The organism is Streptomyces coacervatus (assembly GCF_029223485.1).
In the GTDB taxonomy this organism is placed as follows: Bacteria; Actinomycetota; Actinomycetes; order Streptomycetales; family Streptomycetaceae; genus Streptomyces; species Streptomyces coacervatus.
This window is the reverse complement of record NZ_JARHTP010000006.1, coordinates 456,921-504,021: the sequence shown is the minus strand read 5'-3', so window position 1 is coordinate 504,021 and position 47,101 is coordinate 456,921. Positions and strand designations below refer to the sequence as shown.

The window sequence follows — 47,101 nt, the reverse complement described above, 5'->3', positions numbered from 1 at the left end:
GGCAAGAGGGCCTCTCTGGTCGCCGGTGCAGATGTCGCAATCCACACCAGGCCAGAAGGCCCTCACTCAATTCAAGATCCCTCAGCCGAGACCTGTGTCACCAACCTCCGTGGACAGAACACCTAGGTCTCCCAGGCCCTCCAGCGTCGGCAGCGGCCGCCCGCCGTCCTCGACGGAGGCGCGGGGCATGGGTATGCGGGGCGGCTGGTCGGCGTCCTGGCCGGTGCCGGTGCCGGTGCCGGTGCCGTTCCCGTTCGCGGGACCGCCCGGGGTGCCGTACCCCTCCTGCTGCTCGTCCTTGTCGCCCTTGTCGTCCGTGCCTTCGAAGCCGTCCCTGTCTTCAAAGCCGTCCCCGCCTCCGAAGCCGTCTCCGCCCCCGGAGTCGTCCCCGCCCTCGAATCCCCCGTGGTCGAAGCGGTCCGCGCTGCCTGCGTCGCTCACACCGCACCCCCGTAACCGGGCGGTGCCCCGGGTGCGCCGACGTCGTGGGCGGTGGACAGGAGCTGCAGGCCCAGGCGGAGCCGGCGGCGGGCCTCGTCCTCGGTGACGCCGAGGTCGGCGGCGGTCTGGCGGTAGTCGCGGCGCTGGAAGTACGCCAGGTCCAGGGCGGCGCGCAGCGGGGTGGGCATGGACGTGACGATGTAGTCGGCGCGGGCGGCGACCGAGGCGCGGCGCACCTTGCGCTCCAGTTCCTCGGGGCAGCCGCCGGAGCCCTGGGTCAGGGCGGCGGTCTCGGTGGCGCGCAGCCGCTGCACGGCGAGGCGGTGGGTCAGCGTGGCGACCCAGGAGCGCAGCGGGCCCTGCTTGGGGTCGTACGCCTCGGGGTGTTCCCAGACGTGGGCGAAGACGTCGCGCGTGATGCCGTCGGCCGCGCGCTCGTCCCCGAGGACGCGGTGGGCCAGGCCGTGCACGAGCGAGGCGAACCGGTCGTAGAGCTCGCCGAGGGCGGCCGCCTCACCGCGTGCGAGTCGCTGCTGCATCTTGCGGTCCCAGCGGGGCGGTGCGTCCTTCTTCGCCATACGGCCCCCTCACCCCTGCCCGTTTCTCGGCCCGGCCTGCGTCCATCGTCTCCTCGAATGTAGTCGGCACCTACGACAGTGCACGTCGCTTTGTCGCAATGTGCACAGCCTTCGTTCTGGGCCTGCCTACCCGCTCGACCTCCGATCAGACCTGATCGAACAGGATCGAAGTCGACTAAAACAAGCCTCTTCCGATCAGTTTCCGTTTCTAGGGTTGTGTTTCAGGGAACGGCCGCTGGGCAGCCGCGCTGCAAGGAAGCGTAGGTATGGCTTCCGTTTGCGGGGGGTCCGGCGAGCGAGAGGGCATGGTGGTGGCGTTCTATGTGACCGGCGGCGAGCAGGGCGACTGGACCGTGCTCCGTGTGTCGGGCGAGCTGGACCTGGTGACGTCGCCGGTGCTGCGTCAGCGGGTGCACGACGTGGTGGCCGACGGCCGCCACGGCCTCGTCCTCGACCTCTCCGAGGTCTTCTTCTGCGACTCCAGCGGTGTCGGCGTGCTCATCGCCGCCCGCCGCCTCATCCGCTCCTGCCAGGGCAGCCTGCGCCTGATACTGCCGGCGCGGGGTGCGGTCGACGGCTCTCACGTCAACCGAGTCCTGGGCGCCCTCGGGGTCCGTCGTCTGTTCGACGTGTACGCCGACGTGGCGTCGGCCGTCGCGGACGAGGCCGGCCCGCTCTCCGCCTGACCTGGGCCGCAGCTGTCGAACGAGTCACAGCTCACCCCCGTGTGCCACACAGTTGTCCCGAAATTCCCCCGGTCTTGGCACAAGCGCCGCTTTCCCGCGCCCGGACGACCTCTCGCAACGTACGCTCCGACGAGACGCACCCGAGACGACGAGATGACGTAAGGCGGCCCGAAAGAGATGGTCAGCAGCGAGTACGAGCGCCGGATCGCGGCCCGGTTCGCCACCTTCGACCAGGACGGCAACGGCTCCATCGACCGCGAGGACTTCAGCGGCGCGGCCAAGGCGCTGCTCGCCGAGTTCGCCGTCACTGCCCGCTCCGACAAGGGCCAGGCGTTGTACGGCGGTGCCGAGGCGTTCTGGCAGGGCATGGCGGGCATAGCGGACCGGGACGGCGACCAGCGGATCACCCGGGAGGAGTTCGTGTACGGCGCGGCCAAGCGCCTGCGCGACAACCCCGACCGGTTCGCCGAGATCGCCCGGCCCTTCCTGCACGCGGCCCTGGACATCGCCGACACCGACGGCGACGGGGCGGCCACCGTCGACGACACCGCGCGCGTGCTGCGCATTCTGGGCGTAGGTGAGGACATCGCCCAGGCCGTCGCCGCCGCGCTCGACACCGACGGCGACGGCAAGGTCGGCGAGGCGGAGATCGTCCCGGCGTTCGCCCGTTACTTCACGGTCCCTGAGTAGCGCTCCCGCAGCTTGTATTTCAGCACCTTCCGCAGCGTCTCGCCCCGCGGAAGGGCGTCCACGACCTCCAACTGCTCCGGCAGCTTGTGCACGGACAGTCCTTCCGCGCGCAGGTACGAGACGACGTCATCGAGCGTCAACTCACCGGCCCCGGAGGCCTGCTCCACCACCGCGCACACCCGCTCCCCGCGCTCGGCGTCCGGCAGCCCGATCACGGCGACGTCCCCGACCGCCGGATGCGCGGCCAGCAGGTCCTCGATCTCCTTCGCCGAGATGTTCTCGCCCTTGCGGATGATCACGTCCTTGAGGCGTCCGGTGAGCACCAGATGACCGCTGTCGGTCACGTGCCCCAGATCCCCGGTGCGCAGGAACCCCACCTCGTCGAAGGCCTCCGCCGTCTGCGCCGGATCCAGATACCCCTGGCAGACGGCCTCCCCGCGCAGCCGCACCTCCCCGTCCACGATCCGTATCTCCATCCCCTCCGGCGGCCGCCCCTCCGTCGTCGCCAGGTTCTCCGGGGTGTCGTCGGGCGCCCCCATGGTGATCATCGGCACCTCGGTCATCCCGTACCCGTGCGTGAGCTGCACCCCCATCTCGCGTACGACGGCGCGGTACACCTCCGGCGGCTTCGGCGCCCCGCCGCCCGCGAGCAGCCGTAGCGAGGGAATGACCTTCTGCCCGGGCTGCTTGCGCTGCTGGGCCAGGAACATCGAGTAGAACGCCGTGGACCCGCCCGCGACCGTCACCCCGTGCTTGCGGTACCCCTCCAGCGCGTCCGGCAGTGCGAACTGCTCGAACATCACCGCCGGGAAGCCGTACAGCAGCAGCATCACCGTGTAGTCGGGCCCGGCGATGTGCGCGTAAGGGAAGGCCATCGAGCCCACGTCGTCCGGCGACAGCCGCAGTGCATGTGCGAGACACGAGCCGCCCGCGATCAGCGAACGGTCCGTGTGCAGTACGCCCTTGGGGGCGGAGGTGGTGCCCGAGGTCCAGTAGATCCAGCGGACGGCGGTGCCGTCGGCGGGTGGGGCGGGGAGCACGGACGGATCGCCGTCGGGGAGGCGGTCGTACGCCTCGAAGACGCCCTTCGCGCCGAGCCGCCGCGCCATCGCGGTGTGGTCGAAGCCCCGCCACTCGCCCGGTACTGCGAAGAACTCCGCCTTCGACTCCCTGAGCGCAAAACCGACTTCACGGTCCCGGTAGAAGGGGATGACCGGCGTCTGTACGGCGCCCAGGCGGGCCAGTGCGAAGGACAGCAGGGCCGTCTCGATACGGGTGGGCAGCTGCCAGGCGACCGCTGTGCCGGGGCGTACCCCCATGTCGTACAGGCCGGCCGCCACGCGCTCGGCACGCGCGCGTAGCTCGCCGAAGCTCAGGGAGCGGTCGTCCTGGAGGAGGACGGGCCGGTCCGGGGTGAGGTCGGCGCGGCGGGCGACGAGTTGCCAGAGGGTGCGGGATGCGCTCAGTGCGTGGGCGGTGTCGTTCACGGCGACCCCCTCATGAAGCTGACGGGTAGTCAGATATTGGCCAGAGCGTAGGGCTCGGCGCCTTGTCGGTCCAGGGGTGCGGGACTAGCCTGCTCGGTAATGCAAATCTGACGGTCCATCAGATAACTGCCAGTCGAGTGGGGGACCCATGAGCGAACTGCCCCGCATCATCAGCGTCGACGACCATGTGATCGAGCCCGCGCACCTCTTCGAGACCTGGCTGCCGGAGAAGTACCGCGACCGGGGCCCGCAGCCCCTCACCGCCGGGATCGGCGAGCTCGCCTACATCGGGGGCAAATACCGGATCACGATGGACCCGGAGGGGCAGCCGACCGACTGGTGGATCTACGAGGACCTGAAGTTCCCGTACAAGCGCAACATCGCCGCCGTCGGCTTCGACCGCGACGAGATGACCCTGGAGGGCATCACCAGAGAGGAGATGCGGCGCGGCTGCTGGGACCCGAAGGCCCGCCTCGAGGACATGGACCTCAACCACGTCGAGGCCAGCCTCTGCTTCCCGTCCTTCCCCCGCTTCTGCGGGCAGACCTTCGCCGAGGCGCACGACAAGGAGGTCGCGCTGGCCTGTGTGCGCGCCTACAACGACTGGATGGTGGAGGAGTGGTGCGGGGACAGCGGGGGCCGGCTGATCCCGCTGTGTCTGATCCCCTTGTGGGACATCGACCTGGCGGTCGCCGAGATCAAGCGGAACGCGGCACGCGGCGTGAAGGCGGTGACCTTCTCCGAGATCCCCACCTACCTGGGCCTGCCCTCCATCCACTCCGGCTACTGGGACCCGTTCTTCGCGGTCTGCCAGGAGACCGGGACGGTCGTCAACATGCACATCGGCAGCAGCTCGCAGATGCCGGCCGCCTCGCCCGACGCGCCCCCCGCCGTCCAGGCCTCGCTGAGCTTCAACAACGCCATGGCCTCGATGATGGACTACCTGTTCAGCGGGGTTCTGGTGAAGTTCCCGCGCCTCAAACTCGCCTACTCCGAGGGGCAGATGGGCTGGATCCCGTACGCCCTGGAACGCGCCGACGACGTCTGGGAGGAACACCGAGCGTGGGGCGGCGTGCGGGACCTGATCCCGGAGCCACCGTCGACGTACTACTACCGGCAGATGTTCTGCTGCTTCTTCCGCGACAAGCACGGGGTGGCGTCCCTCGATGTCGTCGGCCGGGACAACGCCACCTTCGAGACCGACTATCCGCACGTCGACTCGACCTTCCCGCACACCAAGGAGGTCGCCCTCGACCATGTGAAGGGCCTCGACGACGAGACGGTCCACAAGCTGATGCGGGGCAATGCGATCCGCATGCTGGACCTGGACTTCGACCGCTGATGGACCTGTCGTACACGCCCGAGGAGGAGGAGTTCCGGGCGCGGCTGCGGGAGTGGCTCGGCAAGGTGCTGCCGACACTGCCGCCGAAGCCGTCCCCGGAGGACTGGCCGGGGCGCAGGGCGTACGACCTCGGGTGGCAGCGGATGTTGTACGACGCCGGTTACGCCGACGTCCACTGGGACGCCTCCCCGACGACGCGACTGATCTTCCTGGAGGAGACCGAGAAGGCCGGCGCGCCCTACGTCGGGGCGAACTTCGTCGGGCTGCTGCACGCCGGGCCGACCATCGCCGCCGAGGGGACGCCCGCGCAGCGGGCACGCTGGCTGCCGCCGATCCTGCGCGGCGAGGAGGTCTGGTGCCAGGGCTTCAGCGAACCGGACGCCGGCTCCGACCTCGCGGCACTGCGCACGCGCGCGCGTAGGGACGGCGACGAGTATGTGGTGAGCGGGTCCAAGATCTGGACCTCCCATGCCGAAGTGGCGGACTGGTGCGAGCTGTTGGTCCGTACGGACCCGGACGCGCCCAAGCACAAGGGCATCAGCTGGCTGGCCATGCCCATGGACGCCCCGGGGATCACGGTACGGCCGCTCAGAACCCTCGCCGGGTCGGCCGAGTTCGCCGAGGTGTTCCTCGACGACGTGCGCGTGCCGGTGGCGAACCGGGTCGGGGACGAGAACGACGGCTGGCGCGTGACGATGGTGACGCTGTCCTTCGAGCGCGGCACGGCGTTCGCGGGTGAGGTGGTGGCCTGTCGGCGCGTGCTGGGCGAACTTGCCGCCGAGGCGCGGAGGCGCGGCCGCTGGGACGATCCGGTGCTCCGGCGCCGCCTCGGGAGGCTGAATGCGGAGTTCCGGGGGCTGTGGCGGTTGATCCAGTGGAACGTGAGCGAGGCGGAGGGCAGTTCCGGGGTCCCGGGAGTCGGGGGTTCGGTTTTCAAACTGCGGTATTCGCATGCTCGGCAGGAGTTGTACGACGCCGCGGCGGAGGTTTTGGGGCCGGGAGCCCTTGATCTGGGCTCGCCCTGGATGCTTGATCGGTTGTCGTCGCTGTCGTACACCATCGCGGCCGGTACCTCGCAGATTCAGCAGAACATCGTGGCTGAGCGGATTCTTGGGTTGCCGAAGGGGAGGTGAGCGGTGCGGTTTCAACTTACGGAGGAGCAACGGGCGTTGCAGGCGGCCGTGCGGGATGTGGTGGGTCGTCGGTTGTCTGCGGGTCCGTCGTGGCTTGTCGCGCAGTTCCCCGCGCCCCTGAACGGCACTGCAGGACCCGGCGCTTACCAGCCCCGTCTCGACCGGGTCCTGTGGCGCACCCTCGGAGAGCTGGGGCTCTTCTCCCTACGACTGCCCGAAGCCGACGGAGGGGCCGGACTCGGGCTGCCCGAAGCCGTGTTGGTGTTCGAGGAGGCGGGGTGGGCACTCGTGCCGGGGCCGCTGGTGGCGACGCATCTCGCTGCCGGGGAGGTGCCCGGTGCGGCCGCGGGGGAGGTCGTCGTGGCCGCCGTGGACGGGCGGCTCGTGGAGTGGCTGGCGGAGGCCGACGTCGTACGGCCGGGCGCCGAGGGGGCCGTACCGCTGCGTTCGGTGGATCCGTTGACGCCGCTGCACCGGGTGCCCGCGCCGAGCCGTACCGACCCCGTGGCCGTGCTGTTGACCGCCGCCGAGCAGTTGGGTACCGCCACGCGCGTGTGTGAGTCGGCCGTGCAACACGCCCGGACGCGCGAGCAGTTCGGGCAGCCGATCGGGGCCTTCCAGGCCGTGAAGCATCTGTGCGCGCAGATGCTGGTGCGCGTCGAGGTGGCCCGCGCCGCGGTGTACGCGGCGGCCGTCACCGCCGACCCGGCCGACATCGCCGCGGCCCGGCTGCTCGCCGACGAGGCCGCCGTGCGCGGTGCCCGCGACTGCCTCCAGGTGCACGGCGGCATGGGCTTCACCTGGGAATGCGAGGTGCAGCTGCATCTGAAGCGGGCGTGGGTGCGGGCGCAACGTGGCGGCGGGACTACGGAGAGTGAGGAGCTGCTCGCGGCCGATCTGGTGGCCTGAGCGGTGCCGGCCTGGGATGTCGCGGAAGCCGCCCTCGCAGTTGTCGCGGATTGTGGCATACCGGAATTACGGAGCGTTGATATCGGGTTGTGTCCTAGGCGTGACCCGTCACGTCCTGGAGTCGGCGTCCGGCTCCGGTACCTTCTGTGGGATGCGAGTGGTTCCGAGCACGAGCCGTGCCGGTGTTGCCCCCGGGGTGATGCCGGAACTGGCCTGTTCGAGTCCCCGCAATGAGCGTCGCACAGTATGCCGCACGGGTACTCCTTCGCGCTGGAATATGCCCGAAGCGCTTGTTGGCGTGACTGTACGTCAACCATGCTGTCTCTTAAGGGATTCACGTTCCGTGACCCTTGCTCTGGGCTCTGTACTGGCCGTTGTCCTGGTCATGCAGAAAATGGCTACGATCGTGGCCCTCGTTGCGGTGCGCGCGTGGCGCGAGGTCATGTGTCCGCCGGTTCGGATGGTGTGAGCGGTGCAGGTGCTTCAGGTGCAGCTGGAAGTCCGGCCCGACCCCGCTGAGGTGGGGCGAGCCCGGAGGTGGGCGCGGTCGCGCCTCGCCGGGTCCGGGATAGAGGCCGACGAGCCGCTCGCCGAGACGCTGATCCTGCTCGTCTCCGAACTGGTCACCAACGCCGTTGTGCACACCGGCTGTCCGGCCGTTCTGCGGCTCTCCCTGCCCGGCGTGGGCGCCGAGTCGGTCACCGTCCGCCTCGAAGTGGCCGACGCCAGCGACCGGGCCCCCGTGCCCCGATGTGCCGACGGCGACGCGACCGGCGGCCGCGGCCTCGCCCTCGTCGACGGTCTTGCCGACCGCTGGGGCTGGAGTCCCGAGGGTGCCGGCAAGCGCATCTGGTGCGAACTCGACCGCTGCGCAGGGACTCGCGGGGCCGCGGAGGCCTGCGTGGGCGGCGCATCGGCTTACGAGGGGCTGGCGTTCGAGGCGGTGTGACCGGCGCACGGGTGCCGAAGATCTCCGAGGATTCGTCAGCTTCGGTGCACGGTCGCAGAAACCGCTGTCATGCCGTGGTCGGCTGAGGTGATGCGCCGGGATGTGCTTCCGTGCGCGCCCGTGACAAATTGGGCTTAAGTAATAAATCCCCGTACGGGCGTTGACGCATCGTGTCCGTTTGGTCACGCTTGTGGTCAGCGATTCGCCGTGAGGGGACGACGAGGGCTTCGGTGACGGGAGCCCTCGACGAGTGCGAGTCGTGATTCGGCGTCGGCTCCCTCAGGGCCAGGAGGAGCCGGGGCGGGTGCGCCGGAGTCGGTCGGCGGCGCGTGGTGCCGTGCTCGGGGCGGGAGCACCGCGCCGCCGGCCGACGGCCCTCACAGGACGGCGACGGGGGCCACCGGAGTCCCCGTCGCACCGACGAAGGGCTCGGGCATCGCCGACAGCAGGAACGCAAACCTCCCCGCTTCTCCACAGGCTGTGGACAACTCTTCGAGATTCCAGTTCTGGCCCTGCAGCATCCCCATTTCCACCAGGTCGAGCGCGTGTACGGGCAGCCACAGATCCTCGATCTCGGGCGGAAAGATCTCGAAGGTGAGGGTGTCGTTCGCGACGGCGGCGACATCGCGCGCGTGGAACCACTCCGGGGTGCGGATCGACAGACCCGGCGAGGGATAGCCGTACGCGTGCTTGTCCCCGGCGAGGTAGACCTGGATCTGCCCGGTCCGCACGAGCACGACGTCGCCGGCACGCACGCGCGTACCGGCCAATTCCTCGGCGGCCTCCAGGTCTTCTGGGGTGACCGCGTGCCCGCCCTCCAGCCGGTCGACGCCACGCGCGCGTGCCACGTCCAGCAGCACGCCGCGTGAGACGAGGTGCCGCGCCTTGTCGATGCCGCTGAACTCGGCGCCGCCGTGCGGGGTGATGGTGCCGGCCGGGCGGCCGTTGTAGAGCCGCCCCGAGTGCGAGACATGGGTCAACGCGTCCCAGTGGGTGGCGGCCTGCAGCCCCATGGTCACGGCGTCGTCGCTGCATGCCACTGTTCCCGGGCCGAACAGCTCCTGGTTGATCTGCACCATCGCGTGCAGCGGATTGACCCGCCCCGGGATCATCCCGGTCTGCACGCCGTCCTGCTTCAGGGGCAGGGCGAGGGGGACGCGGCGGCCCGTGCGGACGGTCGCGGCGGCCTCGCGTACGACCTCGTCGGTGATCAGGTTGAGGGTGCCGATCTCGTCGTCGGCGCCCCAACGGCCCCAGTTGTTCACGCGCTTGGCGATCTCATAAAACGCCGGATGAAGTGTGGGCAGCGACATCGGCTCTCCCCGGGGCTTGTCTCCAGGTATCTGACGGGTCATAAAATCTAACGGTCCGTCAGAAACCGCGGGAAGGGGCCGGACGTGGGGAACTTCTTGGCAGGCAAGGTCGTCGCCGTGACGGGTGCAGGGCGCGGTATCGGGCGGGCGGTCGCGCTGGGTGCGGCGGCCGAGGGGGCGAAGGTCGTCGTCAACGACTACGGGGTGTCGGTGGAAGGTGCGTCCCCGTCGAGCGAGGTCGCCGAGGCCGTCGTCAAGGAGATTGAGGCGGCGGGCGGGGACGCGGTCGCGGTGGCCGACGACGTGTCGACCATGGCGGGCGGACAGCGGGTGGTCGACGTCGCGGTCTCGTCGTACGGACGGCTCGACGGTGTGGTGTGCGTCGCCGGGATCCTGCGTGAGCGGATGCTGTTCAACATGTCCGAGGAGGAGTGGGACCCGGTCGTGGCCACTCATCTGAAGGGCACCTTCACCGTCTTCCGGGCCGCCGCCGCGGTGATGCGCCGGCAGCGGGTCGGGACCTTGATCGGGTTCACCAGCGGCAACCATCAGGGGTCGGTCTCGCAGGCCAACTACAGCGCGGCCAAGGGCGGGATCATCTCGCTCGTGCGGAGCGCCGCGCTGGGGCTGAACAAGTACGGGGTCAGCGCCAATGCGGTGGCGCCCGTCGCTCGTACGCGGATGTCGGCGAATGTTCCTGTGGAGCTGACGGAGATCGGGGAGCCGGAGGATGTGGCCGCCCTGGTCGTGTATCTGCTGTCGGACAAGGCGCGGGAGCAGGGGATCACCGGGCAGGTGTACACGATTGCCGGGCCGAAGCTGGCGGTTTGGGGGCAGCCGCGGGAGCTTCGCGCTGCGTATGCCTCCGGCGGGTGGACGCCGGAGATGATTGCGGAGTTTTTGCCGGGGTCGGTGGGGGTGGATCCGATGCCGCTGCTGTCGCGGCTGGAGGCCATGGAGAGGGCCGCTGCGCGGGGCGACAGGCCGAATGCCTAAAAGCTCGGGGTATGCGGTTTGTGTGGCGGGTGCGGGTTTGCTGTGGCTGGTCGCGCAGTTCCCCGCGCCCCTGACGGTGCTGCAGCTGACGGCGGCATGAGGAGGCCCCGTGGATTTCGGGTTCAGTGCTCAGGACGAAGCGTTCCGTGCGGAAGCGAGGGCGTGGCTCTCCGAGCACGCCGAGGGCGGGCAGGATCGGCGTGTCTGGGAGCGCACCTTGGGCAAGGCGGGGTGGATCGGGCTCGGGTGGGGCGAAAGCGGATATGGCAATCGGAGCGCCACGCTCACCCAACAAGTCGTCTGGGCCGAGGAGTACGCGCGGTCGGGGGCGCCGCCGCGCTCGGGGCATATCGGGGAGAAGCTGCTTGCCCCTACCCTCCTCGCCCATGGGACGGAGTCGCAGAAGTCCCGCTTCCTTCCTCCGGTTGCTGCCGGTGACGAGCTCTGGTGTCAGGGGTACAGCGAGCCGGGGGCGGGGTCGGATCTTGCCGGGGTTCGGACGGCGGCCGTGCGTGAGGGGGCGGGCTATCGGATCACCGGGCAGAAGATCTGGACCTCGCTGGCCCACGATGCCGACTGGTGCTTCGTACTTGCCCGTACGGAACCCGGATCCCGCCGTCACCACGGGCTGAGCTTTCTTCTCGTCCCCATGGACCAGCCGGGGCGGATCGAGGTCCGGCCCATCCGGCAGTTGACCGGGACCAGCGACTTCAACGAGGTGTTCTTCGACGGGGCACGCGCGCGCGTGGAGCATGTCGTCGGGGGCGAGGGGGGTGGCTGGAAGGTCGCGATGAGCCTGCTCGGGTTCGAGCGGGGGGTTTCCACGCTGGCCCAGCAGATCGGGTTCGCGGAGGAGTTGGAGAGGGTCGTACGGGCGGCCGTCGCGTCCGGGGCCGTGCGGGATGCCGTCGTACGGGAGCGGCTCGTGCGGCAGTGGGCCGAGCTGCGGGCCATGCGGTGGAACGCCCTGCGGACGTTGGGGAGTTCGGGGAATGCCGGGGCGTCCAGTGTGGCCAAGTTGCTGTGGGGCGGCTGGCATCAGCGGCTCGGGGAGCTGGCGATGCAGGTGCGGGGGCCCGCGGCGGGGGTCGGGCCGGTGGACTGGTCGCCTGCGACTCCGTACGAACTCGACTCGTTGCAGCACCTGTTCCTGTTCTCCCGGGCCGACACGATCTACGGCGGTTCGGACCAGGTCCAGCGCACGATCATCGCCGAGCGTGTGCTCGGCCTGCCCAGGGAGCCCAAGGGGGTCGTCTGATGCGCGGTGTGATGTTCGACGGGAAGCGGATCGAGGTCGTGGACGACCTGGAGGTGCGGGAGCCGGGGCCGGGGGAAGTGCAAGTAGCCATCTCGGCGGCCGGGTTGTGCCACAGCGATCTGTCTGTGGTGGACGGGACCATACCTTTTCCCGTTCCTGTGGTGTTGGGCCATGAGGGGGCGGGGGTGGTGGAGGCCGTCGGCGCCGGGGTCACCCATGTGGTGGCGGGTGACCATGTGGCGCTGTCCACGCTGGCCAACTGCGGCACGTGCGCCGAGTGCGACCGGGGGCGGCCGACGATGTGCCGGCAGGCGATCGGTCGGCCCGGGCAGCCGTTTGTGCAAGGCGGGCGGGCTGTCTACCAGTTCGCCTCCAACTCGGCGTTCGCGGAGCGGACCGTGGTGAAGGCCGTGCAGGCGGTCCGGGTTCCCAAGGACATTCCCATGCCGGCCGCCGCGCTGATCGGGTGCGGGGTGCTGACCGGGGTGGGGGCCGTGCTCAACCGGGCGAGAGTCGACCGCGGGGACAGTGTGCTGGTCATCGGCACCGGCGGTATCGGGCTCAACGTCATCCAGGGCGCGCGGATCGCGGGTGCGCTGCGGATCGTCGCCGTCGACGCGAACCCGGCGAAGGAGGCGGTGGCCCGGCAGTTCGGGGCGACGCACTTCCTGACGTCGACCGAGGGGGTGCGGGACATCCTGCCGACCGGGGCCGACCACGCCTTCGAGTGCGTCGGGCGGGTGGAGCTGATCCGGCAGGCGATCGATCTGCTGGACCGGCACGGGCAGGCGGTGCTCCTCGGTGTTCCTCCGGCGACCGCCGAGGCGTCCTTCCGTGTCTCCTCCATGTATCTGGACAAGTCGATTCTGGGGTGCCGCTACGGGTCCTCGCGGCCGCAGCGGGACATCGCCGTCTATGCGGAGCTGTACCGGGCTGGGCGGCTGCTGCTGGACGAGCTGGTGACCGAGACGTATCCGATCGAGGACTTCGAGAAGGCGAAGGCGGATGCGGAGGCGGGGCGGGTGGCCAGAGGGGTGCTCACCTTCTAGCTGCTCACCTTCTGGCTGCTCACCTTCTGGCTGCTCACCTTCTGGCTGCTCACCTTCTGGCTGCTCACCTTCTGGCTCCTCACATTCTGGTCGCTCACCTTCTGGTTGGGCAGCTTCTGGCGGCAGTTGGAGGTTTTCCACAGGCGGCGGAAATCGCCTGGGCGTTGTCAGTGCCGACCCGTAACTTCGACGCATGACCTACCGCGACGTCGCCTCCCGACAGGTCCTCGTCTGGGCCTGCACGTCCGTCGGCGCCCGTATGCCGGTGGCGATGACTCCGCTGGCCCTGGTCTTCCTGGTGCGGGAGCGCCCCGGGGGATATGCGCTGGGCGCGGCTCTCGCCGCTGCCTATGTGATCGGCGAGATCATCGGCGCCCCCACCCTGGGCATGCGCCTGCGTCCCGACCGTGCGCGCCCTCAGCTGGCCGCCGGCCTCGCGGCCGGAGTCGCCGGTTTCGTGGGCCTCGGGGCGTTTCCCGGCGCGCACTCCGTGGCCCTCGCCGCGTTCGCGTTCCTGGCCGGTGGCGCCCCGGCCGCGTCGGCCGGCGCGCTGCGCGCCATGCTCACCCACCTGGTCCCGGAGCGTGCCGTGGCACAGGCGCTGTCCACCGAGTCGATACTGGTGTCGGGCATCTGGGCGGTCTCCCCGGCCGCCGTCACCGGCCTGGCCCTGGCCGTCGCACCGCGCGCCCCGCTGCTGCTCGCTGCCGCGTTGATGGCGTCGTCGCTCGCAGGTCTGTGGCTGCTGCCGGCCGGCTGGGAGGCGGGCGATGCGGAGGGTGGGGTGCGGGCGGGCGACACGACGGACGGAGAACGGGCGGGCGAACGGGCGGGCGGTTCAAAGGGCGAGGCATCGGCGGGTCAGTCGCCGATCCGGCTGCTGATCGGCGCCTGGCCGCTGTTCGTCACGGGAGCGGCGGGTCTCGCCCTGCTCGGTCTGGCCGAACTCGTCCTGCCCGCCCTGCTGGAACAGCGCGGCATCGCCGTCGGCTGGTCGGGCCCGATGCTGACGGGACTGGCGGTGGGCGGCGCACTGGGCGCGTTCCTCTACGGCCTGCGCAGCTGGCCGGGGCTGCCGCGCACCCGTAGCGCCGTGCTGATCTGCGCGATGACGGCGTGCGTGACGCTCGTCGCGCTGATACCGGGCACGGCCGGGATCGCCGTCGCGCTGATCGTGGGCGGCATGCTCCAGTCGGCGGTGCTGCTCACCCGCAACCTGTCGCTGCGCGAAGCCCTTCCGCCGAGAACCCTGGCCGCGGGCTATTCGGTCATGTACGCGGCTGCGGGCGCGGGCTATGCGGCGACGGGCTCGCTCGCCGGCGCCCTGCTGCACGTAACGGAGCCGTCCACCGCCATCCTGGCCGGCGTGGGCCTCACCCTGGTGCTCACCGCGGTCGGCTGGTGGGGCGAGGTCCGCCGCGCCGGACACTCAGCGCAGGACGCCGACACCGTCGTAACTCCCGGATCGGATGTCACCGGACCCAGCGTTCCCGCCGCTCCCACCGTTCCCGGTGCGGAAGGTACGGCGATACGCGGTGGGTGTGACCCCGAGCACCGCCTGTAGGTGCTGCCGCATGGACTGTGCCGTACCGAATCCGGCCTCCTGCGCCACCTGGTCCACCGAGAGGTCGGTCGACTCCAGCAGGTGCCGGGCCCGCTCCACGCGCTGCTGGGTGAGCCACTGGCCGGGGCTGACGCCGACCTCCTCGCGGAAGCGGCGGGTGAAGGTGCGGACGGACATGGACTCCTGTGCGGCCATGTCGCGCAGCTGGATCGGCTCGTGCAGCCGGCCCAGGGCCCCGGCGCGCGCTCCCCTCGTGGTCGCCAACTGGGGCTCGGGCACCGGGCGTTGGATGTACTGCGCCTGACCGCCGTCGCGGTGCGGTGGTACGACGGTGCGGCGGGCGATGTCGTTGGCGACGGCCGTGCCGTGGTCGCGGCGCACCATGTGCAGGCACAGGTCGATGCCGGCGGCGACGCCGGCCGAGGTCAGGATGTCGCCGTCGTCGATGAACAGCACGTTCGGGTCGACGTCGATCTTCGGGAAGAGGCGTTGCAGCTGGTCGGTCTCCGCCCAGTGCGTGGTGGCGGGTCGGCCGTCGAGGTAGCCGGCGGCGGCCAGGACGAACACGCCGTTGCAGATGGAGGCGAGCCGGGTGCCGGGGCGGATGAGGGCGAGGGCGGCGGCCAGTTCGTCGGTGAGGACGCCCTGCTCGAAGACGGGGCCGAGTTGGTACGACGCCGGGACGACGACCGTGTCGGCGGTGGCCAGGGCCTCCGGACCGTTTTCGATCTGGACGGCGAAGTCGGCGTCGGTCTGCACGGGGCCCGGTGGCCGGATCGAGCAGGTGACAACCTCGTACAGGTACCGTCCCCGGGCGTCCTTGGGGCGCCCGAAGATGCGGTGCGGGATGCCCAGCTCAAAGGGGAGCAGGCCGTCGAGGGCGAGGACGACTACGCGGTGCGGGCGGAAACCCGTCGCACTGCTCACAGCCGTATCCATGTGCCCATGATCCATGTGCTTGTGATCCAGCTGCTCATGACCGTATCCATGGCCCGATCCTAACGAATGCTGTCCTTCGGGCCAGTGGATGCGCTCGGTTCCGGCCTGGATGCTCTATGTCGTGACCCAGACAACCGAACCCGCAGGGGTCGAAACGGCTCCCGAGTCCGGGCGATCCCCTCGCACCCGCATCCATCGGGCGTGGTTCGTCGCCGCCGTCACCTTCGTGACGATCATCGGCGCGGCCGCGTTCCGCTCGCTCCCCGGCCTGCTCATCGACCCGCTGAACCAGGAGTTCGGCTGGTCGCGAGGCACGATCGGTGCCGCAGTCTCCGTCAACCTCGCGCTGTACGGCCTCACCGCCCCGTTCGCGGCGGCGCTGATGGACCGCTTCGGCATCCGCAAGGTCGTGGCCGTGGCCCTGACCGTGATAGCGATCGGCTCAGGCCTGACCAGGTGGATGACAGAGGCCTGGCAGCTGATGCTGGGCTGGGGACTGCTGGTCGGCCTGGGCAGCGGCTCGATGGCTCTGGCGTTCGCGGCGACGGTCACCAACCGCTGGTTCACCGAGCGCCGCGGCCTGGTCACCGGCATCCTCACCGCCGCCTCGGCCTCCGGCCAGCTGATCTTCCTGCCGCTGCTGTCCTGGATCGTCGCGAACTACAACTGGCGCCCGGCGGTCGTCACGGTGGCCCTCGCCGCCCTCGCAGTCGTCCCCTTCGTCTGGCTGCTGCTGCGCGACCACCCGGCGGACGTGGGCCTGAAGCCGTACGGCGCCAAGGAGTTCGTACCGAAGCCGGAGCCCGCGGCCGGGGCCGCCCGCCGAGCGGTGAACGTCCTGTTCTCGGCTTCCCGCACCGGTACCTTCTGGCTGCTGGCCGGCACCTTCGCGATCTGCGGTGCCTCCACCAACGGCCTGATCCAGACGCACTTCGTGCCCGCCGCCCACGACCACGGCATGCCTGTCACGGCGGCGGCCTCTCTGCTCGCGGTCATCGGCGTGTTCGACGTGGTCGGCACGATCGCCTCCGGCTGGTTCACGGACCGCTTCGAACCGCGCCGGCTGCTGGCGGTCTACTACGCCCTGCGCGGCATCTCGCTCCTCTTCCTGCCCATGCTCCTGGCCCCGAGCGTCCATCCGCCGATGCTGTTCTTCATCGTCTTCTACGGCCTCGACTGGGTCGCCACCGTCCCGCCCACGGTCGCCCTGTGCCGGGAGCAGTACGGCGACGACAGCGCGATCGTCTTCGGCTGGGTCCTCGCCTCCCACCAGGTCGGCGCTGCGCTGGTCGCTTTCCTCGGGGGTGTGGCGCGTGACGTCTTCGGCTCGTACGACATGGTCTGGTACGCATCCGGCGCGCTGTGCGCGGTGGCGGCGCTGATGGCGCTGGTGATCCGGCGGAGGCAGGCGGTCCCCGTGCTGGCCGTGGGCTGAACCCATCTGACCGGAAGGGGAAGTTCTAACCGGCCGGTGCCGGATGGGAGTGGACTGCCTCGGGGTGCGGGGAGCCGACGAGTGAGGACTCGTGTACGGCGAATACGGCGTCGCATCGGTTTCGGACATCGGCATCGTGGGTGGCGATGACCACGGCACATCCGTCCTTGCTCATCTCGCGGAGGATGCCGACGACCATGGTGGTGTTGGCCTCGTCGAGGGCGCCGGTCGGCTCGTCCGCGAGTACCAGCGCAGGCCGTTGGAGCAGAAGGCGGGCCAGGGCCACGCGTTGCTGCTCTCCGCCGCTGAGGTGGTGGATCTTTTCGGTTCCCCGGCCTGCCAGACCGACACGGTCGAGCGCCTCGGCAATCGCCGTACTGGCTTTGCCTTTCAACGGCCGCCGTAGTTTGGTGACTACTTCCAGGTTCTCGTCGACGGTCGCGTTTTCGATGAGGGCGTAGTGCTGAAACAGATAGCCGAGAGTATCGCGACGGAACCGGAGAGTCTCGCGCCGGCCGAAACGGGTGATGTCGCTCCCCTCATAGCGAATTGCGCCGCCACTCGGCTTGTCGAGCAGCCCGAGGCAGTTGAGGAGGGTTGACTTACCGGATCCACTTGGGCCGACCAGAGCGAGCATTTCGCCGCGGTTGACGGTGAAGTTGACGTTGCGCCACAGGGTCCGGGCGTCGAAGGACTTCGACAGGTTCTCGATATCGATCACAGCGTACTCCGGCTGAGTGGAGGGGTTTCCCGCTTGAGGGGCTCAGAGATCGGTCGCGCCGCCCTTCATGATGCGGCCGTGGAAGAACGCAAGGGCGAGCAGCACGGCCCCGAACTCGAAGGCGACAAGACCGGTGATGAGACCGACGTCGAGTGCCGTGATGTGAATCGGCTCGAAGGGGGCGGGTGCCCCGTTGGCCGTGTACTTCTTCAGCTCCTGGTGCTGCTGCCATGCCACAAAAGGAACCCGGGTGGCGAAGATGACGGCAATGGCCACTTCCACAGCGAGTATGAAGCGGTGGGTGGTGGTGTATCGCCAGCCGCTGATGCGTTTCGCAAAGATGCTCTGCGCGTTCTTGCGCGAGTAGATGACGCAGACGCCCACACCGGCGACAAGGAGCACTAGTACGGAAACGATGAGGTTGAAGATCTGCAGCCGAAGTTCGCTGACTGCATCCCTGAGATCCAGCGCGGTCTGCTGCCCGACGGGGCTCATGGCGTTCACATAGGTCTGCAGTCTTTCCGTCTTGATGCCGTTCAGCACGTCATCGGGATCGGGGAAGACCACACCGGCCTGAGTGGCGAATGAGGTATAAGCGTCATCTCTGAGGAAATGTGATCCATTGGGGACGACAACAAGGACCGGGTCGCGCACCAGGGACCTGTCCTCGTCCGGACTGTGTGCCGCGTTGTAGACGTAGGCGCCGGTGCTGTAGCCGAAGAGATGTTGTCCCGTCCTGCTCGGCAGCGCCTTGAGCGGGATGTGCCGAGTGCGACTCGGGTCGATTATCCGGGAAGCTGCCTCGGTGATCGCCGGCGCGTGCGAGGCCAGGGATTCGGGGACGATGACCCGTACCGCGAACGAGTCCGGTGTCCTGTCGCCCCGGGCGGTAGAGGTATATCGGCGTCCCGCCGGGTCGAGAACTCGCTGCTTGCTGAGGTAGGTGTCGTTGACGACGAATATCTCGCCGGCCGGCAGACGCGCGTCCGGTGCGGAGATCTGGAGGTCTCTGCGACCGGCAACAATCACCTTGCCCTGCCGGTCGGCTTTGCGCAGCCACGGGCCCACGTGTTTGTTCACCTGGTCCATGTGCGGAGCAAGGGCGCCATTGATGCGAATCGACACCGCATCGCCCACTGTGTGGTAGACATCCCGGTTTTCCTGCCGCGTCAGCACATCCCGGCCCGCGAGGGTGACATTCGTGGCAATGCTGAGAGTGAGCAGCAGTGCGGGGACGCGCACAACGTAGACGCTGATGGATGCCGCCCGTGAGGGCAGTTCACCTTTGAGGGCACGCAGTATGTCGACCTTGAAGGTGAGAGCGAGCACGGCCGCATGGGTGGCCAGCGTCAGGGCGATCAGCAGCGCTGCGATTACTGCGGTCACCGAAGCGAAGAGCCCCAGCCAGGCGAAACTGTTGTAGAAGCCCAGGAAGGCCAGCGTCACCGCCACCACGATGCCGGCTGCCGCCGACCAGAAAACCGCCAGCTGCCGTAGTTCGCGGAAGAGGATGCCGGTGAACGACATGCCCTGCGATCGAAGAACTCCGTACGACTTCGCACTGAGCAGTACGCTCGCGCCGGTCATCGTCAGCGCCGCAAGGGCGACCACGCAGAAGGCACGGAACAGGGGGTCGTCCGAGTATTTCTCGGAGAGTTCGGCATACGACAAAGGGTGGGAAACGCCGGCCGTCAGGCCGAGACCGGCGAACTTGGCCCGTAGAGCGTCGGCGTCCGCAGGTGACCCGAACACGTAGTAGGGGCCCCGTGGATCCCGTTGTGCGATCTCGGACATCGGATGCACACGGGTTTCAAAGTCGCTGCTGAATGCCGGATAACCCTCGCGCAGCCATTCCGCTGTCATGGAGTCCGGGCTGCCTGCGGCGACGTAGAGATTCCGCACCCCGTCGGGATTCTTCAGATCGGTCTCGTCCCGTGCCACTCCGACTCCGTGCTCGGTCGAGAACGACTCGACGGCGCGGATGACTTGAGGAGCGCTCACTGAGTCGTCGGAGTCGAACACGTCGACCAGAGCCGAGTTTCCCAGCGGCGCGCTCTCGTCCAGCCCCCGCACGAACAGAAAAGCCAGTACTGCGGAGAAGGCCAGGATGGCGGCGTGGGCGAATCGTATTCCTCGGTGCAGCATCGGATACCTCGGTTGAGTGCAGGCATTCGAGGGCGGGCATGCGAGGGCGGCGCCACCCTCGCATGCTCAAACCCGGATTTCGACCAGGAGACCTACCGAAGACCTAGCAGGAGGTCTTGTAGTAGTAGCTGATCGAGCCGCCGTTCTTCGAGCCCGAGGCCAGGGACCAGTCCCCGGCAGACGCGCAGCCACTGGCGAAGGTCGTCCGGCCGATCTTCACCGAGGACGAGTGCTGCTTGCTCGGGTGCTTGTAGTTCGACCACGCCGTGTTGGCGCCCTCGTCGTAGCTCCACTTGCCGCCGCCGACGTCCACGGTGGTGGCAAGCGCCGGAGTGGCCGCGGCGAAGAGGAGGCCGGCCGTCACGACGGCCGCCTTAATACCAGTTCTCTTGTTCATGAATGATCCCCTTTTCATCATGAAGATGTTCTGGACAAGGCAAGATCCTGATGCAGGAAACGGCCGTTGTGCAACCGCGTAATCGCGTGATCCAAGCAACTTTCGAATGTGCTCGAATCATCTGGCATTGGTAATGTCGAGGTGATAGCAGTGCAAAGAGAAAAGATCGACCTGCCTGGGTGGGTGCAGTTTCTGGCCAACGGTGTTCTGGCCAGAAAAGGCGTGACAGGTCGATGCGGGGATGGCATCCTTGACGGCGCTGGCTTTGACGGGGCCGCACACGGGGGTACTGCGGCATGTGATTCGTGGTCGGTGAGCGGCCTTCGAGCCTCTGCGACACCGACCTGTTCAATCGCCGCTCCGGAAGCCCTCTTTAATGTCCATAGCTCGCACTTTGCGTTCGTTGTCCCATCGCCGCGTTCTCGTCTGGTTGATACCGATGCTGTGGACCTTTTCTCTCGGTTTGTGGGGCCTGTCGCGGCAGGGCAGCGTATGGCGGGACGAGGCCGCTACCTGGCAGGTCGCCCAGCGCTCCACGCCTGAGATATGGCGCATGCTGGGGAACGTCGACGTCGTGCACGGGTGCTACTACCTGCTGATGCACGCACTGTTTGAATGCTTCGGCCCCAGCACCACAACCCTGCGGTTGCCCTCGGTATTGGCCACGGCGGTTGCGGCGGCGTGCGTGGCTGCAATTGGCCACCGGCTGGCCGGAATGTGGGTGGGCCTGGCGGGAGGGATGGCCTTCGGGCTCCTTCCGGCCGTCCAGTTCTATCTCCAGGAGGGGCGGCCGTACGCACTGGTCGCAGCCGGGGCCGGAATCTCCACATTGCTGCTTGTGACCCTGCTGCAGGGGCGAGGCCGGACAGTGCACTGGGTCGCCTACGGCGGCACTGTCCTGATCAGCGGCCTTTTGAACTGGCTCTCGCTCATGATTCTCGCGGCGCACTTGGCGACTCTGGTCTGGAGCGGACCCGGTCGCGGAATATGGAAACGCTGGACGACTGCCTCTGCGGGCGCAACGGCCTGCGTGCTGCCCTTGGTTCTCTTCAGTCGAGGCCAGTCCGCACAGGTGTCATGGATACCGCCGCTGACCTGGCACATGCTGATCGGCCCGGCGGTTCTGCTGGCGATCGGCGGAGCCGGCGCACTACTGGACCGGCCCCGGGCAGGTCGGCTTTCGGTGTCAGCCGTCGGGTTGCCGTTGCTGGCGGTGCCGCAGATCGCCCTCATCGGTCTTTCCCTGATCCAGCCGTTGTTCTTGGACCGGTACGTTCTCTTCAGCCTGCTGGGTCTGGCGCTGATGATCGGCAGGGTCATCGGCTCGGCGATACAGGCGGTGAGGCCCCGGAACCCGAGGGCGTCGATATGGGTTCTCCCCACAGTGATCGTCGTCGCGACGGTGGCATTGCTACCGCAGTCGCTGGCCAAGCGATCCCCGTCGAGCCGGGTGGACGACGTCCTGGCGGTGGCCTCGGACGTACGGCGCATGAAAGAGACCGGGAATGCGGTGCTTTTCATCCCGTCGGCGCGCCGGGACACCAAATCCGTTTCGCCGAGCGCCTTTTCGGGTCTGCGGGACATAGCGCTGGCGCAGAGCCCGGAGAAGTCCGGGACCCTGAAAGGCATAGAGGAAAGCCCGGCTCGTATCCGTGCCGCAATGCTGTCCCAGCGACGGATCCTGCTGGTGACGGACGCACCTCGGGTGGCGAAACCGATCGCGGCCGAGCGGGACAGGGCGAAGGCCTCCGTGCTGAGGACGTACTTCACGGCCGTGGCCGACAAACAGGTCCGCGGACGAAGGGTGACGGTGTACGAGCGACGTGCGTCGGCTCAGCCGTCAGTCAGTCAGCCGCCCGAACCGCCCCCGATGGAAGATCAGAGGTTCGTCGCAGGCGGCTCCGGCACCGAGGGCCTCGACGCGGCCCACCACGATCAGGTGGTCGCCGCCCGTGTGCACCGCGTGGATCGTGCAGTCGATCCAGGCGGGCGCACCGGCCAGCCGCGGTGAGCCGGAGACCGGTGCCGCGTCGTACGCGACGCCCTTGAACTTGTCCGCGCCGCTCACCGCGAAGGCACGGCACAGGGCGTCCTGGTGGGCGCCCAGGACGTTGACGCAGAAGACGCCCGCGCGGGCGATGCGCGGCCAGGTCGTCGACGTACGGCCGACCATGAAGGCGACCAGCGGCGGGTCGAGGGACAGGGACGAGAAGGACTGGCAGGCGAAGCCGGCGGGACCGGCCTCGCCGTCGGCGGCGGGTGCGGTGACAACGGTCACGCCCGTCGCGAAGTTCCCGAGCACCCGCCGGAACTCGGCCTGGTCGACGGGGGCGCGCTCGTCCTCCCCGACGCACCGCAACTCGGGGCGCGGCAGCGCTTCTACGGGGGCCGGGGTCCCGGCCGACCTGAGGTAACGGACGGCGGCTGCGGCCGCCCCTGCGTGTCCCATCACGCCTTCCATTGAAGCTGACGGTATGTCAGATGGGAAGGGTCAGCGGCCCTTGTACTCGGGGCTTCTGCGCTCCACGAAGCTCCGTACCCCTTCCCGCGCGTCCGCCGACGTCATGTTGATCTCCTGCGCGGCCGCCTCGGCGGCGAAGGCCGTCGCGCGGTCGGTGTCGAGGGAGGCGTTGACGAGCTGCTTGGTGAGGGCGAGGGCGCGCGTGGGGCCGGTGGCGAGACGTTCCGCCCATGCGCGGGCCGTCTTCTCCAACTCCTCGTCTGGTACGACCCGGTTGACGAGCCCGAGCCGCTCGGCGTCGGCGGCGGTGAGCGCGTCGCCGAAGAACATCAGCTCCTTGGCCCGCTGGGGGCCGATCAGGCGGGGGAGGAGATAGGCGCCCCCGCCGTCGGGTACGAGTCCGCGGCGCACGAACACCTCGATGAACCTGGCCGATTCCGTGGCCAGTACGAGATCGCACGCGAGGGCGAGGTGGGCGCCGAGGCCGGCCGCCGTGCCGTTCACCGCGGCGAGCACCGGCTTCTCGCAGTCGAGGACGGCGGCGATCAGGCGCTGGGCGCCGAGGCGGAGTATGCGGGCCACGTCGCCGGCGACCCGCTCACCGGCGACCTGTCCACCGGCGACCCGTTCACCTGCTCCCGAACCGCCCCGTAGATCGGCTCCCGCGCAGAATCCGCGCCCGGTTCCGGTGATCACCACGGCTCGTACGTCCGGGTCGGCGGAGGCGTCGCCGAGCAGCCGGATGATGCGTTCGCGCTGGTCAGCGGTGATGGCGTTGAGGGCTTCGGGGCGGTTGAGGGTGATGCGGCAGACCTGATTGTCAGTGGCGTGCTGTACCAATGACTCAGCGGAAATTTCCGGCTCGGAATCGTTCGCGCCAGTACGGGGGGTATTGGGCATGTTCATCTCAGCTGCCGTCTCGGTTGCCATGTCAGCGGCCATCTCAGCGACACACCGCCAACGCGTCCAGCGCCACGGCACCCTGCCCCCTGGGCAGCACCATCAGCGGGTTGATGTCGAGCTCCGCGAGATCGTCCCCGAGCTCCAGCGCCATGCGCTGCACCCGCAGGACGACTTCGACGAGCGCGTCCAGGTCGGCCGGGGGACGCCCCCGGACCCCGTCGAGCAGGGCCCGCCCGCGCAGGTCGGAGAGCATGTCCCGGGCCTGCTCCTCCCCGAAGGGCGGCACGCGTACGGCGATGTCGTGCAGCACCTCGACCAGCACCCCGCCGAGCCCGACGGTCACGGTCGGACCGAACAGCTCGTCATGCGTGACGCCGACGACCATCTCCACACCCCGCTCGACCATCTGGCACACAAGGACGCCGTCCAGACCGACGCCCTCGTAGCGTGCGATGTCGGTCAACTCCCGGTAGGCGTCGCGGACCTGGCTGGCGGAGGTGAGCTCGATCTTGACCAGTCCCAGCTCGGTCTTGTGGGCGATCTGCGCACCGGACGCCTTCATCACCACCGGGTAACCCACCTGGCCCGCCGCGCGTACGGCCGCTGCCGCGCTGGTCACCAACTGCTCGCGCGGTACGCGGATTCCGTACGCCCGCAGCAGCTGCTTCGCCGCGTGTTCGCTGAGCTGCTGGCCCGGGCGCATCAGTGCCTGCGCCTTGCGGAAGGAGGGCGAGGTCGTGCGGGGTGCCTCGTCGAAGGGGGAGCGGTAGCCGGTGACGAAGCGGTGGTGGTCGAGGTGGGCGCGGACGGCGGTGATGCAGTTCGCGACGGTGCGGAAGGTCGCCACCCGGGAGGAGCCGAGGAGGACTTCGCGGTAGGCCGGTTCGGTGCCGACCGGAGAGCCCCACACGACGCAGACCAGCTTGTCCGTCCGCTCGGCCGCGTCCACCAGGTCCTGGACGAGTCGGTCGCTGAGGGGAGGAAAGGGGCCGGTGATCGGGCAGATCAGGACGCCTACGTCGGGGTCGTCCAGGATCGCGTCGATGATCTTCCGGCCACGGTGGTCGCCGACCGGATGCCCGCCGTTGTCGACGGGGTTGGCCACGCTCAGGTACTCGGGTATCCACTCGTGCAGCTCGGCCTGCTTGGCCTGGGACAGCACCGGCAGGGTGAGCCCTGCCTCGGTCGCCAGATCGGCGAAGTGCGCGCCCGTGCCGCCCGAGATCGAATAGACGACGACGCCGTCGGCGCGCGGCGGCCGGGCGCGGGCCAACAGGGCGGCGGTGTCCTGGAGTTCGTCGAGTCCGTCCACCCGGATCACCCCGAACTGCCGCATCGCCGCATCCACCACCGTGTCCGCGCCGGTCAGCTTGCCGGTGTGTGAGGCGGCCGTGCGGGCGCCGGTCTCGGTGCGGCCCACCTTGACGGCGACGACCGGAATCCCGCGTCGGGCGGCCCGGTCGGCGGCGAGCAGGAAGGACCGGCCGTCCTTCAGCCCTTCGACATAGCAGGCGATGGCGCCGACCTCGGGCTGCTCGGCGAAGTAGGAGATGAAGTCGGCGGTCTCCAGGTCGGCCTCGTTGCCGGTGGGTGCCCAGTGGGAGACCCGGATGCCGAGTTCCTGGAGGGAGAAGACGGGGCGGCCCTGGTGGCCGGACTGGGTGATGAGCGCGATGGCCGGCCCGTCGAGGTCGTCCCGGAAGCGCTCGAAGGCGTTGAGGTTGGTGTTGGGGCCGAGCATCCGCATCCCGGAGCGGCGCACGGCCACCGCCAGACGCTCCTGCGCGGCCGCCCCCTCCGCACCGGTCTCCGCGAACCCGGAGGCGAAGACGACCGCGAACTTCACCTTGGCCTCGGCCAGTTCCTCCAGCACGGGAAGGGGATCGGCGACCAGTAGTACGGCGAGATCGACCTGCTCCGGCAGGTCGGAGACAGAAGGGGAGCAGGGTATGCCGAACACGGAGGGGCGGCTCGGGTGGACGGGGTGGAGCCGCGCCCCGACCCGTTCGGCCCAGGCCACCAGCTGCCGGGTGATACCGGTGTTGGGCCGCCCCTCGGTGTCCGAGGCGCCGACCACGGCGACGGACTCGGGCCGGAAGAACCGGTCCAGATCGGGCACGTCGGCGTACAGGGGCAGGCCGCTGACGTCGAGGTCGCCGACCTCGGCGGGCCTGCCGTGGACGGCGGGCCCGGGTTGCTCGCCACAGGCGATGACCCGGGCCCGGCGGGAGTCGGTGGTGAGGGTGCCGTGGGTTGATCCAAGCATCGGTCCGCCCGCTCCTCTGAGACAGCACAGCCAATAACTGACGCACTGTCAGATTACTGAACTGACGCGATGTCAGGAACGGGTGTGCACGCAAAGTTGAACGGGCACGCAGAGCCGAACGGGAAGCCGGCCAATCCCGGCGGGCTCCTCACAGCTCCGCGAGGACCTCCTTGGCCACCCGTTCCCCCGACCGCACGGCCCCGTCCATGTATCCGTTCCAGTACGTGGAGGTCTCGGTGCCCGCCCAGTGGATGCCGCCGACCGGTGCGCGCAGGGCGGCGCCGTACTCGGTCAGGACGCCGGGCGGGGCGTAGGCGACCGGGCCGCCGCGGGAGAAGCCCTCGTTGTTCCAGCGCTGCAGCACGAAGGAGGTGGGCGACTTGGCCTTGTCGCCGAAGTAGTTGGCGTAGTCCTTGAGGACGGCGGCCTTGACCTCGGCCACGCTCGACGCGTCGTACGCCCGCATCTCGTCGGCCTCGATGAAGCCCATCAGGGCTCCGTAGGAGGCGTCGGGCGGTGAGTTGTCGAATGTCGAGCGGACCACGCCGGAGTCGCTGACGACCTGGCCGTTGAGGCCGTCGGTGCGCCAGAAGGGGGTGTCGTAGACGGCGATCGCCTTGCCGATCGAGCCCATCGGCAGGCGCTGGCTCAGCTGGTCGCGTGAGGCCGGCAGCAGCGGGTCGTAGGTGATGCGCGCGGCCATCGGCGGCGGTACGGCGACGACGACCTTCTTGGCCGTCACCGTCACCCCGTCCGCGGTCACCACGTACTTGCCGCCCGATTGTGCGATCGACCGCACCGGTGCGCTCAGCACCACCCGGTCGCCGAGTGTGGCGGCCAGCTTGATCGGCACCTGCTGGGAACCGCCGACGAAGCGGGACTCCTGGGCGCCGTTCGCGGTGTCGGTGAGGCGTTCCAGGGTGCCGGCGGTGGACTCGTTGCCGGCGGCGGCGATGTAGAAGAGGACGAAGAGAAGGGAGAGTTCACGGGGCTGGGCCGAGAAGATCGAGGTGGTCGCGACGTCGAGGAGGAACTTGGCCGAGGGGATGACCGCGTTGGCGTTCAGCCAGCTCTCGAAGGTCTGCTTGTCCCACTCGGCGGCCTTCGCGGCGGTCCAGGGCGCGTCGACCGGGACCTGCTTGGCCATGTCGTCCAGCGACGCCTGCACGATCGCGGCGTTGGCGAGTCCGGCCGCGTCGACGGGCGGGACCGAGCCGAGGATGCCGTCGGTGGCGTAGGGGGTCCGGGTGCCGTCCTTGTAGAGGAGGTTCTTGCCGGTGTTGTAGGTCGTGAAGGTCGCCACGCCCAGGGAGTCGGCCAGGGCCTTGATGCGGTCCTGGGTGGGGCCGATGAACTCGCCGCCGCCCTCGGTGAAACCGCCGCCTGCCAGGGACAGGTTGACGACCCGGCCGCCCACGCGGTCGCGGGCCTCCAGGACGGCCACGGTCTTGCCGGCCGCCACCAGGTCGCGGGCCGTCGTCAGCCCGGCGAGCCCGCCGCCGACTACGGCGACGTCCACGTCACGTGTCGTGGCGGCGGATGCGGTCCCGGCGGCGGTGCCGGTGAGGGTGACGGCTCCGGCAGCGGCGGCGGCACCGCCGAGCAGGGAGCGGCGGGAGAGGGCTTGGGGCCGGGAGAGGGCGCGGGAGTCGTGCTGTCTTTCGCGTGCCACGTGCATCCTCCGTCGGGGGAGAGAAGTCGGTGGAGCCAGAAAGGTGAGCAGGATTCACATTCTGGCCCCGCGCGTGGGCACGCTTCAACGCTCCCGTCACATCTGACTCATGCGTAACGAGACTTCTACTGAAGGGAGTTGAGTTGAAAGGGGAGCAGGGAGCTGAGGGTTTCTACGTCACCCGGGCAGGCGGGACAGCGCGTCCGCGCCGTTCTTCACGATGGCCTTCGCCATCTTCTCGGCGTCCATCGCCACCTCGCGGAGGGTGCCGCTGATGGGCGTGGTGAAGCCGGTGAAGTACAGGCCGGGGGCGTTCTGCGGGGTGCGGGCGCCGTGCGCCACGGGTCTGCCCCGTGTGTCGAGCACGTCGAGGTGGCCGACGAGGCCCTCCAGGGAGCGGACGTATCCGGTGGCGGCGACGACGGCCTCCGGGGAGACGCGGGTGCCGTCGGCGAGGACGACCTTGCCGTCCTCGAAGCCGTCGACGGCGGCGACGACCTCGACCCGCCCCTTGCGGACGGCATCGATGAGGCCGACGTCCTGCACCGGGATGGCACCCTCCTTGGCCCGGGTGTACAGCCCGGTGTCGGGGCGGGGCAGCCCCTGCGCGGAGAGGTCGGGGACGCTCAGTTTCGCCATCGGCCGCGCGAGCCGGTCGACGACCCCGGTCGGCAGCCGCCGTACCAGCACGCCCGTGTACTGGGCGGCCCACCCGGCGGTCGAGCGCCGCACGATGTGCGGAGCCGTCCGCACCGACAGCCGCACCCGCGAGGCGCCGCCCTCCACCAGGTCCACGGCGATCTCGGCGCCGGTGTTGCCGACGCCGACGACGAGGACGTCACGGCCGGTGTAGGGGGCGGGGCTGCGGTAGTCGCCGGCGTGCAGGAACTCGCCGGTGTAGGTGTCGAGGCCGGCCCAGTCGGGGACGTACGGCGTGTGGTTGTAGCCGGTGGCGACGATGACCGCGGCGCCGGTCAGTTCGCGGCCGCCCGTGGCGTGCAGCAGCCAGCCGCTGCCGTCGGGCGTGCGCTCGACGCGGGAGACCTCGACGCCGGTGACGATCTCCAGTGCGTGCACCTCGGCGTACTTCTCCAGGTAGCGCACCACGTCGTCCCGGGCCACCCACCGCCCGAACCGGCGCGGTATCGGCAGCCCGGGGAGGGCCGAGAGGCGGCGGGTGGTGTGCAGATGGAGGCGGTCGTAGTGCCGCCGCCAGGGTGCACCGACACCGTCGGACTTCTCCAGGACGACGGCGCGTATGCCCCGGGCCCGCAGCGCGTACGCGGCGGAGAGCCCGGCCGGGCCGCCTCCGATGACGTAGACGGGGCGGTGGCGGTCCGAGGGGCTCGCGGACGGAGTGGAGTCGGCCATGTTCGGGAGCGTAATCACGTGCCGGGTTGATGGGTCTCGGTCAAGCCCGGAATTGGTTTCGGATTGATCACGCCTGTAGGAGGAGTGGGTGGGGTGTGTGTCGTAGACCACTCGGTTGTGGCCATTTGGCGAGCGACCGCCCACCCACTCCTGCTGACCTCTACGGACCCTGGCTACTTCTTCTTGGCCTTGTGGCCCGTGACCTTGGCGATCCAGGTGATGAAGTCGCCCGGGTCGGTGTTCGCGCCGTGGCCCTGGTCCCAGTAGTAGAGGTGGTTGACCTCGTCGCCCAGGCCGTTCGCGGCGGCGGCGAGGTTGGCGGAGATGACGTGCGAGGTGTCGGAGTCGTTGGTGCCGAGGCGGATCCACCAGTGCTTCGAGCGCCGCCCGTTGACCTTCTCCACCAGGTGGAACATCGGGTTCATCAGGTGCAGCTTCTCGGGGATGTCGCTCGCGACGCGCTTGCCGCTGAGTCCGGTGGTGTCGTTCTTGGCGCTGTACGCCGTGAAGTGACGGTTGGCGGTGGTGCCCGCGCCGAACAGGTTGTTCTCGCCGGCGGACAGGTCGAAGGCGTCGAAGGCCGGGGTGGTCTTCTTGCGGGCGCCCACGTGGGTGAGGAAGTCGTCCCAGGTGAAGGCGGCCCTGCCGCCGGACCAGGTGATGAAGGTGTTCTTGGCGAGATAGGCCGCGCGGTCCGAGTCCGACAGGTCGGTCAGGTACCTGGTCGCCGACGGCTCCAGGTACTGCCTGACCAGGTACGCGTCGTAGTTGCGGGCGGTGAGTGCACCGAAGCGGCTGAGGCCGCGCAGCTTCAGCGACGCCTGGTACTCGGCGAACTGCGCCTGCAGTTCCTTCGACACCGTCTGGTCGACGACCTTGCCGGTGGACTGGGTGACGTTGGAGCCCCAGTTCCACTCGTAGGCGCAGTCGGCGTGCTCCAGGTCGGTGATCGGGCACCAGGCGCCGACGGCGAAGATCGCGTCGGAGGCGTCGGCGGCGCCGATCTCCTTGAGGTACTTGTCGTAGATCGGGCTGTCGCCGGAGGCGCCGAGGAGCGAGGACAGGGCGCCACCGGCGCTGGTGCCCGCCGACACGATCCGCTCGACGTCGCCGGGTATGCGCCCCATGTTGGACTTCACATACCGCACAGCCGCCTTGAGGTCGACGATCGCGGCCGGGGCGGTGCCGTAGTACTCGCCGCTGGAGTTCTTGAGGGTGCGGCCGCGGGCGCCGGGCTCGACGACGACGTAGCCGGCGGCGAGGGCGAGGAGCTGGTTGGAGGCCGTGGCGCCGCCGGTGGCGTTGGTGTTGCCGTTCGCATTGGAGGCGGAGGCGGAGGCGGAGGCGGAGGCGGAGGCGCTGGGCGCGGCACTCCCGGTGGGCGCGCCGCTCGGCATGCCACCGCCGCCGGACATGCCTCCGGCGCCGACCCCGGTGGCGTCCGCCACGGAGGACGGCATGTAGCCGCCGACGGAATTCGCGAACAGGATCGGGGCGTTCGTCGGGTCCACCGTCTTGCCGTCGATCTCGACGGGGGCGCTCACGATGAGCGACTGGTACGTCTCGTCCACCGGCTTGGCGACGTAGGTGATCGCCTTCCAGAAGTGGTACGTCACGGAGTGGTCGTTGCCGTCGGTGTCCGTGACGGTCGTCGTCAGGATCGTGTAGCCGTCCGGGTCGAAGACCAGCGAGTTCGAGGAGGACGCGGACGACGAGTCGCTGGATGCCTGCGCGTTGAGGGCGGTGCCCCCGGCTGCGGCGACGCCGGCGGTCGCGCCGATGCCCATCACGACGGTCCTGCGCTTCACTGTCCTGTGCTTCACGGTTGGCTCCCTCGGGTTCTCTGCTGGCGTCTGCGAAGGTAGCGAGAATGCCGACGAAATTGCCAACAATCTGCCGCTATTCATGGGGAGCCCACAGCTTCACCGGGGACGCACAGGCGGCTTCCAGGATCCCTTCATCTGACGTACCGTCAGATTCATGGACTCGATCTGGCTCGGTGGCGCGGAATGGCTGGCAGTCCTGCGTATAGGACTGGGGCTGTGGTGGCTGGAAAGCTGGCGGCACAAGGACCGCAAGGCCTGGTTCGAGCGCGGCACCGGGATCAACTGGGCAGCCGGCATCGCGGCGAAGCACCGCTGGAACGCCGTACGGTCCGGCTTCGAGGTCATGGTGGCGCCGCGCCCGCGGACGATGGCGTACGTCGTGGTGTACGCGGAGCTGGCGATCGGACTGGGACTGGTCGCCGGGTTCCTGACCCCGATCGCACTGGTCGGAGGGCTGCTCCTGAACGTCCTCTACTTCACGCTCATGATCCACGAGGTGGCCGAGCAGGGGCAGAACTCGATGATGGCGCTGATGTCGGTGGTCGGGCTGTTCGGGATGTCGTGGCAGGTGTGGTCGCTGGACGCCGCGGTGGGGTGGTTCGGGTGACCGCGCGCCACGACGTCCCCGAGGCCGACGCCTTCACACGCACGTACTGGGACGCCGCCGCCGAGGGCCGGCTGCTGATCCGCCGCTGTGGGGCGTGCGGGCGGGCCCACCACTATCCGCGCGAGTTCTGCCCGCACTGCTGGAGCGAGGACGTGGAGTGGGAGCGGGCGAGCGGCCGGGCGGCGCTCTACACCTGGTCCGTCGTCCACCGCAACGACCTGCCGCCCTTCGGGGAGCGGACGCCTTACGTGGCCGCCGTGGTCGACCTCGCAGAGGGGCCGCGGATGATGACGGAGGTGGTGGGGGAGGGGGAGCTCCGGGCGGGGATGGAGCTGGAGGTGGCGTTCCGGGAGGGGACGCCGGTATTCCGGCCGCGCGACTGAGACGTACGGGCTTGAATGGGCCGATGGCCACTGTCGACGAGCAGCACCTCGCCTCCCCCTTTCCCGAGTTGTACGGCCACGGTGTCCGCCTGCGTCTGTGGGACGCGGACTCGGACGCCGATGTCGCCACTTGGCTGCGCGGCCTCACGGACCCGGAGTTCCGGCGCTGGAACACACCGCTCAGGCCGGTCGACGACCTCGTGGGCGCGCGCGAGTCGCTGCGGGCCAAGGCGCTGGGCTCGGCGGACGGGTCGGCGGCGTCGTACTGCGTGACCGACGAGGCGAGCGGGGCGGTGCTGGGGCACATCGGCGTCAATGCGATCGACCCCGTTCTGAGCATTGCCCGAGTCGGGTACTGGGTGCTGCCCGAGGCCCGGGGCCAAGGGGTTGCCACCCGCGCTCTGGCCGTGGCCTCCCGCTGGGCCCTGACCGAACTGGGGCTGCATCGGCTGGAGCTCGGCCATGCCGTCGGCCATGAGGGCTCGTGCCGTATCGCCGAGCGGTGCGGGTTCCGATACGAGGGGCTCCTGCGGGGCGCGATGTTCGAGGCTGGGCGGTACGACGCGTTCCGGGACGTGCATCTGCACGGACGGATAGCAACGGACCCGGAGCCGCAGGTCCCGTAATTCGAGGGCGTCGGGCGAGGGTGCGCGGGATCATGGGGCATGCATCCCGATGACTGGTACGGCACCGACGACCTGGACACCTTCCTGACGCGCGCCGGGAGCTTCCTCGGCTCCCGCCCCGCCCTGCACACCGTGCCCTTGACGGTGACTGAGGGACTGCGGACACGCGGCGTGCACTATTACGGCGCCGAGGCGCCCTATTTCGGCGTACTGGAGTCGGAGGGCACAGTCCGCGCCGCCTACTTCCACACCCCTCCCTACCCGCTGAACGTCACGCCCCTCACCCCTGAGCAGGCCGATTCCCTCGCCGCCCATCTGGCCGGCCTGGGCCGACCGTTCCCCGGAGTCACCGGCGAGCGCGCCGCCGTCGACGCCCTGGCCCGGGCCTGGGAGCGGCACACGGGCGCGACGGCGACGCTGCAAGAACGGCAGCGGCTGTACCGGCTCGGCACGCTGACGGCTCCGGGGCCGGTGCCGGAGGGTCGGGCGAGGGTCGCGGGGCAGGCGGACCGGGACCAACTGGTGCACTGGCACGACGAGTTCGCGCAGGCCGTCGGTGACGGAGCGATGCGCAACGGGGAGGGATGGGCCGACGCGCGCATCGCCTACGGCGGGGTCACCTTCTGGGAGGACGCCGACGGCAGCCCGATCTCCATGGCCGGGGTGACACCGACGGTCGCGGGGCAGGTCCGGGTCGCCCCCGTCTACACCCCGGCCCACCTGCGCGGCCGCGGCTACGCCGGGGCGGTCACGGCCGAGGTCAGCCGGGCGGCACTCGCCTCCGGCGCGGCCGAGGTACTGCTGTTCACGGACCTCGCCAATCCGACCAGCAACGCGCTGTACCAGCGGATCGGGTATCGGGCGGTGGCGGATTTCGGGGTGTACGACTTCACGGTATGAGGGATCGCGGGCCTACGGCCACAGCAGCTCCGTGACCCAACCCCCTTCCTTTCGGCGGTAGTTCAGCCGTACATGCCGTCTGTGCTCGTCCCCCTGGAAGAATTCCACCTCGTCCGGCCGGAGGCGGTACAAGGTCCAGGACGGCACCGGAGCGTCGGGCTCCTGCTGGGCCCGTTCCCAGGCGGACTGCGATGCGCGTGCCAACTCCTCGACAGACTCCAGGACTTCACTCTGACGCCCGGTGAGGGCGGCGGCGAGTGCACCGGTCGAGCGGGCGTGCAGGTCGCCCTGCGATTCCTGCGCCGGAGCGGCGCTGACCGGCCCGCGTACCCGCACCTGGCGGCCCAGCACCGGCCAGTAGAAGCCGAGGGCCGCATACGGCCGGGCTGCCAGCTGCCCGCCCTTACGGCTCGTCGCATGCGTTGCGAAGGCCCAGCCGTCGGCGTCGGCGCCGTGCAGCATGACGATCCGTACGTCCGGCCTACCCGCCGCGTCCGACGTGGCCAGAGACATGGTGTGCGGCTCCGGCTGCCCGGCCGCCACCGCATCCGCGAACCACGTAGTGAAGAGGGTGAGCGGTTCGGCGGGGGTGGTCGCCGGGTCGAAGGGCGGCAGCTGTGTGACCTCCGGGTCCCACACCCGCAGCGACCTCAGCAGCTCGTGAAGATCCGTTGCCATGCGTCGAGTATCACTCGCGGATCCGCCCGTACGCCTAGTCGAACTGCCGGATGAAGGCCTGCCAGCTGTCACGGGAGACGGTGAGGAGAGGGCCGTGCTGCTGCTTGCTGTCGCGGATGGCTCGGCCGCCGGGGGCTGTGTCGGCGACCTCGATGCAGGCATTCTCAGCCCCCGAGTACGAGGACTTCCAGAAGGCGCTAACAACCTCGGTCACGATGTGTCTTCCTTCAAGCTCCGCAATATGCCCCGGATGAGCTTCGCGCTAGCGTCCGGTGTCAACGCTGACGATCGTAGTAGGTCGAACGCACTGGCGTAAGCGGCAAGGTCCTCGGCCCCTTCAAGGACGGACGTGCCTCGCAGATTGTCCATGGCGACCGCTTCGACCGTGGGCTCCTCATCGAAGCTGAAGGAGGAGAAGGCGCAGGAGTAACCCGCCAGTACGCCTGCGCTGATCGGCAGCACTTGCACGGTGACGTTCTTCCGCTTTCCGACTTCCAGGATCGCGGACAGCTGCTCGCGGTGAATCTCGACGCTCACCAGCGGTTGCGCGAGAACCGCTTCCCAGAGGATGGCTGTGTACGAGGCTTCACCCTCTTCGATCTTCGCCTGCCTCCCCATACGGACCTTCACCAACTGGGTGGCCCGTTCCGGCTCGATGTAGTGGGGACTGGCGGCGATGACCGCCTCCGCATAGGCCGGAGTTTGCAGGAGCCCCGGCACCATGATCGGCTGCCACTCGCGGATGTGGGTCGCGTCGTCCTCCAACGCGATGTGATCGACGTAGTCCGGCCGCAGGTGCTCGGCGTGTTCGAGCCACCAGCCCCGGTTCTTGGAGTGCTTTGCCAACTCCTCCAGCTTGTCCCGCACTTCCGGATCTGTGACGCCGTACGCCTCCAGCAGCAGCCGCACCTCGATGACGCGCGCAGTGACGTGTCCGCTCTCAAGGCGGCTGATTCTGGCCTGACTTGATGCGATGACCTCGGCGGCCTGCGGCTGATCGAACTTGGCGGCCTGCCGGTACTGCCTGAGCGCCATACCAAGACGCCTGCTGCGCACCGTCGGTCGTCCACCTGCGGGCATGTGGCCTCCCCTCTTCAGCGGCAACGATGCCACAGGGGCAGCGCCCCCGAGAGCGCGTCACTCGATCGAGTGGACGACTGCATGCATTCACTTGAGCGGGTTGCGTGTGTATTGAATACGGCCGTAGCTTCGTGAAGGCGCCACAACGGAGCGCATCTTGACGGCACGTCAGGAGGTCGGCACCCCCATGCCCGAAACCGAAACCTTCCGCATCCCCAAGCACAGAAGGCACGTCCCCACCGCACGTCAGCGCGTCGGCAAGGTCCTCGCGGACTGGGGAATCACGGACGGACTCGCCGACGACGTGATCCTTTCGGCGAACGAGCTCGTGACCAACGCGGTGACCCACTGCCGGATCTCCTGCGCCCAGGTCAAGATCACCCTCACGCTTCGGGAGCCGTACCTCTTCCTGGAGGTCCACGACCCCGACCGGGACCGGCTTCCCGAACCGCGCAACTTCGCTCCGGACGCCGAGGGCGGGCGCGGGCTTGCCCTGGTGGGGCTGCTGGCCCACGGCTGGGGCCACGCGCAGCTGCCGCACACGAAGTGCGTGTGGGCGCGGTTCATGCTCACTCAGGAGCCGGAGAGGGCAGGCAATGTTCCGGCTGCTTTATGACTGCGCCGTCCGCCTGTTCACCCGGTCACGCTCCAACGGCTGCCTCGCGCCGGGTGATTGGGCCCTCACGCAGGAGTCGCGAGTACCGGACCCGTACGTCTGGCGGCTTCCGAACCCGTACGACGCCCGCTGGCGCCGCTGGGCCAGACGCAACCGCGAGGCCGGCCACCGGCTGCCGTTTCTGTGCGATGAGGAGTGCTGGCGTGTCCCCGCGCGCCCGCGGGAGTTCCGCTGGGAAACCTCCGACGACGTGGTACGGCCGTACGTTGTCAGCGGCGGCCGTTGAAGCCCTCCGGCATCACCTCTCCGGTCTGGAGGGCATGGAAGGTCCGGCCTCGCGGGGCGTCGTGTACGTCTGGTGCACTTCGAGCCGGAACGACGCGGACCGCTTGAAGTGTGCAGGCTCCCGCAGGATGACTTCCGGAAATTCAGTACGACCGAGGTGCCACAGCGCGTCGCTGTGGCAGGGGACCACTTATTTGTTGCTCCAGAACGCCAGGGCCGTGGTGATCAGATCCTTGGCGGAGTCGCCGTAACTCGCGGCGTTGCTGAGGGCGGTGAAGGCCTTGTCATGCAGGGCGAGTTCGTCGGGATCGGTGATGTCCACGCCGGAGGAGACGAGTTCGTAGTTTGCCCTGTCGCCGCCGTACATGTTGAAGCCGGGCATCGGGACCGCGCTCACTTCGGCGGTGGCGGCGAGGACGCCGAGGGTGAGTGAGGGCAGGTCGATGTCCCGCAGGAGTCGTTCCATCTGCCCGCGCATTACCTCAGGCCCTCCGACGTTCGTGTAGAGGGCCTGCTCGCCGAGGATCACGTCGTAGTGATGCTCACCGTCGTACAGAACCTGCTGCCGCTCCATCCGCTTGGCCACCCCCGCCGGTACGTCGTCCGGAACACCGAGGAAGTCGACGACCCGACGGAGGATGACGGTCGCGTAGGCCTCGGTCTGGAGCGTGCCCCAGATCATGTCAGGCACGTATCCCTTGCCGTGCGGGGTCTCTTGGTACCAGCGGATCACCTCGTCCTGGATGTCCTCGGTGCCGGTGGACAGGCGCTGCTGCCACGGGATCGAGCTCGTCATTGCGTTCCTCCTCTTGTCGTCCGGTCGTCGGCGGAGTGATCCGACCGGTTGTCAGGGTGTCGTGGTTCGCTCAGAGGGTCGCGATTACCGGACAGGGCACGACAGTTCGGGCTTCGAGCGGTTGGGAGAGCACGTCACCATCGCGAGCGACAGATACGAGGGGCGCTCAAGGTAGAAACCGAGCGAGACGTCGGCTCCCGAATCCAGCCTCGCTGTAGTGGAGTTGACCATTGAGATCAGGCGGGCGACGTTGCTGTCCACCTCGAAGGCGAACCGGGGCGCATACTCGGCCAAGCGCTCGCCGAGCCAGGCCGCCGCTTCCTTGGGCTCGTTCCACGTGCCACGGACCAGGTCGCGCGGCTTGACGAGCCAGTACGCCGTCTCCAGCGGCGGAAGGTCCGCGGTCGGGAACGCCGCCGCCACCTCGCGATAGCGCTGGACCAACTCCGGACTGCTTCCGGTCGGGGGTGGTTCAGGGTGAGCTGGACGCCGTAGGGCTTCGTTGTCGAAGCGTTCTTTCGGGCCTGCCCATAGATATCCGTGGTGGTGCACCAGTCGTCCCCATCTGGCGTCGAAGATCGAGGGGCAACCGATCCCGATTCCATCCAGGAAGCGGGACCGGTTGGGGGGGAGGGGAGGGCTGGTCAGACAGACAGCCCGAACCTCGCCGGGTCGATGCCGGCCGAGTCCAGCTCCTCCGTGGTGAACCGGAGCGGCTCCGCGTCCGGCCGCTTGCTGTCGCCCAGGGCCCAGGCGTTGTCGCCGATACGGGCCAGGGTCACGCACCCTTCGGTGCAGGGCCCTCCGCATGCCTTCACGAAGGAGGCCTCGTCGATGTCCAGCCCGTACAGATCGGTTCCGTCCAGCATTGCTGCACCTTCCTGTTCAACTGTCGCGGCCATTGCTGACCGCCGCCGCCATGCATGGCGGGAGTCCATGGGATGAAGACAGGCATCTCAGAAGCCGGAAGAGACTCATCGCTGCCTACAGCGCGGGCACTTGCACGGGGGCCATTCCATGGTGATCAAGGGGGCCAGATCATCTGTGTTGAAGATGGCCCGCTCGGGTCCCCATGTCCGCCCGGCATCACGAGAGATGCGTAAGGTCATCAACGGCCGGTCGGCAAAGAGGCCGGATTCCTTGTCCGAGCTCATGCCGAGTGAACCTCTGCCTGGTGTCGACGCAGATCCACGTTCGCGTCAGATACGGCGCTGTAGTCGCCTCTGGAGCGGGCGTTCTCCCGGCGAACACAGATACCGAGACATGTACCACACGTCGGCACTGCTCTTGGTTCCGCAGGGATTTCCGTAAGTCCGTACCCCTCGGCCTTCTGTGGACTCGCCATCAATCCTCCCCGGCTTTGTGACGAATCTATGATCCACCGGGACCGCTGGGGATTCGAGCAATATTCCCGTTGCGGACTAAAGATCACCGGCAGGCATTCGCCCACAGCTGCAGCAAGGCTCTCGCCTCGTCCCCGAAGCGGGCATGCTGCTCGAAAGCGGTGAACACGGCAAGATATTCTGAGACGTCTCGGGAGTCTCGGAAGACCATTCGGCCGGTGAAGTTCTCGACTGTGGTCAGCCGGTTGTCGTAGACCGTGAACGTGTTCATCGGTCCACGTGCCATGACGGTTCCCATTGGAATCACTCCCATGCGAAGATTTGGCAGGTGGGAAAGTGACACCAGACGGTCAATCTGTACCGCCATGGCCGACGATGGAAGGATTGCCCACCGCGCAGCCTGCTCGGTCAGGACAAAGGTGAAGGCCTTTGACGTGTCGTAGAGGACAGCTTGGCGCTCCAGCTTACGTGCCACGGTCTTTGACGAGTCACCAGGTGTGTGACTGAGGCTGGCGCGAACATATTCGGGTGTGGCCAGCAGGCCCGTAATCATGGAGGGGAGGAAGTATCGCAGCTCTGTGGATTCCTGCTCCAGGGAGGCCAGCTCCGTCTGTCGTTTCTCCATCCCGCGGCGCCAGGACGAGCGCTTGTCCTGCCACTCGGTATTCGCGATGCGCGCGAGAGCTGTAACTGAAGCCACTATGTCGGCGGGAGCGTCAAGAGCCCGAAGGATGCGTTCGACGTCAACGAGCTTAGGCGTCTTCTTGCCGGTCTCGAACTTACTGATCTGGCTCTGAGACATGTTGCAACGCCGAGCGAGCCGGTCCCCGGTGAGGCCGGCTCGCTTGCGCAACTCGCGGAGCGTTTGTGCGAGATCGGTTCTCGACTGCCCCAGTTGCTCAGGTTCGAAGGTCACCGATTTCTTTCACATACTCGGAGAACGGCACCGAGTGAGCCAGCGCGGTGTGCTTCCACTCCAAGTACGGGGCGATGTCGCCCGTGAACTTCTCCCGGCTGGTCTGCGTCCCGTCCGGCCGGAAGTTCAGGTGCACTATTCGCGCCTCGTCGAACATCCACCAGTCGGTTTCGGATAGGGGAAGTCCGTGGTCCTCGTGCGTGACATCCAGGATCCGGATGTCTTCACCGGCCGCTATGTTTCCGGGAATTCCCCATGTGAACTGGTACCGCTGATAGTCCGTCAATGGCTGGCGCACGACCCGTACTCGCCCAATGGTGCGGCCTGCGGCCACGTATCCGCGTACCCGCTCATGCCAGCGCCCATTGTGATCAGCAGGCTTCGGCTCGCCGCGGAGGAAGCGGGCGACGTTCTCGGCTTCCCTGGGCATGGTGTAAGTGGGCTGCGCCTCGAATCGCCACGCGTCACGTTCGTATGCGTCGAACGTCCTCCGCCACTCGTCACCATCCAAGAGCACGTACGGCCTCCTTGAGCACCGACTCGGGGATCTCCACCAGGGCCTCACCCTCCGGAGCCCGGAATGCGTCCGAGACGCTTCCCTGGACCACGATGGAGCCGGATGCCGTCCGGTAGACGTTCGGGCAGTCGTCGTCATCGCAGTTGGGCCCGTTGACGGTGCCGGTAAGTCGGGTCAGATCCTCGCGTGCCATGGAGCCCCCTTCTTGGCCCGCCCGCCTGGGCGGCTTCCCGGATGACGCTACGGACCACGTCGTTCCTCGTCCACGCAGACTGTGAAATATTCCCGACCTGGCATAAATGATCTCGTGGGCGGAGGCCGAGATCCGGCGCTGGCTCGACCGCAAGGGGTGCTGCTCTATCCTGTCGAACTCCAGTTTCCTCTGGACGACAGGGCCTGACGACGCGGCCTCCGGCAGGGGCCACGGGGTGTGCGCCTCAGTACAGCCACACTCCGAAGGCGATGATCACCAGGCCCACAACCGTGAAGCACCCCGCCGTGCCGAGGAGCACACGCCAAAGCCCCGGATATCGGGGCTGTTCGGTGCTGCGCCACGTAGCGAACGCTGCGAGCAGACCGGCGAAGATGATCACGCACCCGGCCGTGACGACGAGCATCGCGAAGAATCCGCCCCAGGTGGCGGGGTGATTCGGGTTCGGGGTCCAGGTGGCCGCAAGTCTCACGTCGCCCACGCCTCACTCGTCCGGTACGGGAGCGGTACGGGGCCCAGGTCGCCCGACGTCACGCGGTCACCACAGCCACACGCCAAGGGCGACGACAGCAAGGCCGGTCGTGATGATCACCGGCCCAATCGCGTAACCCGCCCACTTCCTTCGGCCTACGAGGCCCCGCATGCCGATGGACATGGCTCCACCGACAAGGACGATCACGCACCCCACGAGCACGACGAGCGCCGCAAAGAAGGAAACCCAGCCGGGGTGGTAGTTCGGGTTGTTGTGCGCGACCCCTGCCAGGATCATGTCGCCGAGCCCATCGTGCACGTCACCACAGCCCGAAACCCCAGCCGGCGATGACAAGACCGATCACGAGGATCACCGGCCCGAGAACGTAGTTGCCCAACTTCTTCTGATCGCTGACGCTCCAGAGAGCGACGGTCAGGGCGGCACCGATGACGACGATCAGGCAACCGCCAACCCCGAGGAGCGCCCAGAAGAAGCCGGCCCAGGTGGCGGGGTGGTCCGGGTTAGGGTTCGAAACGGCCGCAAGCCTCACGTCGCCGATCATGCTCACTCGTCCTTCGCCAGATCCTGGACATCCGCCTCGATGCCGGAGCCGGCAGCGTAGACGCCCGTGTTCAAGGTGGTTCCCACGGTGTTCTTGAACGCGCTGTCGGCCAGCTCGCCCCGGTCACTGAGGTTCTTGCCGCCGAGACTCCCGTGCTGCTCCAAGGCATGATTGACGCCGTGGTTCTGGGCGTTCCCGAAGGCACCGGTTGCGGCGTTCGTGAGGGCGTTCTGGCCCATCGTCGAGGCATCCCGGTCGTTGGCGATGTCAGTCGTGAGCCCACCGGCCACGTTGCCCGCTGCGCCGTTGACGGTGGTGCCCAGCAGGCCGTCTCCCCTCAGGATGTTGCCGGCCACCCCGGTCAGTCCGGCTGCGTCCGCGAGCGCCGCGCCGCCCCCGGTGAACACGGCTGTTCCGCCGGCGGCCCAAGCGCCGCTGGCGAGGTCGTCTCCGACGGTCACGGGCTGGCCGTTAACGGCCTGGTTGAGCATCGTGCTGCCCGAGTCCGCCACGAAGTTCGTGACGAAGCTCTCGGCGCCCTTCTTGAGGAACTTCGCGGCGAACTCGGCCACCTTCGCCAGCTTCACCGCTCCTTCCTCGCTGAGCTTGCCGAACCGCTCCAGCAGCGCCGCCACCTTCTCCGCAGCCGAAGTGAACAGCTTCACCAGGTCGATGATCTTGGCGACCCGGGTGGCCACGGCCGTGTTCGCGACGAGGTCGGAGAGGAAGCCGGTGAAGAAGGACAGTGCCGCGCCGGCGATCTCCATCTCGGCGATCTCGACGCAGATGTCGATGATCTCCTCGTTGATCTTGTCGATCTCGTCGGCGTACGCCCGCAGGCCGTCGGCCACCTGGTGGAAGTTGTGCGCGACGTCGTCGATGACCCGCTTCTGCTCCGCCCAGTGCTTCTCGAAGGCATCGCGGGCCTCACCGTGCCAGCCCTGCTTGTCCACGCCCTGGATTTGCACATCGAGGGCATGCGCAACTTCTGTCAGCTCGTTGCCCATGGTGTCCCAGGCACCGGCGATCGAGCGGAGCGTGTCGCCGTTGCCGCCCGGGAGTTCCACCCCGCAGGCCTGGAGGATGTCCAGAACCTTGCCGTCGATCCAGCTGTTGATGCTCACGCCGGGCCTCCTGCCGGCTGGGTCGCCGCGCGCAGGTGGTCGATGGCCGTCTGGTCCGAGGCCTTGTAGTTGGTGGCGTTCAGACGCAGCCGGTCGCCGTCGCTGGTGAGTACCCCGGGCAGCTGCCCGAGTGCCTTGAGCGTGCTGTTCAGCAGGGTCTGATACTTCTGCGCCGCACCGTCGCAGGCGCCGAGCAGCCCGAAGGCCTCTCCGATCTGGGACGCGGTCGCCGCGAAGGCGTCGATCGGCTTCGCCAGGTCCTTCGCCTCCCTGTCGAACTTCCCGGCAAGCTCGGTCAGCGTGTCCGGGTCGACACCGAACTGGCTCATTCCTGCTCCCCCGTTGTTGATGACATGAGCAGAGACCAGCAGTACCTGAGGCAGTGATCCACCGGGAAGGGCTGTTTGCGGGTTCCAGATGCGAAGATGGCGCGCCCTTTGCCAGAGATCGCTTACCTCTCAGGTCATCGACCCCGCCGCGCCTGCCTGCCACGATCGTCTGCGTACGGAGCCCGACCAGCCCGGCCAGCCCGGCCAGCCCGGCCAGCCCGACCAGCCCGACCAGCCCGATCAGCCCGATCAGCCCGACCGACCGGAAGGACACAGGACGCCATGACCGCCTACGCGATAGCTCACCTCCAGGAAGCCGCCCCGCACCCGGAGATCGCCGAGTACATCGAGCGCATCAGCGGCACCTTCGAGCCGTACGGCGGCCGTTTCCTGGTGCACGCCGCGCAGCACGAGGTGAAGGAGGGCAGCTGGCCCGGGCATGTGGTGGTGATCGGTTTCCCCGGGATCGGCGAGGCACGGGCCTGGTGGGACTCGCCCGCGTACCAGGAGATCGCTCCACTGCGCTCGCAGCACATCAAGGGCGACATCATCCTCGTCGAGGGCGTTCCCGGGGACTACGACCCGGCCTCCACCGCACGCGCGATGCGCGACGCCCTGCCTGCCGAGTCCGACTAGCACTCGCAGCCGACTACCTGCCCAGCACCACCGTCGCGGACGAGCAGAACCAGCCCCCGGTGCCGGAGGCCACCCCCAGCCGCGGCAACTCACCGTCCGACGCCCGCACTTGCCGCGCCCCCGCCTCCCCCCGCAGCTGCCGTACCGCCTCCACCAGCAGGAACAACCCCCGCATCCCGGGGTGTTGGGCCGACAGCCCACCCCCGTCGGTGTTCACCGGCAGCTCCCCGCCCTCCACCCGCAATCGCCCCTTCTCCACGAACGCCCCGCCCTCCCCCTTCCCGCAGAACCCCAGGTCTTCGAGAGTCACCAGCGTCATGTACGTGAACGCGTCGTAGACCTGCGCGAAGTCCATCTCCGCGGGCCCGACCCCCGCCCGCTCGAACGCCAGCCGCCCGCTCACCGCCGCCGGCGACACCGTGAAGTCGGGCCACTCGGACATCGCGGCGTGCGAGACGTGCTCCCCGGTGCCGAGGATCCAGACCGGTGCGGTACGGCAGTCCCGTACGTACTCCTCGGCGGCCAGCAGCACCGCCGCCCCGCCGTCGGAACGTATGCAGCAGTGCAGTTTTGTGAACGGGTCCGCGATCATCGGGCCGGAGAGGACCTCGTCCACGGCGATCGGGGTGCGGAACATCGCCTCCGGGTTCAGCGCGGCGTTCGCCCTCGCCTGTACGGCCACGGACGCCAACTGCTCGATCGTCGTGCCGTGTTCGATCATGTGGCGGCGGGCCGCCATCGCGTACTTGGCGATGAGGGTGTGGCCGTACGGGACTTCGAACTGCAGCGGCCCCCGCGCCCCGAAGGAAAGATTCCCCGTCCGCCGGCCCGCCCTGATGTCCGCGCGAGCCGTCGAGCCGTAGACCAGCAGGACCGCATTCGCATGCCCGGCGGCTATCGCGTCCGCCGCGTGCGCCGCCATCACCTCCCATGTCGAGCCGCCGACCGCCGTGGAGTCGACCCAGGTGGGGCGCAGGCCCAGGTACTCGGCCACCTCGACGGGGGCCAGGGTGCCCGTGCCCGCCGACGCGAACCCGTCCACCACCTCCCGGCCGAGCCCCGAGTCCGCCAGTGCGCGGCGGGCCGCCTGGGCGTGGAGGGTGTACGGCGTCGCGTCGTCCACCCGGCCGCAGTCGGAGAGGGACACCCCGACCACGGCCACTCTGCGATTCCCGGGAGTCGTGGGAGTCATGAGAGGCCTCCTGCCCCTGTGCATCTCGTTCCGGCGCTCCTAATATGACGGACCGTCAGATCTGGAGGGAAGGGGAAAGAGGGGGATGGCTGCCATGGACACCGGCTTCACCGCCGAACAGGACGAGATCCGCCGCACCCTGCGCGAACTGCTCCGCAAGCACTGCGGCCCCGAGGAGCTGCGGGCCGCCCTCGACACCCCCGCCGGACACGACCCGGCGCTGTGGACCGCCCTCGCGGGCCGGCTCGGCCTGCCCGGACTCGCCCTCCCGGAGGCGTACGGCGGGGTCGGCTGCTCGGTCACCGAACTCGCCCTCGCCGCCGAGGAGTCGGGCCGCGTCCTCGCACCCTCCCCCTTCCTCGCGACCGCCGTCCTCGCCGCCCCCCTGATCCTCGCCCTCGGCACCGACGCCCAGCGCACCCGCCTGCTGCCCCGCATCGCCGACGGCACCCTCACCGCCGCCCTCGCCGTACCCGGCACCTCACTTGCCACCGCCCTCACGCTGACTGGCGACAACGGCGGGGAGTGGGCGGGCGGCGGGCGCGCGGGGGGTGTACAGGCCAGGCGGGCGGGAGAGGGGTGGCGGCTGTACGGGGAAGCCGGGCAGGTGCTCGACGGGCACAGTGCGGGGCTGCTCGTGGTCGCCGCGCACACCGGCGGGTTCGCACGGTCCCGGACCCTCCTCTTCCTCGTACCGGGGGACGCGGCCGGGCTCGTACGCGTACGGCAGACCGCGCTCGACGCGACCCGGCCGCAGGCGCGCCTCCAACTGCGGGATGTCGAGGCCGAGTTGCTCGGCAGTGGAGACGGCGACGTCCTCTCCGCCCTCTCCGCCCTCGGCGACACGGCCGCCGCCGTTCTCGCCTGCGAAGCCGTCGGGGCCGCCGACCGTGCGCTGGAACGGACCGTCGAATACGTAAAACAGCGCGAGCAGTTCGGGCGGGCGATCGGCTCCTTCCAGGCGGTCAAGCACCGGCTCGCCGATGTGTACGTCCAGGTGCAGGCGGCGCGTTCGGCCGCCTACTACGCAGCCTGGGCGACCGTGCACGGTGAGCAGGCGGGCGGGCTCGCCCTCGCGCAGGCCCTGGAGGCGCTGCGCGGTGCCGCCGCAGAAGGGATCCAGCTGCACGGCGGCGTCGGTTTCACCTGGGAACACGAGGCGCATCTCTACTTCAAGCGCGCCTCTGGCGACGAGCTGCTCTTCGGTCCGGTGCACCGGCTGCGGGCGCACGCCGCCGACTCGGCGCACCTTTTCGAGCAGGGCCGGGAGGTGACGGTGTGATCGGCGTGCGGGTGGTGCAGAAGATTTCGTCGACGCGGGGGTTCGTGAAGGTGGCCCCGCATGTCGTCCCGGCGCTCGACCGGGCCGTCCACCGGCTCACCCGTGGAAAGGTGCTGCTCAGCGCCCAGATGCTGCCGGGCGTGATCCTGACTTCGACGGGCGCGCGGAGCGGACTGCCCCGCCGTACGCCGATCGCCTGCCTGCCCGAGGACGGCGGGCGCAGCTGGCTCCTCATCGGCTCCAACTTCGGCCGCACCGACCACCCCGCCTGGACCCACAACCTCCTCGCCCACCCGGACGTCGAGATCAACTGGAAGGGCGCGGACATCCCTGTCCACGCCCAGCTGCTGGAGGGTGAGGAACGGGCGGCGGCCTGGAAGACCGCGCTGGCCTTCTGGCCGCCGTATGCGACGTATCAGGCTCGGGTGGAGCGGGAGATACGGCTGTTCAGGATTGTGCGGAGGTAAGTCGGCCTCAGTGGGTCGAGACCTGGAAGCAGGCCACGTCGTACTGGGAGACCGAATTGGGGTTCTTGGAGTTCTGGGGCTGCTCGCCGGCGTAGTGGGTGCCGGCGGTTCCGTCGGGGTTGAAGGCGGAGCCGGGGGCCGACGCGGCGTGTCCGGGGCGGGTCGGCTGGTCCTCGCAGGACTGGTTCGGCTGGCCCGCAAAGGCAGGCCCCGCCGCGATCCCCGCGGCCCCCGTCATCAGCGCCACCGACGCCACAGCTACAGCCGCACGCTTCAGAAGCTTCATGATCGCCTCTCCTCTCATGAGGCATGTGCAGAGTACGTGCCCATACGTACGTAAACCGGGCGCAGAGCGTTCAAAGGGCCGTCGACGACCTACATCGTCGCCAACCGCTGCACCAGCAAAAACGCCCCGATCCCCAGCATCGCCGCCCCCGACGTGCGCGTCACCGCGCGGGCCGCGGACGGGCGGGCGCCCAGGACGGCCCGGGCTCCGAGGCCGACCGTGAGGTAGACGGCGGCGCAGCAAGCCATGTGGAGCAGGCCGAGGGTGGCGGTCTGGACGGGGACGGGCAGGCCGCCGTGGGTGGTCAGGAACTGGGGGAGCAGGGAGAGGTAGAGCAGCAGGCCCTTGGGGTTCAGACCGCTGATCGTCGCGCCGCGCAGGAAGACGCGGGCGCGGGAGGTGTCCGCCGCCTCGTCCCCCGCCCCCGGCACCGCAGGGCTGCGCAGCACCCCCCACCCCAGCCACACCAGATACCCGGCCCCCGCCACCGTCAGCGCGGTCAGCAGCCGCGGCTCGCCCGCCACCAGGACCGCGAGCCCCGCCACCGCCAGCACCGTGTGCAGTGCGTACCCGGCGACCAGACCGCCCACCGCCCACCCGACGGAGCGACCGCGCAGACCCGCCGAGATCGCATACGCCCAGTCGGCACCCGGTACGCACACCAGCAGGAGGTCGAGGGCGAGGAAGGAAAGCAGCAGTCCGGTGTCCATGTGAGCGACATTAGGCGTGAATGCGTCGAAGGTGTTGTCGAAGTTTGCTCAGAATCGCCGCATCCGTGAAAAGATCCACCCCATGGATGACGTAGACAGAAAAATCCTTGCCGAGCTGCAGCAGGACGGGCGGCTGACCGTGACCGAGCTGGCCGGGCGGGTGCGGCTGAGTGTCTCGCCGTGTCATCGGCGGCTGCGGGAACTGGAGCGGGCGGGGGCGATCAGCGGCTACCGGGCGGTGGTGGAGCCGGCCGCCGTGGGGCTGACCTTCGAGGCGCTGGTCTTTGTGTCCATGCGGCAGGAGGACCGGGACACGGTCGCCGAGTTCGAGCGGGCGCTCGCGGACATCCCCCATGTCCTGGACGCGCAACGGCTGTTCGGCGAGCCCGACTATCTGCTGCGGGTGGCCACCGCCGACCTCGCCGCCTTTCAGCGGCTGTACGACGAGCGGCTGGCGACGCTGCCCGGGGTCCAGCGGCTGACCTCGACGCTGGTGATGAAGCATGTGGTGCGGGACCGTCCGCTGCCCGCATAGCGCAGCAGGCGGCGGCT

Annotated in this window: 51 protein-coding genes and 2 pseudogenes; 22 read left to right on the top strand and 31 right to left on the bottom strand. The window is 68.9% G+C overall.

The window, feature by feature from the left end; all coding sequences use genetic code 11:
- Positions 1-81: 81 nt before the first annotated feature.
- On the bottom strand, positions 82-441 hold the full coding sequence (locus P2Q00_RS18150) for a hypothetical protein (protein WP_275773587.1): 360 nt from the start codon (positions 439-441) through the stop codon (positions 82-84).
- Positions 438-1,019: a sigma-70 family RNA polymerase sigma factor gene (locus P2Q00_RS18145; RefSeq protein WP_275773586.1), complete on the bottom strand. Its 582-nt coding sequence runs from the start codon at positions 1,017-1,019 to the stop codon at positions 438-440. Before P2Q00_RS18145 ends, P2Q00_RS18150 begins: the two co-directional genes overlap by 4 nt.
- Before the next feature lie 305 nt (positions 1,020-1,324).
- Here P2Q00_RS18145 and P2Q00_RS18140 point away from each other — a divergent pair, with 305 nt between their 5' ends.
- Together P2Q00_RS18140 and P2Q00_RS18135 are read left to right on the top strand one after the other, a co-directional pair.
- Positions 1,325-1,705 (top strand): STAS domain-containing protein, encoded by a 381-nt coding sequence (locus tag P2Q00_RS18140; protein ID WP_275773613.1) that lies wholly within the window; start codon positions 1,325-1,327, stop codon positions 1,703-1,705.
- Positions 1,706-1,882: 177 nt separating this feature from the next.
- Positions 1,883-2,395: an EF-hand domain-containing protein gene (locus P2Q00_RS18135; RefSeq protein WP_275773585.1), complete on the top strand. Its 513-nt coding sequence runs from the start codon at positions 1,883-1,885 to the stop codon at positions 2,393-2,395.
- Here P2Q00_RS18135 and P2Q00_RS18130 read toward each other — a convergent pair.
- Complete coding sequence (locus P2Q00_RS18130; protein ID WP_275773584.1) at positions 2,374-3,882, bottom strand: class I adenylate-forming enzyme family protein; 1,509 nt, start codon at positions 3,880-3,882, stop codon at positions 2,374-2,376. The genes P2Q00_RS18135 and P2Q00_RS18130 overlap by 22 nt on opposite strands.
- Positions 3,883-4,030: 148 nt before the next feature.
- Here P2Q00_RS18130 and P2Q00_RS18125 point away from each other — a divergent pair, with 148 nt between their 5' ends.
- The 4 genes from P2Q00_RS18125 (at position 4,031) to P2Q00_RS18110 (ending at position 8,215) form a co-directional block, all read left to right on the top strand.
- Positions 4,031-5,224 carry an amidohydrolase family protein gene (locus tag P2Q00_RS18125; protein WP_275773583.1) on the top strand — a complete coding sequence of 398 codons (1,194 nt, stop codon included), beginning with the start codon at positions 4,031-4,033 and terminating at the stop codon, positions 5,222-5,224.
- A complete protein-coding gene (locus tag P2Q00_RS18120) occupies positions 5,224-6,357 on the top strand; it encodes an acyl-CoA dehydrogenase family protein (RefSeq protein WP_275773582.1) in 1,134 nt (377 codons plus the stop codon). Before P2Q00_RS18125 ends, P2Q00_RS18120 begins: the two co-directional genes overlap by 1 nt.
- Positions 6,358-6,360: 3 nt before the next feature.
- On the top strand, positions 6,361-7,266 hold the full coding sequence (locus tag P2Q00_RS18115) for an acyl-CoA dehydrogenase family protein (protein ID WP_275773581.1): 906 nt from the start codon (positions 6,361-6,363) through the stop codon (positions 7,264-7,266).
- A gap of 487 nt (positions 7,267-7,753) precedes the next feature.
- Positions 7,754-8,215 (top strand): ATP-binding protein, encoded by a 462-nt coding sequence (locus tag P2Q00_RS18110; RefSeq protein WP_275773612.1) that lies wholly within the window; start codon positions 7,754-7,756, stop codon positions 8,213-8,215.
- A gap of 377 nt (positions 8,216-8,592) precedes the next feature.
- Here P2Q00_RS18110 and P2Q00_RS18105 read toward each other — a convergent pair whose 3' ends face one another.
- Positions 8,593-9,528: a cyclase family protein gene (locus P2Q00_RS18105; protein ID WP_275773580.1), complete on the bottom strand. Its 936-nt coding sequence runs from the start codon at positions 9,526-9,528 to the stop codon at positions 8,593-8,595.
- Between the two features lie 84 nt (positions 9,529-9,612).
- Here P2Q00_RS18105 and P2Q00_RS18100 point away from each other — a divergent pair, with 84 nt between their 5' ends.
- The 4 genes and pseudogenes from P2Q00_RS18100 to P2Q00_RS18085 form a co-directional block, all read left to right on the top strand.
- Positions 9,613-10,524, top strand: a complete 912-nt coding sequence (locus tag P2Q00_RS18100) for an SDR family NAD(P)-dependent oxidoreductase (protein ID WP_275773579.1) — start codon at positions 9,613-9,615, stop codon at positions 10,522-10,524.
- A gap of 109 nt (positions 10,525-10,633) precedes the next feature.
- Positions 10,634-11,782: an acyl-CoA dehydrogenase family protein gene (locus P2Q00_RS18095; protein ID WP_275773578.1), complete on the top strand. Its 1,149-nt coding sequence runs from the start codon at positions 10,634-10,636 to the stop codon at positions 11,780-11,782.
- Positions 11,782-12,831, top strand: coding sequence for a Zn-dependent alcohol dehydrogenase (locus tag P2Q00_RS18090; RefSeq protein WP_275773577.1), 1,050 nt, complete (start codon positions 11,782-11,784; stop codon positions 12,829-12,831). The genes P2Q00_RS18095 and P2Q00_RS18090 overlap by 1 nt, the downstream gene beginning before the upstream one ends.
- A 193-nt stretch (positions 12,832-13,024) precedes the next feature.
- Positions 13,025-14,270, top strand: a pseudogene (locus P2Q00_RS18085) (MFS transporter); the annotation flags it as partial.
- On the opposite strand, the gene P2Q00_RS18080 reads toward P2Q00_RS18085, so the two are convergent.
- Positions 14,261-15,334 (bottom strand): GlxA family transcriptional regulator, encoded by a 1,074-nt coding sequence (locus P2Q00_RS18080; protein WP_275773576.1) that lies wholly within the window; start codon positions 15,332-15,334, stop codon positions 14,261-14,263. The pseudogene P2Q00_RS18085 and the gene P2Q00_RS18080 sit on opposite strands and share 10 nt — an antisense overlap.
- Before the next feature lie 109 nt (positions 15,335-15,443).
- On the opposite strand from P2Q00_RS18080, the gene P2Q00_RS18075 reads away from it, so the two are divergent.
- The gene (locus P2Q00_RS18075) at positions 15,444-16,769 is read left to right on the top strand and encodes an MFS transporter (RefSeq protein ID WP_425579571.1); all 1,326 of its coding nucleotides are present in this window, start codon (positions 15,444-15,446) and stop codon (positions 16,767-16,769) included.
- A 25-nt stretch (positions 16,770-16,794) separates the two neighbouring features.
- Here P2Q00_RS18075 and P2Q00_RS18070 read toward each other — a convergent pair whose 3' ends face one another.
- The 3 genes from P2Q00_RS18070 to P2Q00_RS18060 form a co-directional block, all read right to left on the bottom strand.
- Entirely contained in the window at positions 16,795-17,490 is a 696-nt protein-coding gene (locus P2Q00_RS18070) for an ABC transporter ATP-binding protein (RefSeq protein ID WP_275773574.1), read from the bottom strand.
- Positions 17,491-17,532: 42 nt separating this feature from the next.
- Positions 17,533-19,635 (bottom strand): bacteriocin-associated integral membrane family protein, encoded by a 2,103-nt coding sequence (locus P2Q00_RS18065; RefSeq protein WP_275773573.1) that lies wholly within the window; start codon positions 19,633-19,635, stop codon positions 17,533-17,535.
- 103 nt (positions 19,636-19,738) lie between these two features.
- The gene (locus P2Q00_RS18060; protein ID WP_275773572.1) at positions 19,739-20,032 is read right to left on the bottom strand and encodes a lactococcin 972 family bacteriocin; all 294 of its coding nucleotides are present in this window, start codon (positions 20,030-20,032) and stop codon (positions 19,739-19,741) included.
- A 376-nt stretch (positions 20,033-20,408) separates the two neighbouring features.
- On the opposite strand from P2Q00_RS18060, the pseudogene P2Q00_RS18055 reads away from it, so the two are divergent.
- Positions 20,409-21,857: pseudogene (locus P2Q00_RS18055) on the top strand (glycosyltransferase family 39 protein); the annotation flags it as partial.
- A gap of 15 nt (positions 21,858-21,872) precedes the next feature.
- On the opposite strand, the gene P2Q00_RS18050 reads toward P2Q00_RS18055, so the two are convergent.
- The 6 genes from P2Q00_RS18050 to P2Q00_RS18025 form a co-directional block, all read right to left on the bottom strand.
- The gene (locus P2Q00_RS18050) at positions 21,873-22,481 is read right to left on the bottom strand and encodes a flavin reductase family protein (protein WP_275773571.1); all 609 of its coding nucleotides are present in this window, start codon (positions 22,479-22,481) and stop codon (positions 21,873-21,875) included.
- 42 nt (positions 22,482-22,523) lie between these two features.
- The gene (locus P2Q00_RS18045; RefSeq protein WP_275773570.1) at positions 22,524-23,393 is read right to left on the bottom strand and encodes an enoyl-CoA hydratase/isomerase family protein; all 870 of its coding nucleotides are present in this window, start codon (positions 23,391-23,393) and stop codon (positions 22,524-22,526) included.
- A gap of 43 nt (positions 23,394-23,436) precedes the next feature.
- A complete protein-coding gene (locus P2Q00_RS18040) occupies positions 23,437-25,662 on the bottom strand; it encodes an acetate--CoA ligase family protein (RefSeq protein ID WP_275773569.1) in 2,226 nt (741 codons plus the stop codon).
- A gap of 148 nt (positions 25,663-25,810) precedes the next feature.
- On the bottom strand, positions 25,811-27,340 hold the full coding sequence (locus tag P2Q00_RS18035) for a flavin monoamine oxidase family protein (RefSeq protein ID WP_275773568.1): 1,530 nt from the start codon (positions 27,338-27,340) through the stop codon (positions 25,811-25,813).
- Positions 27,341-27,511: 171 nt separating this feature from the next.
- Positions 27,512-28,705, bottom strand: coding sequence for a flavin-containing monooxygenase (locus P2Q00_RS18030; protein ID WP_275773567.1), 1,194 nt, complete (start codon positions 28,703-28,705; stop codon positions 27,512-27,514).
- Between the two features lie 173 nt (positions 28,706-28,878).
- Positions 28,879-30,492 carry a subtype B tannase gene (locus tag P2Q00_RS18025; RefSeq protein WP_275773611.1) on the bottom strand — a complete coding sequence of 538 codons (1,614 nt, stop codon included), beginning with the start codon at positions 30,490-30,492 and terminating at the stop codon, positions 28,879-28,881.
- A gap of 193 nt (positions 30,493-30,685) precedes the next feature.
- Between P2Q00_RS18025 and P2Q00_RS18020 the strand changes: the two genes are divergently transcribed.
- Genes P2Q00_RS18020 through P2Q00_RS18005 form a run of 4 tightly spaced genes read left to right on the top strand, consistent with a single transcriptional unit; the run spans position 30,686 to position 33,047 of the window.
- A complete protein-coding gene (locus P2Q00_RS18020; RefSeq protein ID WP_275773566.1) occupies positions 30,686-31,138 on the top strand; it encodes a DoxX family protein in 453 nt (150 codons plus the stop codon).
- Positions 31,135-31,521, top strand: a complete 387-nt coding sequence (locus P2Q00_RS18015; RefSeq protein WP_275773565.1) for a Zn-ribbon domain-containing OB-fold protein — start codon at positions 31,135-31,137, stop codon at positions 31,519-31,521. The genes P2Q00_RS18020 and P2Q00_RS18015 overlap by 4 nt, the downstream gene beginning before the upstream one ends.
- Before the next feature lie 23 nt (positions 31,522-31,544).
- Positions 31,545-32,147 carry a GNAT family N-acetyltransferase gene (locus P2Q00_RS18010; RefSeq protein WP_275773564.1) on the top strand — a complete coding sequence of 201 codons (603 nt, stop codon included), beginning with the start codon at positions 31,545-31,547 and terminating at the stop codon, positions 32,145-32,147.
- Between the two features lie 39 nt (positions 32,148-32,186).
- A complete protein-coding gene (locus tag P2Q00_RS18005) occupies positions 32,187-33,047 on the top strand; it encodes a GNAT family N-acetyltransferase (protein WP_275773563.1) in 861 nt (286 codons plus the stop codon).
- Between the two features lie 12 nt (positions 33,048-33,059).
- Here P2Q00_RS18005 and P2Q00_RS18000 read toward each other — a convergent pair whose 3' ends face one another.
- The 3 genes from P2Q00_RS18000 to P2Q00_RS17990 are packed head-to-tail and all read right to left on the bottom strand — an operon-like array spanning position 33,060 to position 34,805.
- The gene (locus P2Q00_RS18000) at positions 33,060-33,725 is read right to left on the bottom strand and encodes a pyridoxine/pyridoxamine 5'-phosphate oxidase (protein WP_275773562.1); all 666 of its coding nucleotides are present in this window, start codon (positions 33,723-33,725) and stop codon (positions 33,060-33,062) included.
- Between the two features lie 34 nt (positions 33,726-33,759).
- Complete coding sequence (locus P2Q00_RS17995) at positions 33,760-33,939, bottom strand: DUF397 domain-containing protein (protein ID WP_275773561.1); 180 nt, start codon at positions 33,937-33,939, stop codon at positions 33,760-33,762.
- Complete coding sequence (locus tag P2Q00_RS17990) at positions 33,936-34,805, bottom strand: helix-turn-helix domain-containing protein (protein WP_275773560.1); 870 nt, start codon at positions 34,803-34,805, stop codon at positions 33,936-33,938. Before P2Q00_RS17990 ends, P2Q00_RS17995 begins: the two co-directional genes overlap by 4 nt.
- Before the next feature lie 187 nt (positions 34,806-34,992).
- Between P2Q00_RS17990 and P2Q00_RS17985 the strand changes: the two genes are divergently transcribed.
- Positions 34,993-35,421, top strand: a complete 429-nt coding sequence (locus tag P2Q00_RS17985; protein ID WP_275773559.1) for an ATP-binding protein — start codon at positions 34,993-34,995, stop codon at positions 35,419-35,421.
- A complete protein-coding gene (locus tag P2Q00_RS17980) occupies positions 35,402-35,707 on the top strand; it encodes a hypothetical protein (protein WP_275773558.1) in 306 nt (101 codons plus the stop codon). The genes P2Q00_RS17985 and P2Q00_RS17980 overlap by 20 nt, the downstream gene beginning before the upstream one ends.
- Before the next feature lie 189 nt (positions 35,708-35,896).
- On the opposite strand, the gene P2Q00_RS17975 is transcribed toward P2Q00_RS17980, so the two are convergent.
- The 11 genes from P2Q00_RS17975 to P2Q00_RS17925 form a co-directional block, all read right to left on the bottom strand.
- Positions 35,897-36,502, bottom strand: a complete 606-nt coding sequence (locus P2Q00_RS17975; RefSeq protein ID WP_275773557.1) for a DUF5753 domain-containing protein — start codon at positions 36,500-36,502, stop codon at positions 35,897-35,899.
- Positions 36,503-36,586: 84 nt separating this feature from the next.
- Entirely contained in the window at positions 36,587-37,054 is a 468-nt protein-coding gene (locus P2Q00_RS17970) for a hypothetical protein (protein ID WP_275773556.1), read from the bottom strand.
- A 92-nt stretch (positions 37,055-37,146) separates the two neighbouring features.
- Positions 37,147-37,371, bottom strand: coding sequence for a DUF397 domain-containing protein (locus tag P2Q00_RS17965; protein ID WP_275773555.1), 225 nt, complete (start codon positions 37,369-37,371; stop codon positions 37,147-37,149).
- 559 nt (positions 37,372-37,930) lie between these two features.
- On the bottom strand, positions 37,931-38,761 hold the full coding sequence (locus P2Q00_RS17960) for a helix-turn-helix domain-containing protein (RefSeq protein ID WP_275773554.1): 831 nt from the start codon (positions 38,759-38,761) through the stop codon (positions 37,931-37,933).
- The gene (locus P2Q00_RS17955; protein ID WP_275773553.1) at positions 38,745-39,278 is read right to left on the bottom strand and encodes a DUF6879 family protein; all 534 of its coding nucleotides are present in this window, start codon (positions 39,276-39,278) and stop codon (positions 38,745-38,747) included. The genes P2Q00_RS17960 and P2Q00_RS17955 overlap by 17 nt, the downstream gene beginning before the upstream one ends.
- Positions 39,262-39,471 carry a hypothetical protein gene (locus P2Q00_RS17950; RefSeq protein ID WP_275773552.1) on the bottom strand — a complete coding sequence of 70 codons (210 nt, stop codon included), beginning with the start codon at positions 39,469-39,471 and terminating at the stop codon, positions 39,262-39,264. The genes P2Q00_RS17955 and P2Q00_RS17950 overlap by 17 nt, the downstream gene beginning before the upstream one ends.
- Positions 39,472-39,715: 244 nt before the next feature.
- Positions 39,716-39,970: a hypothetical protein gene (locus P2Q00_RS17945; RefSeq protein WP_275773551.1), complete on the bottom strand. Its 255-nt coding sequence runs from the start codon at positions 39,968-39,970 to the stop codon at positions 39,716-39,718.
- 57 nt (positions 39,971-40,027) lie between these two features.
- Positions 40,028-40,279 carry a hypothetical protein gene (locus tag P2Q00_RS17940; protein ID WP_275773550.1) on the bottom strand — a complete coding sequence of 84 codons (252 nt, stop codon included), beginning with the start codon at positions 40,277-40,279 and terminating at the stop codon, positions 40,028-40,030.
- Position 40,280: 1 nt separating this feature from the next.
- On the bottom strand, positions 40,281-40,523 hold the full coding sequence (locus tag P2Q00_RS17935) for a hypothetical protein (RefSeq protein WP_275773549.1): 243 nt from the start codon (positions 40,521-40,523) through the stop codon (positions 40,281-40,283).
- A 2-nt stretch (positions 40,524-40,525) separates the two neighbouring features.
- Positions 40,526-41,647 (bottom strand): WXG100 family type VII secretion target, encoded by a 1,122-nt coding sequence (locus P2Q00_RS17930; RefSeq protein WP_275773548.1) that lies wholly within the window; start codon positions 41,645-41,647, stop codon positions 40,526-40,528.
- The gene (locus P2Q00_RS17925) at positions 41,644-41,976 is read right to left on the bottom strand and encodes a WXG100 family type VII secretion target (RefSeq protein ID WP_275773547.1); all 333 of its coding nucleotides are present in this window, start codon (positions 41,974-41,976) and stop codon (positions 41,644-41,646) included. Before P2Q00_RS17925 ends, P2Q00_RS17930 begins: the two co-directional genes overlap by 4 nt.
- Before the next feature lie 282 nt (positions 41,977-42,258).
- Between P2Q00_RS17925 and P2Q00_RS17920 the strand changes: the two genes are divergently transcribed.
- Complete coding sequence (locus tag P2Q00_RS17920) at positions 42,259-42,612, top strand: DUF1330 domain-containing protein (protein WP_275773546.1); 354 nt, start codon at positions 42,259-42,261, stop codon at positions 42,610-42,612.
- A 13-nt stretch (positions 42,613-42,625) separates the two neighbouring features.
- On the opposite strand, the gene P2Q00_RS17915 is transcribed toward P2Q00_RS17920, so the two are convergent.
- Positions 42,626-43,804, bottom strand: a complete 1,179-nt coding sequence (locus P2Q00_RS17915) for a thiolase C-terminal domain-containing protein (protein ID WP_275773545.1) — start codon at positions 43,802-43,804, stop codon at positions 42,626-42,628.
- A 94-nt stretch (positions 43,805-43,898) separates the two neighbouring features.
- On the opposite strand from P2Q00_RS17915, the gene P2Q00_RS17910 reads away from it, so the two are divergent.
- On the top strand, positions 43,899-45,086 hold the full coding sequence (locus P2Q00_RS17910; protein ID WP_275773610.1) for an acyl-CoA dehydrogenase family protein: 1,188 nt from the start codon (positions 43,899-43,901) through the stop codon (positions 45,084-45,086).
- A complete protein-coding gene (locus P2Q00_RS17905; protein WP_275773544.1) occupies positions 45,083-45,553 on the top strand; it encodes a nitroreductase family deazaflavin-dependent oxidoreductase in 471 nt (156 codons plus the stop codon). Before P2Q00_RS17910 ends, P2Q00_RS17905 begins: the two co-directional genes overlap by 4 nt.
- Before the next feature lie 7 nt (positions 45,554-45,560).
- On the opposite strand, the gene P2Q00_RS17900 is transcribed toward P2Q00_RS17905, so the two are convergent.
- Together P2Q00_RS17900 and P2Q00_RS17895 are read right to left on the bottom strand one after the other, a co-directional pair.
- On the bottom strand, positions 45,561-45,839 hold the full coding sequence (locus P2Q00_RS17900) for a hypothetical protein (RefSeq protein ID WP_275773543.1): 279 nt from the start codon (positions 45,837-45,839) through the stop codon (positions 45,561-45,563).
- Between the two features lie 89 nt (positions 45,840-45,928).
- Positions 45,929-46,549, bottom strand: a complete 621-nt coding sequence (locus P2Q00_RS17895; protein WP_275773542.1) for a LysE family translocator — start codon at positions 46,547-46,549, stop codon at positions 45,929-45,931.
- Positions 46,550-46,631: 82 nt separating this feature from the next.
- Between P2Q00_RS17895 and P2Q00_RS17890 the strand changes: the two genes are divergently transcribed.
- Entirely contained in the window at positions 46,632-47,084 is a 453-nt protein-coding gene (locus P2Q00_RS17890; protein ID WP_275773541.1) for an Lrp/AsnC family transcriptional regulator, read from the top strand.
- The last annotated feature ends 17 nt before the right edge of the window (positions 47,085-47,101 follow it).

What these genes read in the sequence shown, in the direction of transcription:
- P2Q00_RS18145 (WP_275773586.1), bottom strand. Translation starts at nt 1,019, where the DNA reads ATGGCGAAGAAGGACGCACCGCCCCGCTGGGACCGCAAGATGCAGCAG.
- P2Q00_RS18140 (WP_275773613.1), top strand. Translation starts at nt 1,325, where the DNA reads ATGGTGGTGGCGTTCTATGTGACCGGCGGCGAGCAGGGCGACTGGACC.
- P2Q00_RS18135 (WP_275773585.1), top strand. Translation starts at nt 1,883, where the DNA reads ATGGTCAGCAGCGAGTACGAGCGCCGGATCGCGGCCCGGTTCGCCACC.
- P2Q00_RS18125 (WP_275773583.1), top strand. Translation starts at nt 4,031, where the DNA reads ATGAGCGAACTGCCCCGCATCATCAGCGTCGACGACCATGTGATCGAG.
- P2Q00_RS18120 (WP_275773582.1), top strand. Translation starts at nt 5,224, where the DNA reads ATGGACCTGTCGTACACGCCCGAGGAGGAGGAGTTCCGGGCGCGGCTG.
- P2Q00_RS18105 (WP_275773580.1), bottom strand. Translation starts at nt 9,528, where the DNA reads ATGTCGCTGCCCACACTTCATCCGGCGTTTTATGAGATCGCCAAGCGC.
- P2Q00_RS18090 (WP_275773577.1), top strand. Translation starts at nt 11,782, where the DNA reads ATGCGCGGTGTGATGTTCGACGGGAAGCGGATCGAGGTCGTGGACGAC.
- P2Q00_RS18080 (WP_275773576.1), bottom strand. Translation starts at nt 15,334, where the DNA reads ATGGATACGGCTGTGAGCAGTGCGACGGGTTTCCGCCCGCACCGCGTA.
- P2Q00_RS18075 (WP_425579571.1), top strand. Translation starts at nt 15,444, where the DNA reads ATGCTCTATGTCGTGACCCAGACAACCGAACCCGCAGGGGTCGAAACG.
- P2Q00_RS18065 (WP_275773573.1), bottom strand. Translation starts at nt 19,635, where the DNA reads ATGCTGCACCGAGGAATACGATTCGCCCACGCCGCCATCCTGGCCTTC.
- P2Q00_RS18060 (WP_275773572.1), bottom strand. Translation starts at nt 20,032, where the DNA reads ATGAACAAGAGAACTGGTATTAAGGCGGCCGTCGTGACGGCCGGCCTC.
- P2Q00_RS18050 (WP_275773571.1), bottom strand. Translation starts at nt 22,481, where the DNA reads ATGGGACACGCAGGGGCGGCCGCAGCCGCCGTCCGTTACCTCAGGTCG.
- P2Q00_RS18045 (WP_275773570.1), bottom strand. Translation starts at nt 23,393, where the DNA reads ATGCCCAATACCCCCCGTACTGGCGCGAACGATTCCGAGCCGGAAATT.
- P2Q00_RS18040 (WP_275773569.1), bottom strand. Translation starts at nt 25,662, where the DNA reads ATGCTTGGATCAACCCACGGCACCCTCACCACCGACTCCCGCCGGGCC.
- P2Q00_RS18035 (WP_275773568.1), bottom strand. Translation starts at nt 27,340, where the DNA reads ATGCACGTGGCACGCGAAAGACAGCACGACTCCCGCGCCCTCTCCCGG.
- P2Q00_RS18030 (WP_275773567.1), bottom strand. Translation starts at nt 28,705, where the DNA reads ATGGCCGACTCCACTCCGTCCGCGAGCCCCTCGGACCGCCACCGCCCC.
- P2Q00_RS18025 (WP_275773611.1), bottom strand. Translation starts at nt 30,492, where the DNA reads ATGGGCATCGGCGCGACCGCCGGCGTCGCCGCAGCCGGGGGCACCGCC.
- P2Q00_RS18020 (WP_275773566.1), top strand. Translation starts at nt 30,686, where the DNA reads ATGGACTCGATCTGGCTCGGTGGCGCGGAATGGCTGGCAGTCCTGCGT.
- P2Q00_RS18010 (WP_275773564.1), top strand. Translation starts at nt 31,545, where the DNA reads ATGGCCACTGTCGACGAGCAGCACCTCGCCTCCCCCTTTCCCGAGTTG.
- P2Q00_RS18005 (WP_275773563.1), top strand. Translation starts at nt 32,187, where the DNA reads ATGCATCCCGATGACTGGTACGGCACCGACGACCTGGACACCTTCCTG.
- P2Q00_RS18000 (WP_275773562.1), bottom strand. Translation starts at nt 33,725, where the DNA reads ATGGCAACGGATCTTCACGAGCTGCTGAGGTCGCTGCGGGTGTGGGAC.
- P2Q00_RS17990 (WP_275773560.1), bottom strand. Translation starts at nt 34,805, where the DNA reads ATGCCCGCAGGTGGACGACCGACGGTGCGCAGCAGGCGTCTTGGTATG.
- P2Q00_RS17985 (WP_275773559.1), top strand. Translation starts at nt 34,993, where the DNA reads ATGCCCGAAACCGAAACCTTCCGCATCCCCAAGCACAGAAGGCACGTC.
- P2Q00_RS17980 (WP_275773558.1), top strand. Translation starts at nt 35,402, where the DNA reads ATGTTCCGGCTGCTTTATGACTGCGCCGTCCGCCTGTTCACCCGGTCA.
- P2Q00_RS17975 (WP_275773557.1), bottom strand. Translation starts at nt 36,502, where the DNA reads ATGACGAGCTCGATCCCGTGGCAGCAGCGCCTGTCCACCGGCACCGAG.
- P2Q00_RS17965 (WP_275773555.1), bottom strand. Translation starts at nt 37,371, where the DNA reads ATGCTGGACGGAACCGATCTGTACGGGCTGGACATCGACGAGGCCTCC.
- P2Q00_RS17950 (WP_275773552.1), bottom strand. Translation starts at nt 39,471, where the DNA reads ATGGCACGCGAGGATCTGACCCGACTTACCGGCACCGTCAACGGGCCC.
- P2Q00_RS17935 (WP_275773549.1), bottom strand. Translation starts at nt 40,523, where the DNA reads ATGATCGGCGACGTGAGGCTTGCGGCCGTTTCGAACCCTAACCCGGAC.
- P2Q00_RS17925 (WP_275773547.1), bottom strand. Translation starts at nt 41,976, where the DNA reads ATGAGCCAGTTCGGTGTCGACCCGGACACGCTGACCGAGCTTGCCGGG.
- P2Q00_RS17920 (WP_275773546.1), top strand. Translation starts at nt 42,259, where the DNA reads ATGACCGCCTACGCGATAGCTCACCTCCAGGAAGCCGCCCCGCACCCG.
- P2Q00_RS17915 (WP_275773545.1), bottom strand. Translation starts at nt 43,804, where the DNA reads ATGACTCCCACGACTCCCGGGAATCGCAGAGTGGCCGTGGTCGGGGTG.
- P2Q00_RS17910 (WP_275773610.1), top strand. Translation starts at nt 43,899, where the DNA reads ATGGACACCGGCTTCACCGCCGAACAGGACGAGATCCGCCGCACCCTG.
- P2Q00_RS17900 (WP_275773543.1), bottom strand. Translation starts at nt 45,839, where the DNA reads ATGAAGCTTCTGAAGCGTGCGGCTGTAGCTGTGGCGTCGGTGGCGCTG.
- P2Q00_RS17895 (WP_275773542.1), bottom strand. Translation starts at nt 46,549, where the DNA reads ATGGACACCGGACTGCTGCTTTCCTTCCTCGCCCTCGACCTCCTGCTG.
- P2Q00_RS17890 (WP_275773541.1), top strand. Translation starts at nt 46,632, where the DNA reads ATGGATGACGTAGACAGAAAAATCCTTGCCGAGCTGCAGCAGGACGGG.